This is a genomic window from Sinorhizobium sp. BJ1 (assembly GCF_002531555.1).
GTDB classification, from domain to species: Bacteria; Pseudomonadota; Alphaproteobacteria; order Rhizobiales; family Rhizobiaceae; genus Sinorhizobium; species Sinorhizobium fredii_B.
In genome coordinates this window covers 57,253-114,923 of sequence record NZ_NWTH01000019.1, presented here as the reverse complement: position 1 = coordinate 114,923, position 57,671 = coordinate 57,253, and the positions used below count along the sequence as shown (strand labels likewise).

At 61.1% G+C, this 57,671-nt stretch carries 50 protein-coding genes and 1 pseudogene (2 of these 51 only partly in view); 35 read left to right on the top strand and 16 right to left on the bottom strand.

Annotated features, from left to right (window positions below):
• The 6 genes from CO676_RS22235 to CO676_RS22210 form a co-directional block, all read left to right on the top strand.
• On the top strand, window positions 1-662 hold the 3' portion of the coding sequence (locus tag CO676_RS22235) for a GHMP kinase (protein WP_179875590.1). Its footprint begins 424 nt before the window's first position; only the last 662 of its 1,086 coding nucleotides appear in the window; the start codon falls outside the window, past its left edge; it ends in the stop codon at window positions 660-662.
• 15 nt (window positions 663-677) lie between these two features.
• Window positions 678-1,211, top strand: coding sequence for a dTDP-4-dehydrorhamnose 3,5-epimerase (gene rfbC, locus CO676_RS22230; RefSeq protein ID WP_179875589.1), 534 nt, complete (start codon window positions 678-680; stop codon window positions 1,209-1,211).
• Window positions 1,212-1,265: 54 nt separating this feature from the next.
• Entirely contained in the window at window positions 1,266-2,603 is a 1,338-nt protein-coding gene (locus CO676_RS22225) for a Gfo/Idh/MocA family oxidoreductase (protein ID WP_097522697.1), read from the top strand.
• A 121-nt stretch (window positions 2,604-2,724) separates the two neighbouring features.
• Window positions 2,725-3,729, top strand: coding sequence for a glycosyltransferase family 2 protein (locus tag CO676_RS22220; protein ID WP_179875588.1), 1,005 nt, complete (start codon window positions 2,725-2,727; stop codon window positions 3,727-3,729).
• Between the two features lie 9 nt (window positions 3,730-3,738).
• A complete protein-coding gene (locus CO676_RS22215) occupies window positions 3,739-5,187 on the top strand; it encodes a GMC family oxidoreductase (protein WP_097522671.1) in 1,449 nt (482 codons plus the stop codon).
• A gap of 1 nt (window position 5,188) precedes the next feature.
• On the top strand, window positions 5,189-5,632 hold the full coding sequence (locus tag CO676_RS22210) for a hypothetical protein (protein ID WP_097522670.1): 444 nt from the start codon (window positions 5,189-5,191) through the stop codon (window positions 5,630-5,632).
• 173 nt (window positions 5,633-5,805) lie between these two features.
• Here the strand turns inward: CO676_RS22210 and CO676_RS22205 are convergent, their stop codons facing one another.
• Complete coding sequence (locus CO676_RS22205; RefSeq protein WP_097522669.1) at window positions 5,806-7,305, bottom strand: lipopolysaccharide biosynthesis protein; 1,500 nt, start codon at window positions 7,303-7,305, stop codon at window positions 5,806-5,808.
• 508 nt (window positions 7,306-7,813) lie between these two features.
• Window positions 7,814-7,981 carry a hypothetical protein gene (locus CO676_RS35370; protein ID WP_179875587.1) on the bottom strand — a complete coding sequence of 56 codons (168 nt, stop codon included), beginning with the start codon at window positions 7,979-7,981 and terminating at the stop codon, window positions 7,814-7,816.
• Window positions 7,982-8,247: 266 nt separating this feature from the next.
• Between CO676_RS35370 and CO676_RS22200 the strand changes: the two genes are divergently transcribed.
• The 6 genes from CO676_RS22200 (at window position 8,248) to CO676_RS22175 (ending at window position 13,958) form a co-directional block, all read left to right on the top strand.
• On the top strand, window positions 8,248-9,945 hold the full coding sequence (locus tag CO676_RS22200) for a phosphoethanolamine--lipid A transferase (protein WP_097522668.1): 1,698 nt from the start codon (window positions 8,248-8,250) through the stop codon (window positions 9,943-9,945).
• Window positions 9,946-10,098: 153 nt separating this feature from the next.
• On the top strand, window positions 10,099-10,479 hold the full coding sequence (locus CO676_RS22195; protein WP_097522667.1) for a hypothetical protein: 381 nt from the start codon (window positions 10,099-10,101) through the stop codon (window positions 10,477-10,479).
• 246 nt (window positions 10,480-10,725) lie between these two features.
• Window positions 10,726-11,379 carry a metallophosphoesterase family protein gene (locus tag CO676_RS22190; protein ID WP_014761901.1) on the top strand — a complete coding sequence of 218 codons (654 nt, stop codon included), beginning with the start codon at window positions 10,726-10,728 and terminating at the stop codon, window positions 11,377-11,379.
• Between the two features lie 204 nt (window positions 11,380-11,583).
• Entirely contained in the window at window positions 11,584-12,183 is a 600-nt protein-coding gene (locus CO676_RS22185) for a TetR/AcrR family transcriptional regulator (protein ID WP_097522666.1), read from the top strand.
• Between the two features lie 4 nt (window positions 12,184-12,187).
• Window positions 12,188-13,111, top strand: a complete 924-nt coding sequence (locus CO676_RS22180; protein ID WP_097522665.1) for a DMT family transporter — start codon at window positions 12,188-12,190, stop codon at window positions 13,109-13,111.
• Window positions 13,112-13,274: 163 nt separating this feature from the next.
• The gene (locus CO676_RS22175) at window positions 13,275-13,958 is read left to right on the top strand and encodes an HAD family hydrolase (RefSeq protein ID WP_097522664.1); all 684 of its coding nucleotides are present in this window, start codon (window positions 13,275-13,277) and stop codon (window positions 13,956-13,958) included.
• A gap of 21 nt (window positions 13,959-13,979) precedes the next feature.
• Here the strand turns inward: CO676_RS22175 and CO676_RS22170 are convergent, their stop codons facing one another.
• Both CO676_RS22170 and CO676_RS22165 read right to left on the bottom strand, forming a co-directional pair.
• Entirely contained in the window at window positions 13,980-16,046 is a 2,067-nt protein-coding gene (locus CO676_RS22170; protein WP_097522663.1) for an ATP-dependent helicase, read from the bottom strand.
• A 165-nt stretch (window positions 16,047-16,211) separates the two neighbouring features.
• Window positions 16,212-17,123 (bottom strand): DUF5710 domain-containing protein, encoded by a 912-nt coding sequence (locus CO676_RS22165; RefSeq protein ID WP_097522662.1) that lies wholly within the window; start codon window positions 17,121-17,123, stop codon window positions 16,212-16,214.
• A 146-nt stretch (window positions 17,124-17,269) separates the two neighbouring features.
• Between CO676_RS22165 and CO676_RS22160 the strand changes: the two genes are divergently transcribed.
• Window positions 17,270-17,515, top strand: coding sequence for a hypothetical protein (locus tag CO676_RS22160; protein WP_097522661.1), 246 nt, complete (start codon window positions 17,270-17,272; stop codon window positions 17,513-17,515).
• A gap of 276 nt (window positions 17,516-17,791) precedes the next feature.
• Here CO676_RS22160 and CO676_RS22155 read toward each other — a convergent pair whose 3' ends face one another.
• Window positions 17,792-18,001 (bottom strand): hypothetical protein, encoded by a 210-nt coding sequence (locus CO676_RS22155; protein ID WP_179875586.1) that lies wholly within the window; start codon window positions 17,999-18,001, stop codon window positions 17,792-17,794.
• 338 nt (window positions 18,002-18,339) lie between these two features.
• On the opposite strand from CO676_RS22155, the gene CO676_RS22150 reads away from it, so the two are divergent.
• Window positions 18,340-19,275, top strand: a complete 936-nt coding sequence (locus CO676_RS22150) for a GGDEF domain-containing protein (protein ID WP_097522660.1) — start codon at window positions 18,340-18,342, stop codon at window positions 19,273-19,275.
• A gap of 291 nt (window positions 19,276-19,566) precedes the next feature.
• A complete protein-coding gene (locus tag CO676_RS22145) occupies window positions 19,567-21,468 on the top strand; it encodes a potassium transporter Kup (RefSeq protein WP_097522659.1) in 1,902 nt (633 codons plus the stop codon).
• Window positions 21,469-21,515: 47 nt separating this feature from the next.
• On the opposite strand, the gene CO676_RS22140 is transcribed toward CO676_RS22145, so the two are convergent.
• Window positions 21,516-21,707 (bottom strand): hypothetical protein, encoded by a 192-nt coding sequence (locus tag CO676_RS22140; RefSeq protein WP_097522658.1) that lies wholly within the window; start codon window positions 21,705-21,707, stop codon window positions 21,516-21,518.
• Window positions 21,708-21,961: 254 nt separating this feature from the next.
• On the opposite strand from CO676_RS22140, the gene CO676_RS22135 reads away from it, so the two are divergent.
• The 3 genes and pseudogenes from CO676_RS22135 to CO676_RS22120 all read left to right on the top strand — a co-directional run bounded on the left by CO676_RS22135 (window position 21,962) and on the right by CO676_RS22120 (window position 24,210).
• Window positions 21,962-23,062 carry an NAD(P)/FAD-dependent oxidoreductase gene (locus CO676_RS22135; RefSeq protein ID WP_179875585.1) on the top strand — a complete coding sequence of 367 codons (1,101 nt, stop codon included), beginning with the start codon at window positions 21,962-21,964 and terminating at the stop codon, window positions 23,060-23,062.
• Between the two features lie 64 nt (window positions 23,063-23,126).
• Window positions 23,127-23,297, top strand: a pseudogene (locus tag CO676_RS22130) (iron dependent repressor, metal binding and dimerization domain protein); the annotation flags it as partial.
• A gap of 562 nt (window positions 23,298-23,859) precedes the next feature.
• Window positions 23,860-24,210 (top strand): hypothetical protein, encoded by a 351-nt coding sequence (locus tag CO676_RS22120; RefSeq protein WP_097522656.1) that lies wholly within the window; start codon window positions 23,860-23,862, stop codon window positions 24,208-24,210.
• A gap of 445 nt (window positions 24,211-24,655) precedes the next feature.
• On the opposite strand, the gene CO676_RS22115 is transcribed toward CO676_RS22120, so the two are convergent.
• On the bottom strand, window positions 24,656-25,291 hold the full coding sequence (locus CO676_RS22115; RefSeq protein WP_097522695.1) for a response regulator transcription factor: 636 nt from the start codon (window positions 25,289-25,291) through the stop codon (window positions 24,656-24,658).
• A gap of 457 nt (window positions 25,292-25,748) precedes the next feature.
• On the opposite strand from CO676_RS22115, the gene CO676_RS22110 reads away from it, so the two are divergent.
• The gene (locus tag CO676_RS22110) at window positions 25,749-26,147 is read left to right on the top strand and encodes a response regulator (RefSeq protein ID WP_097522694.1); all 399 of its coding nucleotides are present in this window, start codon (window positions 25,749-25,751) and stop codon (window positions 26,145-26,147) included.
• Between the two features lie 62 nt (window positions 26,148-26,209).
• Here CO676_RS22110 and CO676_RS22105 read toward each other — a convergent pair whose 3' ends face one another.
• Together CO676_RS22105 and CO676_RS22100 are read right to left on the bottom strand one after the other, a co-directional pair.
• The gene (locus CO676_RS22105; protein ID WP_097522655.1) at window positions 26,210-29,365 is read right to left on the bottom strand and encodes a PAS domain S-box protein; all 3,156 of its coding nucleotides are present in this window, start codon (window positions 29,363-29,365) and stop codon (window positions 26,210-26,212) included.
• Window positions 29,366-29,756: 391 nt separating this feature from the next.
• Window positions 29,757-30,020, bottom strand: coding sequence for a GrpB family protein (locus CO676_RS22100; protein WP_097522654.1), 264 nt, complete (start codon window positions 30,018-30,020; stop codon window positions 29,757-29,759).
• A 579-nt stretch (window positions 30,021-30,599) separates the two neighbouring features.
• On the opposite strand from CO676_RS22100, the gene CO676_RS22095 reads away from it, so the two are divergent.
• The 3 genes from CO676_RS22095 to CO676_RS22085 all read left to right on the top strand — a co-directional run bounded on the left by CO676_RS22095 (window position 30,600) and on the right by CO676_RS22085 (window position 33,666).
• Complete coding sequence (locus CO676_RS22095; RefSeq protein ID WP_097522653.1) at window positions 30,600-31,892, top strand: CmpA/NrtA family ABC transporter substrate-binding protein; 1,293 nt, start codon at window positions 30,600-30,602, stop codon at window positions 31,890-31,892.
• Between the two features lie 62 nt (window positions 31,893-31,954).
• Window positions 31,955-32,848, top strand: coding sequence for a nitrate ABC transporter permease (ntrB, locus tag CO676_RS22090; protein ID WP_097522652.1), 894 nt, complete (start codon window positions 31,955-31,957; stop codon window positions 32,846-32,848).
• Between the two features lie 17 nt (window positions 32,849-32,865).
• On the top strand, window positions 32,866-33,666 hold the full coding sequence (locus CO676_RS22085; protein WP_097522651.1) for an ABC transporter ATP-binding protein: 801 nt from the start codon (window positions 32,866-32,868) through the stop codon (window positions 33,664-33,666).
• A gap of 128 nt (window positions 33,667-33,794) precedes the next feature.
• Here CO676_RS22085 and CO676_RS22080 read toward each other — a convergent pair whose 3' ends face one another.
• The 5 genes from CO676_RS22080 to CO676_RS22055 form a co-directional block, all read right to left on the bottom strand.
• Window positions 33,795-34,418 (bottom strand): hypothetical protein, encoded by a 624-nt coding sequence (locus CO676_RS22080; protein ID WP_097522650.1) that lies wholly within the window; start codon window positions 34,416-34,418, stop codon window positions 33,795-33,797.
• Window positions 34,419-34,603: 185 nt separating this feature from the next.
• Window positions 34,604-35,080 (bottom strand): GNAT family N-acetyltransferase, encoded by a 477-nt coding sequence (locus CO676_RS22075; protein WP_097522649.1) that lies wholly within the window; start codon window positions 35,078-35,080, stop codon window positions 34,604-34,606.
• Window positions 35,081-35,197: 117 nt separating this feature from the next.
• Window positions 35,198-36,190, bottom strand: a complete 993-nt coding sequence (locus tag CO676_RS22070; RefSeq protein WP_097522648.1) for a YihY/virulence factor BrkB family protein — start codon at window positions 36,188-36,190, stop codon at window positions 35,198-35,200.
• A 157-nt stretch (window positions 36,191-36,347) separates the two neighbouring features.
• The gene (locus tag CO676_RS22065; RefSeq protein ID WP_041413941.1) at window positions 36,348-36,563 is read right to left on the bottom strand and encodes a GcrA cell cycle regulator; all 216 of its coding nucleotides are present in this window, start codon (window positions 36,561-36,563) and stop codon (window positions 36,348-36,350) included.
• A gap of 370 nt (window positions 36,564-36,933) precedes the next feature.
• Window positions 36,934-37,158, bottom strand: a complete 225-nt coding sequence (locus tag CO676_RS22055; protein ID WP_097522646.1) for a hypothetical protein — start codon at window positions 37,156-37,158, stop codon at window positions 36,934-36,936.
• Between the two features lie 249 nt (window positions 37,159-37,407).
• Between CO676_RS22055 and CO676_RS22050 the strand changes: the two genes are divergently transcribed.
• From CO676_RS22050 to CO676_RS22015, 8 genes are all read left to right on the top strand, one after another.
• Window positions 37,408-38,655 (top strand): cation:proton antiporter, encoded by a 1,248-nt coding sequence (locus CO676_RS22050; protein ID WP_097522645.1) that lies wholly within the window; start codon window positions 37,408-37,410, stop codon window positions 38,653-38,655.
• Between the two features lie 272 nt (window positions 38,656-38,927).
• A complete protein-coding gene (locus tag CO676_RS22045) occupies window positions 38,928-39,317 on the top strand; it encodes a VOC family protein (protein ID WP_097522693.1) in 390 nt (129 codons plus the stop codon).
• 68 nt (window positions 39,318-39,385) lie between these two features.
• On the top strand, window positions 39,386-39,829 hold the full coding sequence (locus CO676_RS22040) for a GFA family protein (RefSeq protein ID WP_097522644.1): 444 nt from the start codon (window positions 39,386-39,388) through the stop codon (window positions 39,827-39,829).
• Window positions 39,830-39,935: 106 nt separating this feature from the next.
• Window positions 39,936-41,030 (top strand): branched-chain amino acid ABC transporter substrate-binding protein, encoded by a 1,095-nt coding sequence (locus CO676_RS22035; protein WP_097522643.1) that lies wholly within the window; start codon window positions 39,936-39,938, stop codon window positions 41,028-41,030.
• Between the two features lie 86 nt (window positions 41,031-41,116).
• Complete coding sequence (locus CO676_RS22030) at window positions 41,117-43,576, top strand: adenylate/guanylate cyclase domain-containing protein (protein WP_097522642.1); 2,460 nt, start codon at window positions 41,117-41,119, stop codon at window positions 43,574-43,576.
• Between the two features lie 96 nt (window positions 43,577-43,672).
• Window positions 43,673-44,956 (top strand): SDR family oxidoreductase, encoded by a 1,284-nt coding sequence (locus CO676_RS22025; RefSeq protein WP_014761963.1) that lies wholly within the window; start codon window positions 43,673-43,675, stop codon window positions 44,954-44,956.
• Window positions 44,956-45,429, top strand: a complete 474-nt coding sequence (locus CO676_RS22020) for a DUF2269 family protein (RefSeq protein WP_014761964.1) — start codon at window positions 44,956-44,958, stop codon at window positions 45,427-45,429. Before CO676_RS22025 ends, CO676_RS22020 begins: the two co-directional genes overlap by 1 nt.
• 103 nt (window positions 45,430-45,532) lie before the next feature.
• Entirely contained in the window at window positions 45,533-46,018 is a 486-nt protein-coding gene (locus CO676_RS22015) for a GNAT family N-acetyltransferase (protein ID WP_014761965.1), read from the top strand.
• A gap of 35 nt (window positions 46,019-46,053) precedes the next feature.
• Here CO676_RS22015 and CO676_RS22010 read toward each other — a convergent pair whose 3' ends face one another.
• Together CO676_RS22010 and CO676_RS22005 are read right to left on the bottom strand one after the other, a co-directional pair.
• A complete protein-coding gene (locus tag CO676_RS22010) occupies window positions 46,054-46,947 on the bottom strand; it encodes an NAD(P)/FAD-dependent oxidoreductase (RefSeq protein ID WP_097522641.1) in 894 nt (297 codons plus the stop codon).
• Between the two features lie 139 nt (window positions 46,948-47,086).
• Window positions 47,087-48,613, bottom strand: coding sequence for an FAD-dependent oxidoreductase (locus CO676_RS22005; RefSeq protein ID WP_097522640.1), 1,527 nt, complete (start codon window positions 48,611-48,613; stop codon window positions 47,087-47,089).
• Between the two features lie 385 nt (window positions 48,614-48,998).
• Between CO676_RS22005 and bcsN the strand changes: the two genes are divergently transcribed.
• The 5 genes from bcsN to CO676_RS21980 all read left to right on the top strand — a co-directional run.
• Entirely contained in the window at window positions 48,999-49,931 is a 933-nt protein-coding gene (gene bcsN / locus CO676_RS22000) for a cellulose biosynthesis protein BcsN (protein WP_041414988.1), read from the top strand.
• A gap of 108 nt (window positions 49,932-50,039) precedes the next feature.
• Window positions 50,040-52,211, top strand: a complete 2,172-nt coding sequence (bcsA, locus tag CO676_RS21995) for a UDP-forming cellulose synthase catalytic subunit (RefSeq protein ID WP_097522639.1) — start codon at window positions 50,040-50,042, stop codon at window positions 52,209-52,211.
• The gene (locus tag CO676_RS21990; protein WP_097522638.1) at window positions 52,208-54,547 is read left to right on the top strand and encodes a cellulose biosynthesis cyclic di-GMP-binding regulatory protein BcsB; all 2,340 of its coding nucleotides are present in this window, start codon (window positions 52,208-52,210) and stop codon (window positions 54,545-54,547) included. Before bcsA ends, CO676_RS21990 begins: the two co-directional genes overlap by 4 nt.
• Window positions 54,544-55,587, top strand: a complete 1,044-nt coding sequence (locus CO676_RS21985) for a glycosyl hydrolase family 8 (RefSeq protein ID WP_097522637.1) — start codon at window positions 54,544-54,546, stop codon at window positions 55,585-55,587. The genes CO676_RS21990 and CO676_RS21985 overlap by 4 nt, the downstream gene beginning before the upstream one ends.
• Window positions 55,584-57,671 carry the 5' portion of a tetratricopeptide repeat protein gene (locus tag CO676_RS21980; protein ID WP_097522636.1) on the top strand. 66 nt of this gene lie beyond the right edge of the window, so the window shows 2,088 of its 2,154 coding nt (coding positions 1-2,088); its start codon is at window positions 55,584-55,586; the stop codon falls past the right edge of the window. Before CO676_RS21985 ends, CO676_RS21980 begins: the two co-directional genes overlap by 4 nt.

Sequence of the window (57,671 nt, the reverse complement as noted above, 5' to 3'; positions counted from 1 at the left end):
TCGGGCTGCTCAACGCCTTGCATGCTTTTCGAGGGGAGCGTGTGACCCCCGGCCAGCTGGCGGAAGAGGCCTGCCACATCGAGATGGATGTCCTGAAGGAACCCATCGGCAAGCAGGACCAGTATGCCGCTGCGTTTGGTGGTCTTAACCTATTTCGCTTCCATCCGGAAGGTGCCGTAACGGTCGAACCGCAACGCGTGCGCAACGGAGCCGTCGAACATCTATTTCAAAACCTGATGATGTTCTGGACATCGCACCAGCGCCCCGCAAGTTCCGTACTGGTCGAGCAGAAGGCGAAAACATCAAGCAACCTCGAGACCCTTAGACGGATGCGTGATGATGCATTCCTTCTTCAGCGGGTCTTCTTGGAAGCCGCCATCGATATTGAACGTTTCGGCGCCGTCCTCCACAGCGGGTGGCAGATGAAGCGGCAGTTGGCATCCCGCGTAAGCAATGAGGAAATCAATCGCAACTACGACTTGGCCATGCAGGCGGGGGCGGAGGGCGGCAAGCTCTGCGGCGCCGGCGGTGGCGGATTTTTGATGTTCGCGGTCAAGCCGGAGCGGCGGGAGAGCGTGAGGCGCGCCCTTTCAAAACTGGCTTATGTACCAATCGGTTATGAAGTCCAAGGCTCACATTTGCTTCATCCTGCTCACGTCTAGGTGGTGGATCTTGTTATGCATTTCACGATGACCGATATTCCTGGCGTGGTCCTGGTGGACCTGCAGAAATTCGAAGACGAGCGGGGTTTTTTTTCCCGTGGCTGGTGTGCGCGGGAGTTCGCTGAACATGGACTGCCGGACCAGGTTGTGCAGATGAATATCTCATACAACCGTCGCAAACACACCCTGCGGGGCTTTCACTATCAACTGCCCCCGTATGGTGAGGACAAGCTGCTCCGCTGCATCCGGGGAGGTATCTTCGATGTGCTAATCGATCTACGGCGCGACTCACCCACCTACAGGCGGCACCTAACCGTAGAGCTTTCGGCGTCGAACCAGCGAATGCTCGTCATACCAAAGGGCTGCGCCAATGCCTTCCTCACAATGCAGGATGAAACCGAGGCAACCTATCTCGTATCCGAATTCTACACGCCAGCAGCCGAGCGCGGTCTTCGCTGGGATGACCCCTCGTTCGCGGTCGAGTGGCCGGTGACCGCGCCGGCAGTGATTTCGGCAAAGGACCGGAATTGGCCGGATTTCATCGGATGAGATGCAGCATCTGGCGTGATCGGCTGGCATGATTTCACCAAGTGGGGGATTGGGATGTTCATTGTCGACAAGGCGTTACAAAGGCGTGAGGCGGAAAACCGCCCGATCCGCGTCGGGATGGTGGGAGCTGGATTCATGGCTCGGGGGATCGCCTTGCAAATGCAGCGATACGTCCCTGGAATGGAACTCGTGGCGATTTCCAACCGGCACGTGGAACACGCTCTGCAAGCCTTTCTTTCGGCCGGTCAGGAGAATGTGGCCGAAGCGACTAGTGTCGCCGCTCTTCAGGACCTCATAGCTTCCGGTCGATGCGCGGTTACGGCGGATCCGATGCACATTTGCGAGGCAGAAGGTATCGACGTCATAGTCGAGGCGACAGGCGCGATTGAATTTGCTGCCCACGTCGCGATGCGAGCCATTCGAAATGGCAAGCATGTCGTTCTGATGAATGCGGAACTCGATGGCACGATCGGGCCAATCCTAAAGGTCTACGCTGACCGTGCCGGGGTCATCATCACCAACGTGGAGGGAGATCAACCGGGCGTGATCATGAACCTTTACCGTTGGGTCAAGGGCCTGGGCATCCGACCAGTTCTTTGCGGGAACATCAAGGGCCTGCACGATCCCTATCGCAACCCGACCACCCAGGAGGCGTTTGCCAAGCGATGGGGCATGAAGCCACCAATGGTGACGTCTTTCGCCGACGGCTCGAAGATCTCGTTCGAGAATGCAATCGTTGCCAATGCCACGGGCATGCGTGTGGCCAAACGAGGCATGTACGGCCCCACGGTTGAGACGGGTACACCAATCCAGGGGGCGGTCGAGTGGTTTCCTCTTGAAGATGTAATGAATGGGCCAGGTATCGTCGATTACGTGGTCGGAGCAATGCCCAATCCCGGGATTTTCGTGCTCGGCACGACCGAGGATGCAGCCGAGCGGCATTACTTGGAACTGTACAAATTAGGAAAAGGCCCGCTCTATTGCTTCTACTGGCCCTATCATCTCTGTCATTTCGAGGTGCCGAACACCGTCGCTCGCGCCGTGCTGTTCAAGGATGCAGCGATTGCCCCGCTCGGTGCGCCTACAGTCGACGTCGTGGCGACCGCCAAGACCCAGCTTAAATCGGGCGAAGTTATTGACGGAATCGGTCATTACATGACCTACGGCCTCGCCGAAAATACCGAGACGGCCCGACGCGAGCGCCTCCTGCCATTGGGCTTGGCCGAGGGCTGCCGCTTAACGCGCGATGTCGCCAAAGACGCAGTACTAACCTATGACGACGTCGAATTCCAGCCCGGCCGCCTTTGCGACCAACTCCGCGCGGAGCAGGACATCCATTTCTTCGGTTCGTCGATTGCTGAAACGGCGCGCGTTGAGAGGGTGATGACATAGGCAGCCGCGAACATTGAAACGCAAACGGTACGAATACGGATGATTTTCGCCAGCTCAACCGAAAGCGCCGGGAGGTCTGCGGATCGCTCACCAACTGGCGCTCGCAAAAGGACGATCTGTTGTGGGTTCGATAGATGTTGTAATACCTAACTACAATTACGGGCGATTTTTGCGGGACTGCGTTAGGAGCGTCCAAGCGCAAGCGGTCGAGAATCTGCGCATTCTGATTATCGACAATGCTTCCACCGATGACAGTGTCGAAATCGCACGAGCGCTTGCGACAGAGGATCCTCGTATCGAGATCATCGCGCGCAAGGCGAACAAGGGGCTTCACGCATCTTTCAATGAAGGCATCGACTGGGCCTCGGCCGACTACTTGATCATCTTGCATGCCGACGATCTGTCGGCGCCCGGCGCACTCAAGCGCGCAATGGAATGCCTTGACCGCCACCCGAACGTTGCGATGACATGCGGAGGGACGGTGAGATACGGTGAGGAAATCCGGACTGCCGCTTTGGTCCCACACTGGCGCCTCGAAACGGGGGAAAGTTTCATCGCGCAAAGATGCAGAACTGCACACAATACAGTAGCGTGCTGCAGCGTGATCGTTCGAACCAGTGCACAAAAAGCCGCCGGCCATTATGACGAGCGACTGTCGTTCGCTCCCGATCTGGAGATGTGGCTGCGCTTGGCCCGCGTGGGCGATGTCGCCCACACAGGCGCGGTTCAAGGCTTTGTGCGCGTGCATCCCCATAACGCCTCGGCCCACACGCGCGAGCGCCTCGCGCCCGAGCTCGAAGCGGTGGAGCTGTCCTTCGAGACGTTTTTTGAAAAGGAGAATGCCCAAGGCAGGGAGGTCTCGCATCTGCGGGCGCAGGTGCAGAGATCACTCGCCGAGCGCGCTTACTGGGCTGGGCTGGCCCATCTCGTTCGCGGTAGCTCGAGCGGCGGCTGGGAACTGGCGCGCATGGCCCTGAGCCGTCGCGCAAGGATGCTTCTTATACCCCCGGTCGGTTACGTCCTGCGTCGACACGATGGCATTCGGCGCATCGGCCAGGTCTTCTTGGAAGCGAGGAAGCGCCGGTTCTCTGCTCCATCACAGCGGGTCGGCAATGAGGCTTCATGAGGTGTTCCGATGCCAGTCGTTGCTCCCGAATCCATAGAAGACCATTACGACCTCGTCATCGGGGGAACCGGCTTCGGCTCGATGTTCTTCCTGCATGGTTTTCGGCGGCGATTTCCGCGGGCACGTGTACTCCTGATCGAATGGGGCGGCTTTCACGATCGCGCCTGGCAGATTGAGAACCAGCGCAACAGCGACACCGATGCGGGCCAGACATTCGTGCAGAGTTCAGAGGAAAAGCCCTGGTTCTTCACCTTGGGCTTCGGCGGAGGAACGAACTGCTGGTGGGCCAACACGCCGCGTCTGTCGCCCAACGACTTTCGGCTCAAGACGAAGTACGGAGTAGGCGAGGATTGGCCAATCAGCTATGAAGATCTCGAGCCTTACTACGTCGAGGCGGAACAGATAATGCTGGTGGCCGGGCCCAATGACCTGAGCAGTCGCTACCCTCGCTCAGCCCCATATCCTCAGCCGGCTCACAATATGTCGAGCGTGGACAGGATCATGAAGTCGGCGATGCCGGACCATCACTTTGCCGTACCGACGGCTCGCCTGAGGATACCGGTCGGAGATCGCGGCGCTTGCTGCGACAGCGTGAATTGCAACCTTTGCCCCGCCGATGCCAAGTTCACTGCGCTCAATACATTCGGTGAGCACGTGGCCGCGCCGAGCGTTCATGTTTTGCCAAACGCCCGTGTCCTTTCTGTCGAAATGGAGGGCGGTGTCGCCAAGGGGCTGCGCTACTCGATCGGTGGGCGCGAGAAGATAGCGAAGGGCGATCTTGTGGCAGTTGGATGTAATGCGATCCACTCGCCATTCATTTTGATGCGATCCGGTCTTACGCATCCCGCGCTAGGGAAATATCTGCATGAGAAGCACGTCCTGCAGTTCGAGGTTCTGCTTGATGGCGTCAATCATTTCGACGGAGGCATTCCCACCGCCGGGCTAAATACGTTCTTAGTTGACGGCGAGCATCGACGGAAGGGTGGGGCGGCTCTCGTTTACTTCATCAATCATTATTTGCGCGATGGGTTGCGAGCTGAATGGGGCCGATGGCGGCAGACCCTTCCAATCGAAATCTTCGTCGAGGACTTGCCGCTCGAAACGAACAGGGTAACGGACGACGCTCGCGAGATTCCCGTCGTAAGCCATCCCGGCCGTTCTTCCTATTGCCAAAACGGCGTCGAGTACGTGATCGCCAAGCTGCCAGAACTCTTGGCGTCGCTGCCTGTCGAACGCATCATCCGCCGCCAAGATCTCCCCACAGGATTCCACATCCAAGGAACCTGCCGCATGGGCAACGATCGAGCCCAGTCGATTGTGGATGGCGGGCTCGTGCACCACGATGTACGCAACCTACTCGTTCTTGGCACAAGTGTCTGGCCCAGTTGCGGGACGGCCAATCCGAGCTTGACCGCCGCCGCACTGTCGCTGCGCGCCGCAGCGCTCATGGGAGGCTGATATGAATTTTAACCGTTCGCGACGTGATGTCTTGATCGGCGGTGGAGCAGTCGCCATCACAGCAGCCGCCGGTGTGAGCAGCTGGGTTGTACTAGCCGATGAGCACAAAGCATTGCTAGACTATTTTAAAAAATTGCTGCCCGGCGTAAGGATTGATGAAGAATCGGCGGCCGCGTGCATCGATGAATTTCTTGCTCGGTGGTCCTGGAAGGAAAGGCGTGCTGTCTCGGTTGCCTGGCGGACTTTCGGCGTCGAAACTATGGGTAACATGAGCGACAAATTCGAGATTGCCGCGCGTAAGGCCCTTACGATGTATCTGACCAATTCGAACTTTTTCGATGTCTCGGACCCGCGCGCCACAACGATTGTATATGTGGGCGGACCGACAGGCGCAGCGTGTACCAATTCATTCGCCAATCTCGACCCTCCGGCCCCCGACGCCTGATTTGCATGCTATTTGGCTCGACCCGGCTTCTCTTCGGAAATAGCATTCGCACCGGCTGATGTGCCGAACAACCGGACTTGGCCGCCCGTCCTATCAAAGTAAACCCTGCCGCATATGTTGAAAAGCGTCCTATGAGCCTGGCCCGAACGCATCGAGCGGCCAGTCGAAGCAGGCTATGCTGCTCCCGGACGCATCGACATGAGCACCCGGTGGGCTTTCTTGACAACCATACTCTCGACACCGGCCGGGCGGTCGACCGCTATCCATAAGAAAAGAAGTATCGCGCCGTATATCGCAAAAGCCGCCATGACCGAGGCAGCGGTAGCCAGAATCAAGAGCCAAGGCGTTTGCTGAGCTGCCACGAATGGCGTGATGAAGAACAGAAAAATAGCCATGGTCGAGCAAGCCGATACTGGACGCCATAATGCTTGGCTCTGTTGTTTGATCGAAACGCCTATCAAATGATTGAGTATGAAAGAAACAGAAACCAGAAGGGTGGCAGCAGCGACACAGCGGGCGGCGAGAGCACCGGTTAGGCCATAGAAAAGCAGGCCGATAATCAAGGCGGGGAGCTTGACAACAAACTCAGCAATCATCCGAAGAGCAACAAAGCGCGTTCTGTTCATAGCCATCGCCAGAGGGGACAGGGCTTCAGTCGGCACAGATATAAGATAAGATAAAGTAAGCCATTGCAGCATCGGCGCGGCTTCAAGCCATTCCTCTCCTAGAACAATTCGGACGAATGGATCGGAAAGCATAGCAAGGCAGACCAGGATCGGAGCCGTCGTTGAAAACACGGCGTTCGTGGCTTTGCAATACGCAGTTGCATATGCCGAGGGTGAAGCACTTGCGAAAGCAGGCATCAATGGGCGCATGAGTGGTTGGACTAGCGCCTGCTGGGGAATTCCTGACAGGTTGTCAGCAATTGCATAGCGCCCGAATGAGGTCAGGTCGACAAGTCGTCCCAACAGCAACTTGTCCATCTGCCAATTTAGCGCGGACAGTAGCTGAGACGCGATGTTCCAGCTGACCATGTCGGAAAAGAGAGACCACTGCGAAAGGGTCAGCCTGGGTCGTAGCGGCGCAAATATATAGGACAGTACCACCGCGATAAGCGGCGTAGTAATGGTACCGAAAGCAATGGCCCAATAGCTGTCTGTTCCAAGAGCAACACTTGTCGCGACAAGAAGCGCCGAAAGCTTTCCAATTACGTCCAGCAGAAATTCTCGGCGAAAATCATATCTTTGTATAAAAATGACCATCCGAGGGCTGACGAGGCCCCGTAAGATTGGGGCAAGCGCAAGGACCCACGTCAACGCGACCAGGCGCGGTTCTTGGTATAAAAGCGATAAAGGCCAGGCAACAAGGCCCATTAAGCTCCCCAAAAACACTCCGCGTATCACCCCGAGTGTGAACGCCGTTGCAAGCACCGGTTCAGTAATCGTGGTAACCCGCATCATCGCCTGCGCTAGAGGCAGATCAAGGCCGACTTCGGTAATCAGGATTGTTGTCATTGCCAGGGCAATCAGCCCGAAGTCTGCTGGAGAAAGCAGGTGCGCCAAGATCAGCAACGAACAAAAATCGATGCCGCGGGCAGTCAGCTTGCCTGCGACGACCCACATGCCCGCCTTGGCGACCCGTGCGGATCGGCTGGCACCTTCCCCATTGTCCACGTGGATGTCCTCACCAAACTGAAACCCTTCGGGCGGAGCGCATGCTGTCCATCATGCCGGGTGAACCGTAGATTCATATACCTACCTTCGCAGTATCATCTAACCCGAATAAATAATGGAAAGCTGGCCGAGGTGGCTTAACCCGCTGAAGTATGTCGGAACCGATACAAATCATTTCCGGAGACTACACCCGCCATAAATGATCTTACGCTGCCGCTGAGTGGTGGGTCATCAAGTCGGCGCCGCCTCCTTCAGGCAGCTACCAAGAGCGGATCGTGCTTGCCATCAACGACACGCTTGGCGAGCCGAACATGACAGCCAATAACTGCACCTGTTCATGCCCCATACGACGAATACGCTTCGGCCGACCGTGGTGTTCGATGGCGCGGGACCGTTCGTCGTGCGGTCCTACCATCATGCAACCGAGTGGCGCTGACATCCCCACCCCACCTGCGCCGCCTGGTGCGGATGATGATCCGGGGCAATTGGTCAAACATCCGGATTCTGATCATGTCGTGCACGTCGGATAACCCGCTTCACGGACGCTGGCCGCGGCGACGTCCGGATTCATCCAATCCGATCGCGGTTCCTTCGCATAGGCCGGATTGCCGGCGTCAGTGAGTGCCAGACCGCGGAGGGCGGCTGCGGTCAGCGCGCCAATGAGCAACGATTTCATACAGCGAACCAGAGTCCCCTCGGCGCGACGACGTGAGCTGTGCCGCTGGAAGACTATCGAATAGCTGTTCGAGTACTGGCGTCACGGAACAACCGCTGCTCTCAGCTTCCGTTGTCTCCGGACAGCAGTTCGACAGCGTCTCGCTGTACTGCCGGATGTGTCGAGACGCGCGGTCCTCCGGCCGTGTCCGTAAATCTCGATGTTGGCCCCAAACGCCACGGTGGAACCAAGCGAGCGACGAGCTCGCATTCTTGGAGAGAAGTGTTTTGAGCGTCTTCAAAATTCGTCGGCCGGTAATCGGCAGTGTAGCGCTCAGCGCGATCGCCACCCTTTATCTGCTGCTGCTCACCAACAACTCCTTCTGGAGCCATGCGGTAGTCTATTTCGATCACGCATGGATTGCCATGTTATCGCTCGGCGCGGCACTCGGTCTCACCACCTTTTCGATCCTGACATCGCTGTCGATGAAATATGTTATGAAGCCGGTGCTGATCCTGCTGGTCGCCATATCGGCGGCCGCCGCCTATTTCACCGATACCTTCGGCGTCGTCATCGATAAGGGCATGATCGGCAACGCCGCCGTCACCACTGGACCCGAGGCGGGTCATCTGCTCACGGGCAGCCTTGCACTTCATCTTGCGCTTTACGCGCTCATCCCCTCGCTTCTTGTCGCCTGGGTGAAGGTCAAGCATCGTCGGTTTTTCTCAAAGGCGGCTGTCAATTTCCTCTTCATTGCTCCGGCGCTTGTCTTGAGCGGCGTGCTCATCTACGCCAACTTTGCCGGCATCGCCTATGCGCTGCGGGAGCATCGCGATCTGATGGTACGGTTCAATCCGGCCGGGCCGATCTCGTCGGCGGTGCGCTACGGTCTCTCCACCTATCGCGAACGTAATCTGGTCGTGCAGCCGCTCGGCACTGACGCCAAAGAGGGGCCGCGCATCGCCGCGTCCGGCAAGCCTGTCGTCGTGGTGGTGGTCGCGGGCGAGACGGCACGGGCGATGAATTTCTCCCTCAATGGTTATGACCGGGAGACCAATCCGGAATTGAAGGCGCTTGGCGTGGTCAACTACCGCGACACGACGAGCTGCGGCACGGCAACGGCCGTCTCATTGCCCTGCATGTTTTCCGTCTATCCGCGCAAGCAGTACAGCGACTGGAAGGCTCGCTCGACCGAAAATCTCGTCAACGTACTGACCCATGCGGGCGTTTCGGTTACCTGGTGGGACAACAATACGGGCAGCAAGGGGATCGCCGATCTCATCAGTTTCGCCAGCCTGACGCGCCGAAAGAACAGCCCGCTGTGCAGCAATGGTGAATGTCTCGACGAAATCTTCCTCGACGAACTGGACAAAAAGCTCGGCGCAACGACCAAGGACAGCGTCATCGTGCTGCATCAACTCGGCAGCCACGGCCCCTCCTATTACCTGCGCTATCCCGAAGTGTTCCGCCGCTTCACGCCGGACTGCCGGACTCCGGAACTGATGAACTGCACGACGGAGGAAATCGTCAATGCCTATAACAACACGATCCTCTACACGGACCATGTCCTGGCGAGCGTCGCGAGGTTGCTCGAGAAGCATCAGGACCGGATTGCCGGCGCGATGATCTACATGTCGGATCATGGGGAATCGCTCGGCGAAAACGGCATTTACCTGCACGGCGCGCCCTATGCGATTGCACCGAAGGAACAGACGCAGGTCCCCTTCATCGCCTGGTTTTCGAAACCATATCAGGCCGAGATGGGGGTCGACACCGCCTGTCTCTTGAAAGATGCAGCCAGCCCGAAGTCGCATGACAACCTCTTCCATACCGTCCTCGGCATGATGGACGTGCAAACGGGAGTCTATAACCGCTCACTCGACGCTTTCGCGGCCTGCACGCGGCCGGCGGGACGGAAGAATGAGGCACCGGGTTATCACGCGGCCGAGAGCAGCCTGCGAGCCGCACCAGACGGAGTTCTATAGCGGTTGCCGCCCATGTTGCACCAGCGGACAAAGCAGGAGCGGCGCCGCGCGCATCGAACTGTCAGCAGTCCGGCAAATCTGGTAGACTGCATGCTCGAAACCGTTCCGGTTTCTGTCACGGTAACCGTGGGCCCTCGATGGGAGGAGGAACCGATGCAGTTCGTTGGGATCCAAGTCTTCCCCGAGCGCGGCGGCAAGGCGGGCTTCACCGTCGAATTCGTCGGGGCGACGGGGGAGGTCGTTTCCGTGCTATGCCCGCAGAACGCGGAGGGCACCCTCAACCGGATGAATGCCGTTGTGCGGGCGAAAGAAATACTCGCTGCCGCCATCGAGACGGACGGTGAACTGCTCGGCATAACGGGGACGAGGCGATCCCCATCGGTCCCCGAAGGCGCGCTCCCGAACGCCCGCCAGGCGCACGACCGCGACGCGTTGGAAGAGCAGTTGGAGGAAGGGCTCGAAGATACGTTCCCCGCCAGCGATCCCGTGTCGATCACCAGTTCGGCCATTCCTAAGGGCACGCCGCGCCGTTGACCGCTCCGCGGAGACGCTCCTGCGTGCCTACGCTGGTGTTCTTGCTCCTCAGATTAACCAACATGTTGCGTTTCCGCATTTTTGCGCCGAAAGCGATTTCGGTTGAAATTAGAATGCGATAGTGATGTGAGATGAGCCACGTGTTCGCTGCAGCGATTGATCGCGCGGCTTGAGACGAGTGAGGGATCGATTCTCGTCCACATCCATGGAGAAAGCCGTCTTGGACGCCTACGAGAGCACCGGCTCATGAATGGCCGACGTCTCACATTCGCTGTCGGTGACATTCACGGCTGTCTCGCACAGCTCGACGACCTGTTGGAGGCAATCGAGTCCTCCGCACCGGGAGGCAGGGTCATCTTCCTCGGCGACCTTGTCGACCGCGGCCCGGAGAGCCGAGGCGTCGTCGAACGGATCATGGCAGGACCGACCAAGGCCGGTTGGCAATGGATCACGCTCAAGGGCAACCATGAGGACATGCTGCTGTCGGCCCGCAAGGGTCTGGCCGAGATGAGCTCGTGGCTGATGAACGGCGGCGACGAAACGCTGGAGTCCTATGGTGGCGCCATACCTTTGAGCCATCTGGTCTGGATGGCCGAGCTTCCGTCGATCATCATCGAGCCATATCGGATTTTCGTGCATGCCGGAGTGGAGGAAACCATACCGCTTGAGGAGCAGGACGACGACATTCTGCTGTGGATGCGTACCGAGCCGAACTATTCCGGCTATTACTGGGGCAGACATGTCTGCCACGGGCATACGCCGAGCAGCAGCAATCCCCGGACCGTCGGCAACAGGACCAATGTCGATTCGGGCGCAGTCTTCGGCGGCGTGCTTTCCTGCGCCGTCTTTGACGACGCCGTGCCGGGCGGGCCGATCGACTTTCTCATTGCCGGCGGCTGAGCGTCCGAGAAGAGGCGGCCAGGTAGCAAATGCCACAATCGCTCCGGCAGCACGAACCGGAGCGATTGTTTCGCGCGAATTCGGTTATGTAATGCGTCGCTCATCTCAAATTTGAGTGTTGACCGTCCATACCGAACAACTGTAGGCACTTGACATGCGATCAAAATAGGTAGACCGGTCTACATATTGGATGGAGTGTAAGCAATGCCCGAGAAAGCGCCTGCAAGGGAACGCCTGCTGAACGCCGCAGCCGAATTGTTCTACCGCGATGGGGTTGGAGCGACAGGTATCGACACGATTACCGCGCATGCAGGCGTCGCGAAGATGAGCTTGTACAACAACTTCGCGTCCAAGACCGATCTGGTAAATGCCTACCTCCAGGCACGCCATGTCGAATGGCAGGAACTGTATCGAGAGCGCCTCAAGCATGCAAAGACACCTCGAGAGCGCGTTCTGGCGGTGTTCGATTCCTATGTTGACCACGCGGACTTGGCCTATCGGTGGGGGTTCCGCGGATGCGGGCTTCTCAACGCCGCCGCCGAACTCCCGGTCGGCGATCCCGGCCGAGCCACAGTCGCCATGCAGAAGGAAGAGGCGGGGCGGCTCTTCAAGCAATATCTATCGGAAATGCACCCCACAGCGGGTGGGGTGATCGCCGAGACAGCGGAACATCTGTCGTTTCTGCTCGAGGGGGCAATGGCTCGGGCAGGCCTCGACGGACATGACGGCAGACTGAAGACAGCGCGCAAGATCGCCATCTCCGTCATGGATCAGCTATCGACCCTCCAGAACCCCGACGCCTGAACCGATGACTGACATTGCGACGTTACCCTTTCGGCGCGCCAGTCAAGTGTGGACGGTCTTCTTTGTTATCCTGCTCGAGGCGGCACTGGTGATTACCTGGAGCGCCGGTTTCGTCGGCATCCGGTTTGCGATCGACCATGCTCCGATCTTTCTGATCCTGTTTTGGCGAAGCCTGGTCTCAGGGCTGGTGTTGCTGCCCTTCGCCCTGACAGTGGGTCCGCCGATCAGGTGGAAGGATGCGCTTTCCCAGGTGCTGTTTGGTGCACTCGCCATGTCCGGGTATCTCGCGGGCTTCGCACTCGCGATCTCATTCGGCGTCCCAACCGGCCTCGTCGCCCTTATCACGGACATGCTGCCCTTGGCGGTGGCGTTCCTGTCATGGCCAATTCTCGGACAGGCCCTAACCGCACGTCAGTGGCTCGGCTCGTTGATCGGTCTGGCTGGAGTTCTGATCGCATCCGGTTGGTCCTTGGATATGGGCAATGTCCCACTCTGGGCCTACGGTCTTCCTGTGCTCGGCACGCTATCGCTTGCATTGGCAACGCTGCTGCAGAAGCGCAGCCCGACGAACACCATGCCGGTCTACCAGAGCCTCTGCATCCAATGCCTCTCGGCTGCCGCAATCTTCGCCCTGTTCGCCTGGCATGAAGGCAGAGTCTCGCCCGTCCTTGATGTTGGTTTTATCGGTGGCATTCTCTGGCTCGTGTTCGTCGCGACGTTCGGCGGTTGGAGCCTCTACTATCTTGCGCTCAGGAAATCCTCCCCTACTCGCGTCACGACGATCCTGTACTTGAGCCCGCCGGTGACGATGATCTGGGCCTGGGTGATGTTCGGGGAACCCCTTTCGTGGGCGATGGCCGGGGGATTGGGCGTTTCCCTCATCGGTATCGTCATCGTGGCAAGGTCGCAGAAGGCAGTTCATGTGTAGAACGGTCCAGCATCCGAACAGGACCGCTTGCGCCATTGCCGACCCACCGCTGGCCGTTTTGTGGCATTTGCTACACAATTCGCCGAATACGGTTGTGCACCGGTCCGTCCGGCGATAGTTGTGCAATCCACGCGACGCGCGAGACCCTTTCTAAGGAGCCGGCTTGGATACCCTGACGACTGCGCTATTCCCGAAGAAATTCGCTGCCCTGCTGTTCGATATGGATGGCACCCTGCTCAATTCCATGGCCGTCGTCGAACGGGTCTGGGGCGCCTGGGCGGTCCGCAACGGGCTCGACCCCCTTGAGCTGATGAAATCGGTGCACGGCGTGCGTGCGTCGGACACGATCCGCAAGCTTGGCCTCGCTGTCGATCCGGACCTCGAGGCGCACGCGCTTGCGGCGGCGGAAATCGCCGACGTGGACGGCATCGTCGAAATACCCGGGGCGATCGCCTTCCTCAATTCCTTGCCGCCGGAGCGCTGGGCAATCGTCACGTCGGCGCCGCTCGAACTGGCCAAGCGCCGTCTCGCCGCAGCCGGCATTCCCGTTCCGCACCACATGGTTACCGGTGAGGATGTCACGGCGGGCAAGCCGGATCCGCAAGGTTACCGTCTCGCCGCTCAGAGGCTCGGCGTCCGCGCCGAGGACTGCCTCGTCTTCGAAGACGCCCCGGCCGGGATACTCGCGGGTAGCTCCGCCGGCGCCGAAGTGGCCGTGATCACCGGCGCTCATGCGGCGGCAAACGGAACACCGCACCTGACCTTGGAGCACTATGCGGACGTCGAGGCCCGCATCGGCGGCGACGGCTGGCTTTCGCTCCATCGACGCCGGGGCATTCGATTCTAACGAGCAGGCAAGGACACTTCCCTAACGCCACATGCCGCGCATGCGAGCCCGGACATCGACGCGCAATTGCTGCGCCTCACGATGGCCTGCCGCAGCCGAAGTGACAACAGGCCAGGCCAAGCACTCGAAGAATTGCAGAAGAGTTACGGGAATGAAGCGACTGCGCGAGGCATAGACGTGCCGGTCGCCCTGGGCATTTTGGCCATGCGTGAAAAAGCGCTGCGGCGTGACGAGATGCAGGCTGTCCTTGGCGCGGGTCATGGCGACATAGAGCAGGCGCCGTTCCTCCTCGACCTCCGCGGTGCTGCCAACCCCGAGGTCGGAGGGTATGCAGCCGTCGACGCAATTGAGGACGAAAACGGATTTCCATTCCTGTCCCTTGGCTGAGTGGATGGTCGAGAGGATGAGATAGTCCTCATCGAGCAGCGGCACGCCCGCCTGATCGCTCGTGGCGTCCGGCGGGTCGAGCGTGAGTTCGGTCAGGAAGCGCTCGCGCGACGGATAGCCGGCGGCGATCTGCTCGAGCTGCAAGAGGTCGGCCCTGCGCATCTCGGCGTCCTCATGGATGCGCTCGAGATGCGGTTCGTACCACGCGCGGGCGATGCTGATTTCGGACGGCCAGCCACTCCGGCCGGCCCGCAAGGTCTGCAGCATGTCGACGAAGGACGTCCAGCCATCGCCCGAGCGAGGCGGGGCGGGGATTTCTGAGAGCGCCGCCAGCGGCTCCAAGTCGGCGGCGATCGCATCGAGCACACGCCCGGCCGTCTGCGGACCGACGCCCGGCAGCAATTGCATCAGCCGGAATCCCGCCACCCGGTCGCGGGGATTTTGGGCGAAGCGCAAGGCCGCAAGCATGTCTTTCACATGCGCGCTGTCCAGGAATTTGAGGCCGCCGAACTTCACGAACGGAATATTGCGGCGGGTCAATTCCACTTCGAGCGAGCCGCTGTGGTGCGAGGTGCGGAAGAGCACGGCCTGTTGCTTCAGGAGCATTCCGCATTCGCGGTTCTGCAGCACCTGGTCGACGATATAGTTGGACTGATCGGCCTCGTCGCGCACGGTGACGAGCCGCGGCCGTTCGGCCGATTCCCGCTCGGTCCAGAGGTTCTTGGTGAAGCGCTCGCGGGCAAGTTCGATAACTCCATTGGCGGCAGCGAGGATCGGCCGTGTCGAGCGGTAATTCCGATCGAGCGTGATGACCTCCGCAGCGGGCGTGAACGTCGCCGGGAAATCCAGAATGTTGCGCACCGTCGCGGCGCGGAACGAATAGATCGACTGCGCGTCGTCGCCGACGACCGTAAGGCCCCGTCCTTTCGGCTTCAAAGCCATCAGGATCGAAGCCTGCAGCCGGTTGGTATCCTGATATTCGTCAACGAGCACGTGATCGAACCGCCCACCGACATCCTCGACGAGAACGGCATCGCCCATCATCTGCGCCCAGTAGAGCAGCAGGTCGTCGTAATCGAGTACGTTCTGCGCCTGCTTCGCCTCGACATAGGCGCCGAAGAGCGCGCGCAGCTGCTTTTCCCAGGCGCTACACCAGGGAAAATTATCGCGCAGCACCTCATCGAGCGGCTGTTCCGCATTGACCGCCCGTGAATAGATGGCAAGGCAGGTTGCCTTGGTCGGGAAACGGTTTTCAGTCTTCGAGAAGCCAAGCTCGTGCCGGACGATGTTCATTAGATCGGCGCTGTCTTCCCGATCGTGAATGGTGAAATCCGGATCGACACCGATTTCCGCCGCATGTTCGCGCAGAAGCCGCGCGCCGATCCCATGAAACGTTCCCGCCCAGGCAAGCGCGTCGGAAACGGTGCCGGCTTTTCCGCCGAGCACCTGACTGCAGATGCGTTCGACCCTTCGGCCCATCTCGGCGGCCGCCCGGCGCGAGAAGGTCATCAGGAGGATACGGCGGGGATCGGCGCCATTGACGACCAGATGCGCGACCCGGTGGGCAAGCGTGTTCGTCTTGCCCGAGCCGGCACCAGCGATAATGAGAAGCGGACCAACGGTACTGACGTCCGGCCCGACACCGTGTTCGACCGCACTGCGCTGGCGCTCGTTCAATTTTTCCAGGTAAGCCGCGCTCATCAGCCCTCGTCCCGCCTCCAGTTGCGCTCGCGCGACGTGAACACCTGTTAAGGCTGCGGGATTGCCGCGAATCGAGCAAGAACGGACAAGGAACATAGCCGCAGTTCGACAGCCTGCAAAGCGGCGCCGCAACTGGCGCGCATCATTTCGTTCGAGCGGCTTTCGCTAATGGGTGCTGGTGCGATGCGCGGCAGCACTCGCCGGCTGCTTCGTTTGCTGGCGTCGCGCGAAAGATCGGGCGTTTCTGCGCGCAACTCTCAAGGCGGCCAATGTCGGCTGCCACCATCCCCTGGAAAGCGCCTCGGGCCCAGGCTCCCGGCGGGCCGGCCATGTCGCAATGAGTTCGGCAAGGGTCGGGGCGCGCCATCTTCCCCAGACATGATCGACGGTTCGGTCGGCATGAGGATAGTATTCCGCCAGCGCCGCCGCCTCGGCGACTTCGCCGGCGAGTTCGACAAAGACGATGATTCCATACTGCTTTGTTGCAACAGGACGACCTAGGGGCGGTAGATCGTCAGCGGGCAGGGGATAGCGGCGCCGGCGCCGTTCGGCGGCGCGCGCGCTCGCCGCTCTTAGGGCCTCGGAATCTTTTTGCGCCTCGCGGCGGCGTTTCCTTTCCTCGGGCTCGCTTCGTCGCGCCGCCTCCTCGATCTCGGGCCAGCGTCCCAGCAGTTCTTCATAGGACCGGAAGGGCACGCGCCAGGCCCGCAAGTCTTCGTCCCAGTGTGCCCAGGGAATTTCGCGCATCGCTTCGATCACCGATTTCGAATAGGGCGTTCGAACCCGCAGGTCATCGCCGACCTCGAGATACCGGCTGTCGATGGGCTCGAAATCATAAGCGTCGCGGCCTTTGACATCCCCATAGACGTCGTTGCGCTCGGCCTCCCGTGCCAGCCATCGTTCGATGCGACGGGCGGCCATCTTGCCCGGCACGAACCAGCTCTTGCGTTCGTCGTCCCATCGGGCGCGTGGAAACGCCTGGCGAAACCGCTCGACGGCGCTCCGGTCATAGGCGAAGGCCGCGAACTCGCCCTGTCGAGCTTCCTTTCGGAGCCTCCACTGATTGTGCGGAACCATGGCCAGTCTCCACGCTCTCGACAGTAACGTTGCGCTTGGTTGCTTTGTTCGTTTCAAGCGAGATTCCGGCAGCCACGTGCATTTCGGAGCGGTCCAATGGAACCCGCCTCGTCCTCTGCGAGTTTCCCCCTGCACTAGGAGGAACGATGCCCAAGGTCACGGACACGATCAGCTACCCCCAGCCAACGGACCGCCGGTTAGAGTGCGAGCGTGCGCTGGAAGAGGATTTTCAAGTCTTCACGAGCCTGGCGGAGGGCGCCGGTTGGTCGTGGCAAGAGATCGCGCTCGCTCTCATGGAACTTACCGAAGACTATGTCATGGCAATGAGCACGAGCACGAAAATTGCCGAGAGCAACACCGCCCCATTCCCCGGGAACAAGACCCTGCACTGACGGCCGGGGATATTGAAGAAATTGTGCGAGCCGCTCCTAGTCGCGGAAGCAAACCGTCAACAGAACAAAGCAGTGTCCGCATGATTTGCGGACACTGCTTACCAACGTTGGGGACATTGGTTGCCGCCCCAAGAGTGGGGACTGACATCCTTAAATTCATGAAGTCTACAATGGTTCCATTGCGACGGTCAGGCGCCGCCACCCTGCCGTTCTGCTGGAAGTGCGGGAAGCCGGTGATCGAGCGGGCCTGTTCTCAACGGGGCGCCCACAGGGAAATCAGTCTTTCGGACGTATGCACAGCTTCTTCAGCATTTCGACGTCGCGAACGCCGGATTGATAGACGGAGATCAATCTTGCGGCGATTTCGTTCGCCTTCTCGCCGCTGCTGTCTACGCCTCTTTCCTCCAAGATCTGTTCGAAGATGCTGTGCAGCAGGTCCACCTCCATGGGGCCGAAAGTGCTACACCGGTCGCGAGACGTCAACATGGTTCATCTCCTCTCGACGGGGGCGGATTCGCACATCCGTAACGCCCGAGCGTGTGCCGGAAACCATCAGTGTATCCCTGATTGAGACGAAGACGAGTCACTGCAGGTAGCGGCGTTGCGGCACTGCGCAAGTGCTGGTTTGTCCCGCGGGAACTGCCGCCCGAGCTCGGCGGATGATCGGCTTGCAGCAGCTTGAAAGACTCCCCGCGGCTGCTACTACTGGATGTGCCGCTGCAGCCGTTTTCTCGACAAGATCAGGTGCAGTGATGGCGGAAACTTTTGAATTCGCCCCGCCAGCCGAATGCTTGCATTAACGAAGACGGTCTAAAATCGAGGACATGGCGAAGGATATCACCCGACTCATTGAACTCTTCGAGGCCTCTCCTGTTCTCGTCGCGGCCTACGACGAGTTCGATAGGCTGCGCTACGCCAACGCGGCATTCCGATCAGCCTATTTCATCGAAGCGGATGAGACGCCCCTGTGGCCGGATCTGATGCGGCGGAATTTCCAGGCCCAAAGAGGAACCGTCATTCGCGCAGGAGACTTCGAAGAATGGCTGCGAGCGACCCAGTCGCGACGCGGCAAAGTCGGGTTCAGGGCGTTTGAAACCGATCTGTTCGACGGGCGCTGGTTTTGGATGACAGAAACCGTCGAGAAAGACGGATGGATGCTTTGCGTCGCCACCGATGTGACTGGCATCAAGGCCAAGACGCGCGCGGTACGACAGGATCGGGACCTGGCGATCAAAGCTTCCTACACCGATGAATTGACCGGGGTCGCCAACCGCCGCTTCGTGACGGCGAGAATCGAAGACATGTTGCAGCGGCACGGCGGCAACCAGGCCTCGCCAGGCTGCCTCTGCGTGCTGGACATCGACCGCTTCAAGAGCATCAACGACCAGTTCGGCCATCAAACCGGCGATTCGATCCTGAGAGACTTCGCCATGCGCATTCACCGTCTGGTGCGGCGCACCGACTGCTTCGGAAGGGTCGGCGGCGAGGAATTCGTGCTCACCCTTCCAGCCACTCCCATTGAGCAGGCCAAGCTGATCCTCGAAAGGATGCTCGCCTCCGTCCGCAAGTCCCGTCCGCTTCAGGAGCGACCCGACTTCGGATATACGTTTTCAGCAGGCGTCGCGGGCGCTCAGTCCAGCGATACGGCGCTCAGCCTCTATGCCCGGGCGGACCGGGCTCTATACATGGCCAAGCTCGCCGGCCGCGATCGCATTCACCTGGATGAATCCGATCCCAACCGATCTGCAATTGCAGGATAGCCCAGCCGGCCGATGCCGCGACCGGGACCAATCAAGCGGCGGCCTTGCCTATTGCCCAACACACATCCGCACCGACCGCTGCCCGCCCATTCGGTAAGTGGTCTGAATGGATTTCTGCTGGATGCCCTTCCGCGGCCATGGAAGTCAGCGGTACAGTCCTGTACGTAGATAGAAACTTCTCCGTGTTCCGCGCGTTTGCAGAGAAGTTGTTGCCCCGCCCGAAAGAATTGTTCGGGGAGGCCAGCATCACGCGCGTCCGTCACTCCGGGGACTTTCTGACGTGGAGAACCCATGACCGCCTCCGTCGACCATGCACCGGCACAAGCCAAAGGCCTGCGCCAGTTTCTCGCCCTCACACTTGGGTCCGTCGGCGTGGTCTACGGCGACATTGGCACCAGCCCCCTCTACGCGTTTCGCGAGGCCCTACGCCCCTTTGCAGCGGGCGGTGTCGACCGAGGAGAGATCATCGGCCTCATCTCACTCGTCATCTGGACGCTGACGATCATCGTCACGATCAAATACGTGATCTTGCTGCTTCGCGCCGATAACAATGGCGAGGGCGGTACTTTGGCCCTCCTTGCCCTGTTGATGAAGAAGGGCACCAAATATCCCGTACTGATGTTCTTCACCGGCATTTTCGGTGCCTCGCTGTTCATCGGTGACGCGATGATCACACCGGCGCTCTCGGTACTCTCGGCCGTCGAGGGGCTGAAGCTTGTGACGCCCGCCCTGCACGATTACGTGCTGCCGATTTCCGTCGCGATCATGGTGCTGTTGTTTGCTGTTCAGTCGCGTGGTACCGGCGCAGTTTCGATTTTCTTCGGGCCGATCACACTCATCTGGTTTCTGGTCTTGGGCGCTGTGGGTGTCGTCCATATTGGCGACGATCTGGCGATCCTGGGAGCTTTCAACCCCGTGCACGCCGTTGTTTTCTTATGGAATGCCGGTCTCGTCGGGTTCATCGTTCTTGGAGCGGTGTTCCTAACGGTCACCGGAGCGGAAGCCCTCTATGCCGATCTCGGCCACTTTGGGCGCGCGCCGATTCAGGCGGCCTGGGCCGCGATCGTATTTCCGGCGCTGACCTTGAACTATCTCGGACAAGGCGCCTTCGTGCTGTCGCATCCCGAGGCCATTTCCGATCCATTTTTCCTGATGTTTCCGAGCTGGGCCTTGTTGCCGGTGGTGATTCTTGCCACGCTTGCGACGATCATTGCCAGCCAGTCGGTGATAACCGGAGCGTTTTCGCTGGTGCGGCAAGCGATCCATCTCGGATTCCTGCCGCGGTTCGAGATCTGCTACACCTCGGAAACGCATACGGGCCAGATTTATCTGCCTCTGGTCAACACCGCGCTGCTGACCGGCGTGCTCGTCCTCATGTTTGTGTTCGGCAGTTCCGAGTCTCTCGCCCCCGCCTATGGCGTATCGATCACCGGCGCCATGCTGATCGACACGGTTCTTGCGTTCGAGTTCGTTCGCCGGCAGTGGGGCTGGGCGGTGTTGACTGCGGTTGCGATCCTGCTTCCCTTGTTCTTGCTGGAAATGGTCTTTCTCGGCGCCAACCTCTTCAAGATTCACCACGGCGGGTACGTGCCGATCCTCTTCGCCGGAACGATGATCACGATTATGTGGACCTGGCGGAGGGGCGTGGCGCTTCTGCGCGAGAAGACGGCCCGTCTGGAAGTGCCTCTCGACCAATTCATTGCCGCGGTCGAACGAAAATCCGAGCACGCTCCGGTAGAGGTGCCGGGAACGGCGATCTTCCTGACCGCCACGCCGGAGACGACCCCATCCGTTCTCCTGCACAACATCAAGCACAATCATGTGCTTCACGAGCACAATGTCATCCTGACCATCAAGACCGCCAGGGTGCCCTATGTCGCGGAGAAGGACCGCTACACGCTGACGAAGCTCTCCGATCGGTTCAGCAAGCTGGAGTTGAGATTTGGCTTCATGGACGACCAGAATGTCTCGAGGGCGCTGGCGCGCTGCCGCAAGGAGGGTTTCAAGTTCGAGATCATGTCGACGTCCTTTTATCTCGGCCGGCGCAAGCTTGTCGCGGATCCCGCCTCCGGCATGCCGAGATGGCAGGACAGGCTGTTCATAGCGATGGCGGACTCGGCGATCGATCCGACCGACTACTTCCATCTGCCCGCCAATCGCGTCGTCGAGTTGGGGGAACAGGTGATCATCTAAACGCCGAGGTCAGGGGTGGAGGGGCTTTCGCTGGACGATCGCCCCCCTCATGATCTCCCGGGTGGCGAGAGCCTCTCTTGCGTCAGCGGGGCATAGACCTTGGCGCCAGGCGTTTTATCGCCCGCGACACCCAGCACCAGATAGGCGACAATGAGGCAAACCGACAGTAGCAAGACGCCAACGGCAAAAGCCGATGAAGCCTCAGTCTCTTGGGCTTGCCAATCCTTTCTGCTGAACATGGGAGCCTCCCAAAAAATGGGGAAGGGTGCCCCGTCGCCGAGGACGAGTCTGGGGGAGGTGCATCGAACGTGAGTTTTGGCCCGCTTCGCCTCGCGAGTTGATTGATAGCTCCGTCTGAAGAGCTCGGCCCCTCCGCATCAAGGCTCGCACAACGGGCTCCATAGTCAAAGATTAGGCATGACCCGAATGGGCGAGGAAGCATAGAAATAACGGGTCATTTCATCGCGGCCGCATCCTGTGCTAAGGGTCGGACATGTCCCTGGAGCACGTGGAATGTATCGTCGCGGGAGCGGGTGTTGTCGGGCTTGCCGTCGCACGCGCCCTGGCGCTGGCCGGGCGCGAGGTAATTATCCTCGAAGCTGCCGATCGCATTGGTAGCGAAACCTCGTCGCGCAACAGCGAAGTCATCCACGCCGGGATCTATTATCCGCCGGGCAGCGTGATGGCACGCCTGTGCGTGGAGGGCAGGGGATTGCTTTATGCCTACTGCCGGGAGCGCGGCATCCCGCACAGGCAGTGCGGGAAGCTGATCGTCGCGACCTCTGAACCGGAGCTGGAACAGCTACCGGCAATCGCCGCAAAGGCGGCAAGGAATGGCGTGTCGGATCTCAGGGAGATCTCGGCTGCGGAGGCGCACTCCCTCGAACCGGCGCTTGCCGCAAACGGCGCGCTCTTGTCGCCCTCGACCGGCATCGTCGACAGTCACGCCTATATGCTGTCGCTGCTTGGCGATGCCGAGAACGCCGGGGCGGTTCTCGTTTGCAACAGCCCTGTCGAGCAGGGTCGGGCGACCCAGCGCGGCATCGTCATCGACGTCGGCGGCGACGAACCGGTGAGCATCAGCTGCCGCCTGTTGATCAACGCTGCCGGCCTCGCCGCACCGAAGCTGGCCCGCCGCATCGACGGAATGCCGCCTGCGCTCGTGCCGAAGGAATATTTCGCGAAGGGGGATTATTTCTCGCTTGTCGGAAGGGCGCCTTTCTCGCGTCTGATCTATCCGGTTCCGGTCAAGGGAGGCTTGGGGATCCACCTGACGCTCGACCTGGCCGGCCAAGCCCGATTCGGTCCGGACATCGAATGGGTCGACACGCTGCACTATGAAGTCGATCCGGCAAAGGCCCCGCTCTTCTATGCCGGCGTGCGCCGCTACTTCCCCGACCTGAAGGATGGCGCATTGCTGCCCGCTTATTCCGGTATCCGGCCGAAAATCGTACCTCCCGAAGTGGCCAGCCAAGACTTCGTTGTTCAGGGTCCTGCCGTGCATGGCGTCCCCGGGCTGATCAACCTGTTCGGCATAGAATCGCCCGGCCTCACCGCGTCTCTAGCTCTGGCGAAGTTGGTGGCAGAAGGGTAGTTGACGCCTCGAGGGCAGGGCAATTGGTTTGAGGCGCCACGCCCGGATGCTTGCCAAACTTTGTCGCGAGCGGCACCAGATCTTCGAATCCTTCCTGTGCTCGATCGGCGTTTCGCCCAAGACAGCTCGCATCCATGCAGAGGGGATGGAGCATCATGCCAGCCCGGAGACGCTCCAGGCATTCAAGCGCTTCCTTGCCCGGACGACCTCGTCGCGGATCATCGCACAGGGTTGATCCATCTCAACCATGATCGTCAGCCGGAGCTCGGCGGGTTTTGCCTGATTCCGGCATTAGAGCACTTAGACCCGAGTATAGGTCGTCTGCTCCTCGTTGGTATCCGATCCGTCCTCCCGATCAATAGGCAGGTCGGGCAGCGTGCTGCTATCGTCAGCGTACATCCTCCCACGGGGCCGTTCCCCAAACGCCAAGAATGGACGGGCGGCACCTCAAGAGGCGGAGTCGCCATGAGCAAGCCAGCAGCTATTCTTCTCGCACTCGCCATCGCTAGTCCGGCAGCGGCGCATGATGCGACGCCAACGGCGGCACAGCCTAACGGATGGACATATCCGTTCTCCTGTTGCAGCGGAATGGACTGCCGCGAAATCCGAGATCAAGCGGTTCTCGAAGGCCCCCGAGGATATGTCATCAAGCTCACTGGGGAGCTCATCATGCCACGAGACACTCGCATCAAGAGCAGCCCGGACGGGCAGTTTCACCACTGCACGGTGGCCGGCGAGCCCACCGGCCGCACCCTTTGCCTCTTCGTTCCTCCGCGCTCCTTCTAGGGATTGTGACCATGACACAGGAACTCAATCGCATCGAAATCGATCTGGCCCCGCTTCAGCTGGTCTCACGGCGCATGTCCGAAGGCCGGACCACTGTACCGAGCGATCCGCTCTACATGCCGTCAGACTATCCATCACCACCGAATGCTCACGCTGAAGCGCATCTGATGACCTTTTCCGTCACGCCCCGCGAACCCATCGCGCGCCTCGGAACCCCGGCTCTGCACCTCCAGACGGGCGCGTTTACCCTTTACGTGACCGGGACGCTGTTCGGTCTTTCGTTCTACTCAATCGAGCTTGTCCGCCTTGTAGAGGGCTTTGAGGAGCTTTACCGTTCGGAGCGTTCCTCGACCATACATTAAGCCAAGGGGATCGGCGTTTTTAGAAGGGTCTCTTCGTCCGCGCTTGCATCTCGAGCTTGACCCCACTGCTCTGTCTTGGGGAGGGGGAGCGACGGCGTCATTGCTCCCGATCGCCGCGACCCACCTCCTGTCGTGTGACTTCAAAACAAGATCGATCCGCTCACTCGTTTCTCGGGGGCGGTCCTGCAGCGCCGCGTCTTATCAGGCGCGCAAAAGGTTGCTGTAGCGAACACGCGCGGCCGGTCGCGCAGCTTGTTTGAAATAAAAGACCCCTCCCGGGAACCGGGAGGGGCTTGAAAGGGGCCAAAAGAGAAAATGGCCCCACGGGAAGCAGTCCCGCGACCATAACAGCGCACGTTCGACATCACCATTGGCTGAAAGGATGGATTGGACACCGAGGTGGAAGGGATAACCTATACGCGGGTCCATGTGTTCTTATACGAACTTAAGAGTCTTGCGGCTTTTCAGACGCCAGCTTCAGCTTGTCCGCCATGCGGGCGAGTTCGGGCAAGGACTTGGCACGCATCTTCTGCATGACCTGGCTACGGTGGACTTTCACCGTTATTTCGCTCACTCCCAGATCGGCGGCGATCTGCTTGTTCAGCCGTCCCGCCACCACCAAAACCATCACCTCGCGCTCTCGAGGGGTCAGACTTTCGTAACTTGCATACAACGTCGCCAAGGCCTTTTCATTCTCAAGCCAAACCCGGTCGCGGGCCAGGCCGACGTGCACGGCGTCGAGTAGATCCTGATCGCGGAACGGCTTGGTCAGGAACTCGATCGCTCCCCCTTTCATCGCTTGGACGGACATGGGAATGTCGCCATGCCCGGTGATGAACACGATCGGCAGCCGAATGTTTTCCCGCGATAGCTCTCGTTGAAATTCGAGGCCGCTTTGTCCCGGCAGCCGGACATCCAGCACGAGGCAGGTGGGCCCGTGGGGTCGACCAGATTTGAGGAAGTCGTTCACTGAGGCCAGGAGTTTCACGTCAAAGCCGACGGATCGGAGCAGGCTGCCAAGCGCCTCGCGGATGGCCGGATCATCATCTATGACGATGACAGTTGCGGGCACCTCGGTCATGTCATCGCCCCCCACGGGGAACCGGCGCTTGCGGAGGCGAGCGGTCTGCACCCGCTGCAGCCCCGGGTGAAGCCCAACCGGCAGAGCGCCGGTGACGCGATGTGGACACTCCCCTCTCTCCCTCAGCCAGTCACGAAACGAAGCCCTCTCGCACATGAGAATGCGCTCTAATCATCTCAGCCACAAGGCCCACGAGGCGATCGAGCGCCCGCCATGGCGTGGCGCCTTATGCCGGCTGAACTCGCCGGCTCGCCAAATGGCAATAGCGGCCAACAATCTCTGCAACCGCAGCAGTTCACGTGTCGCAGCGACCACCGGTTTTTAGAAGCTATGGCTGAGGCTATACCATCGTATAGCTTCCACTGCCTTTGTCGCCCTTACAGGCTGATGTAAGTTACGACCTGAGCCGCAACGCTAGATTTTTTGCAGGACGCCTATCGTGAAGTTGGAGGCGGCAGTGCCAACCAAGAAGCCTCTGATTGCGATTGTCGATGACGACCAGTCGATGCGCGAAGCTACCAAGGGCCTCATGAGGTCGCTGGGATTTGACGCCGAGGCTTTTTCATCCGCCGATGATTTCTTGAAATTTCCGCATCTCCGCCGCACGGACTGTCTGGTAACGGACATCCATATGCCCGGAATGAGTGGGCTTGATCTGCACCGTCGACTGGTTGCGTTGGGCGAGAGCATTCCAACCGTCCTGATCACCGCCTATCCGGACGAAACCGTGCGGGCGCGTGGGTTGGGTCCGGATATTGTCGGCTACTTGGAAAAGCCGTTTGACGAGCAGGATCTATTGAATTGCATCCGTTCAGCGCTGGCTCGCGGGAGCGAAGGCGAAGGCGAAGGCGATTGAAGATGACCGCTATGCCAGGCATGTCGACGATGAGACAGGGGGTGTCGGCCGGACCGACCACCTCATGGCGGCGTTTGGCCGGCCCGCTCGCCCGGCGCTGTACAAGCGCTCTCGTCCGGGTCTGAAGGCAGGGCGAACTGAAATACAGCGCCCCAAGGCTCGTTCGCCCCGGCCCATAGCCGCCCCCCGTGCGCCTCGATGATCGAACGGCAGATGGCCAAGCCCATGCCCAGACCCTCCGCTTTCGTCGTATAAAACGCCTCGAACACCTGCTCCAGGCTCTGCGGCTCCAACCCGACGCCGGTGTCCTGTACTTCGACCAGCACGGCACCGGATGTGTCGGCTCGGGACCTGATCAGCAACTCGCGTGGCCGGTCCGCCACCTTCTTCATGGATTCGATGCCGTTCATCACCAGGTTCAAAATGACCTGCTGCAACTGGACCCGGTCGCCTGCAACTGGCGCGAGCTCGTGCGCCAGTTCGGTTCGCAGCAAGACGCGCTGACGGCGAACCTCCTCATGAACGAGGACTACCGACTCTTCGATGAGGCCGTTCAGGTCCACCTGTGCCGTGACGCTGGCTGTCTTCTTGAGGAGCGCGCGCACCCGGCCGATCACCTCGCCGGCCCGATGGCCATCCCGGACGATACGCCCCAGCGTCTCGCGGGCTTCGTCGAGGTTGGGGGGCTGGGTCGCGAGCCAGCGCAGGGCGGCGTTCGCATTGGTCACCACGGCGGCCAGCGGCTGGTTGACCTCGTGGGCAATGGAGGAGGTCAGCGCGCCCATCGTCGTCACGCGTGTGACATGCGCGAGCTCCGCCTGCGCCTTCTGCAGCGCCTCCTCGGCCCGCTTTCGGTCCTCAATGTCGACGAGAAATCCATACCATTTGAGAATGTCTCCGTGCTCCTCCCGGAGCGGTACGGCACTTTCGAACCACCAACGATATTCGCCGTCGGACGCACGACAGATACGCACCTCGGCCTCGAAGGGGCGGCCCGTGGCCAAGGACATACGCCACTTCGACATGTACTGCTCAAGGTCGTCTGGGTGAAACCGGGATTCGGGCTTCCAGTTCTCCGCAAACGATCCCTCCAGGGACAAGCCTGTGAATTCCTGCCAACGTCGATTGATGAAGTCGACACGGCCGTCGGGCAGGGCGGTCCACACCATCGCCGGAACTGTCTCGATGACCTCGCGAAGCTCCTCTTCACTCCGCCGGGCGGCCTCTTCGGCGCGCTTGCGCTCGGTGATGTCCTCGCAAACGATCAGGATGACGGGTCGCTTCTTGATCACCATCGCTCTTGCCGTCTCGCGGACCCAGAGCATCGAGCCGTCCTTGCGAAACTTGCGCAGCTCCCAGCTCATGGCGCGGCCGAGATGTTCGAGACAGGTGGCCGCATGCCTCTGGACGGCGTCGCGATCCGCCTCGTGAAAGATGTCCTGTACGGGACGGCCGATCAGTTCGTCGACCGTGTAGCCGAGCTGCTCCGCCCCAAAGGGATTGACCGACACGATGGTGCCGGTCGCGTCCACCATGAAGTACATCGTCGGATTGTTCTCAAATACAGCTCTCCACTGCTCCTCGCTGTCTCGCAGTGCCCCTTCCACCCGCTTGCGTTCGGTAATGTCCTGGATTGTGCCAAACATGCTGCGCGGCCGGCCCGACGCCTCTCTTGTCAGATCGCCCTGGCTGTGGACGATGCGCACCTCGCCGGTAGGCCTCACGATTCGGTACTCCAGGTCGTAGCGAGATTCGCCACGCACTGCCTTGGCCGCGGCCTGGCTCCAGAACGACCGGTCTTCCGGATGTATCCGCTCACCCGCTTCGGCAAGACTGACGACCGCCGTCGCGCGCGGTGTCAGCCCGAAGATGCGGTATGTCTCGTCCGACCAAGTGAGACAGTCGGTGCTGAGATCACGCTCCCAATAGCCAACATGGGCAACGCGTTGAGCTTCTGCGAAATTGGCCTCGCTTCGCCGCAGGCCCTCCAATGTCTCCTTGAGACGGGACGTCATGAGAGTGAACGCCTGGGCAAGCAGGCCGACTTCATCGTTCCGGCGCAGTTCGGGCACGTCTCGCCAGTCCCCCTTTGCGATCGCGTGCGCTGCCTGGGTCAGGGCAGTCAGCGGCCGCAAGGTGCGTCCAACCAGCCCTAGTCCGAGGAGGACGAAGACGGCGACGATGACCGCGCCGACGCCGATCGAGAGATAGGCTGCACGATAGACCGGCCTCAGGAAATCCGCGGCTGGCACCGCCGAGATGATGGTCCAGTCAAGAGCGCCAGGCCCGTCAACGCGATCAACCGCCGCATAGATCCGGCCGCGCTCAGGGTCACTGAAAGAAAACACATGCGGTCCCGCTGACGAGGACCCGGCGACGCCGGCATGCCGCCCAAGATAGCGCGCGGTTTCACGAACGATGGGATCGGTTGCTTCCGACGCCTGCAGGCGCAGATGTCCGCCGTCCGCTCCGATTGTGACGGGCGACACTCCTCCGGACGCGCCGATCAAATGTCCGCTGGCGTCGATGATGAAAGCCCGCCCGTTCTCGCCGATCTCGAGCGTCTGCAAGAACCTGGAAAGTTGGGCCAGGATGAGATCGATCCCGCACACACCGACGAAGTTGCCGTTCCTGTCCAACACCGGGGCGGAGAGCGAGATACCCAGTATCGGCTCGACGAGACCGAGATAGGGCTCGGTCCAGTACCGTTCGCCCGTCTCCTTCGCCTTCGAGTACCAGATCCTCCGACGAGCATCGAACGCGCCTTCCGACTTTCGCAAACGGCCGATCCTGCCGCTTGGCAAAGCTTCGAACTCTCGCACGGCGCCGGCGCGAAAGTTATCAGTCATCAGAAACACGGGGTTCGAGTCTGCCAGTCGCCCGACCGAAACAAGCCCGCCGGCCTCGTTGCCGAAAAACATCCAGTCGATATCGGGTTCCTCGTCCAGCAATGCATGGAGCTCTCGCGCAACAGCATGCGGGTCGCTCAGTGACAGGTCGTGACGAACAAGACCGTTAGCCAACCGCGATACCGCCTTGTCGGCACCGCGCACCAAATGATCGACGTCGCGATGCACAGCTTGCGTCACGTCTCGGATCAGGCGCTCGGACATGACCGAGACAATGGCGTTTCCCGTCCAAAACCATAGACCGGCCAGGACCAGACTTAGAACGAGAACGACGCCGGCGACAGGGAAGATCAAACGGTGTCGCAACATGATTGCCGAGTTCCCCAGGCAGCCAGATGAATATTCTATGCTACTTATATTGCTCCCATGGCTGCCCGTCGGCAATCCGCGGCTCGCTACCCGGCGAAAGTCCGGTGATGGGCTCAGAGTTGGCGTCGATGGAGGTAGTGAGAGGTCGCTCGTCGTGGATGATGGCGATTTTGGCGTTAGTAGTATCGACGTTCGTTTGTCCTCATCCTGCTTCCCGTTTGACGAGGTCAATCGGCGATGAGGAGGCTGATCTGGCTCAACACAAACGATCAGCGGCCAAGTTCCATAATTTAGCTTATGCGATCTTGTTGTGTAGCGGCAGTTTAGAGATGCGACATATGAGCCAGTTAGAGATGCGACAGTCGTCGCCTCTTGGGAGGCTGGTCAAACGTCAACGTTTGGAAGGAAGACTGGCGACGTGAAGCGTGGTTGAGGCCATGAGCGTTCGGAGGACGGCCTCAGTGACCGCGGCATCGCTGTGAAGCACTGCATCAATGTCAATATTGGGTTTTGCGCTGAGGCCGGCCACCGAGGTGCTGCCGACATGGTGAATGTCATCGACTATCTCGGCGATTGATTCCAGTATCCGGAGCTTCTGGTCTTCGAAAAGACCAGGCCATGCCGGATCACAATCAAGGAGCTTTATTGCGTTCACGGGTCGCCGTTCGGATCTCGCGCCACGACCGGGCCAGATTCGTACGACCTCGGAAACAAATGTCCATCGAGGCCCGCCTACCCTTCCCTTCCTCCGATGTCATGATCAGCTCTCAAACCTAAAGCCGAAGGTGCCCTAACGATCAGGCTTTGCACGCCCGATCAATCCGCCTGATCAGGGCTGGTCGTCGCTGCAAAAGGCCATCCACCGGCTTCGCTCGACGAGCGGCGGCGCTGCTTGTTTGTGCGGGCACGGAGATCCGCCTTGCTGCAACGCACAATACTTCATCAGTAAAAGCTGATGCCCATTTATTGAGCATGTTCAAAAGACGGATTTTCTCCTTTAATTTCAATTATATGGTGCGTAATTCCCGGAACTGGCACGGCACTTGCTTTTCTATACTTGCTTCGGTCAACGGCGATTTGAAGCGAGCTCAGGCGTCGATAGCGCCTGCCAAGGACACCGGCGTCGCAAGGGCTTTGCATCCAAAGGGATTCCTACCAGTCCCAGGAGCGCAATGTTCGAGCGGCGTTTTTTTTGTCGGTTTTCGACCGGCCACCAAATTGAGGGAACGTGCGCATGACCAAGACTTCGATCGGCGGTCTCACCCGCCGCAGCCTGCTCAAGACGACCGCGACGGCCGCCATGGTCGGTGCGGCAAGGACGCTCCTTCCCACCGGGGCCTTCGCTCAGGGCGCCGGTCCGGAGACTGCAAAGGCCGTGCTCGGCTTCATCGCTCTTACCGATTCCGCCCCGCTCATCATCGCCAAGGAAAAGGGCTTCTTCGACAAGTACGGTATGACCGAGGTCGAGGTGGTGAAGCAGGCCTCCTGGGGCACGACCCGCGACAACCTGGTGCTCGGCTCGGCCGGCGCCGGAATCGATGGCGCCCATATCCTGACGCCGATGCCCTATCTCATCTCGACCGGCAAGGTGACCCAGAACAACCAGCCGCTGCCGATGGCGATCCTTGCCCGCCTTAATCTCGACGCGCAGGCGATCTCGGTCGGCGCGGCCTATGCCGATCTGAAGGTCGGCCTCGACGCCTCGGTGCTGAAAGACGCCTTCGCCAAGAAGAAGGCCGGTGGCGAGGCCGCCAAGGTCGCCATGACCTTCCCGGGCGGCACGCACGACCTCTGGATCCGCTACTGGCTCGCCGCCGCCGGCATCGACCCGGACAAGGATGTCGAGACCATCGTCGTCCCGCCGCCGCAGATGGTCGCCAACATGAAGGTCGGCACCATGGACTGTTTCTGCGTCGGCGAACCCTGGAACGAGCAACTCGTCAACCAGAAGATCGGCTACACCGCCGTCAATACTGCCGAGATCTGGGCCAAGCATCCGGAGAAGTCCTTCGCCATGCGCGCCGACTGGGTCGAGAAAAACCCGCGCGCCGCCAAGGCGCTGGTCATGGCCGTCGAGGAAGCCGCGCAGTGGTGCGACGACATGGCGAATAAGGACGAGCTAGCCAAGATCGTCGGCAAGCGCAGCTGGTTCAACGTGCCGCCCAAGGACATCGTCGATCGGTTGAAAGGCGAATACGACTACGGCAACGGCAGGGACGTCGAGAACAGCCCGCACTTCATGAAGTTCTGGCGCGACCACGCGTCCTACCCGTTCCAGAGCCATGACGCATGGTTCCTCACCGAGAACATCCGCTGGGGCAAGCTCGCGCCGGATACGGACATCAAGGGGCTGATCGCCAAGGTCAACCGCGAGGACATCTGGCGCGAAGCGGCAAAGGACCTCGGCGTCGCCGACATCCCGGCCTCCACCTCGCGCGGGCCGGAGACCTTCTTCGACGGCAAGGTCTTCGATCCCGCAAATCCGGAAGCGTACCTGAAGAGCCTGGCAATCAGCCGCATCGCCTGATCCCGCAACGGCAGCCGGGTCCCCAAACCGGCTGCCTTCGATCAAACCCGTAGGAGAACGGCATGTCCGTCACCAATCTCAAGCTCAAACCGCAGGCGACGCCGCAGACTTCGGCTCAGGTCATCGCTCTCGGGCAGACGGCGAGCCGCGGCATCGATGACCGCCTGTCGCGCTTTGTCACCCAGACTGTCACCAACCTCTTGCCGCTGCTCGTCACACTGACGTTCTTCACCCTTGCCTGGCAGCTCATCTGCTCGTCGCCTGAATCGAGCCTGCCGGCCCCGTCGCGCGTCATCGAGGAAAGCTGGGAGCTGATCGCACATCCCTTCTACATCGGTCAGGGTGTCGATCAGGGTCTGTTCTGGCACGTATTCGCTAGCCTGCAGCGCGTCGCGCTCGGCTACGCCATGGCTGCGGCGGTCGGCGTCGCGCTTGGGACGCTCGTCGGCCAGAGCGCCCTCGCGATGCGCGGCCTCGATCCGATCTTCCAAGTGCTGCGCACCGTGCCGCCGCTCGCCTGGCTGCCGCTTTCGCTCGCCGCCTTCCAGGACGGCACCCCTTCGGCAATCTTCGTCATCTTCATCACGGCGATCTGGCCGATCATCATCAACACCGCGGTCGGCATCCGCAACATTCCGCAGGATTACCAAAACGTCGCCAAGGTGCTGCGACTGAACGGTTTCGAATATTTCGGCAAGATCATGCTGCCGGCCGCTGCCCCCTACATCTTCACCGGCCTTAGGATCGGCATCGGTCTCTCCTGGCTGGCGATCGTGGCGGCCGAGATGCTGATCGGTGGCGTCGGCATCGGCTTCTTCATCTGGGACGCCTGGAACTCGTCGCTGATCAGCGACATCATCGTGGCGCTGATCTATGTCGGCATCGTCGGCTTCCTGCTCGATCGCCTCATCGCGCTGATCGGTCGCGCCATAACTCGCGGCACAGCAAGCGCCTAAAGAAAAGGAGGCCTTCCATGGCCAAGAGCTATCTTTCGCTTGAACTCATCGACAAGACCTTCGAACGCGGCGGCACGCGCACCGAAGTTCTGAAGCAGGTCTCCCTTGCTGTAGACAAGGGCGAGTTCATCTCGATCATCGGCCATTCCGGCTGCGGCAAGTCGACCCTGCTCAATGTCGTCGCCGGGTTGACGCAGGCGACAACCGGCGTGGTGCTGCTCGACGACAAGGTCGTCGACGCGCCGGGACCGGATCGCGCTGTCGTCTTCCAGAACCACTCGCTGCTGCCGTGGCTGACGGTCTATGAAAACGTCCGGCTCGCCGTCGACAAGGTGTTCTCTGCGAAGCGCAACAAGCAGGAACGCCATGAATGGACCATGCGCAACCTCGAGCTGGTGCAGATGGCGCATGCCGGCGACAAGCGCCCCTCTGAGATCTCCGGCGGCATGAAGCAGCGTGTCGGTATCGCGCGGGCGCTTGCCATGGAGCCGAAGGTGCTGCTTCTCGACGAACCGTTCGGCGCGCTCGACGCGTTGACCCGGGCGCATCTGCAGGACCAGGTCATGCAGATCCACGCGACGCTTGCCAATACCGTCCTGATGATCACCCATGACGTCGACGAAGCGGTCCTGCTTTCCGACCGGATCGTGATGATGACCAATGGGCCGTCGGCACGTATCGGCGAAATCCTCGATGTGCCGCTCGCCCGCCCACGCCGGCGCATCGAACTCGCCTCCGACCGAACCTATCTGAAATGTCGCGAAGCGGTGCTCAAGTTCCTCTACGAGCGCCATCGCTTCGTCGAAGCTGCGGAGTGACTGCCCCGTTTTGCATGTTCCTTAAAATCGGCTTAGATTTTAAGGAACATGCAGCAGATGTCGTGAGATCAGAGGCCGTGCCTTTTAGCCCACGTGGATACCCGAAGACACCGCAGTTCAGTCGACGCTCAATTGGCGGCGAAGCAATAGAAGAGGCCGTCCCCGCCGGTGCTCTTGAAGGCCTCTATCGTGCAGCCACCGCGCGTCGGATGTGAAGAGTTCCACGATTTGGCCGCCGCCGAGTCGTCCAAACCGGTGCGGTCGCTGTGACCAACGATTGCAGCACCCTCCGCACCGCCCATGGTCCAGTTGCCGCAGGTTTCGGCGGCAGCGGTTCCATCCGGCCTGGTGCCTGTCAGGATGTCATGGCGGTTCGGGGTGTCGCCCCGCCCGTTGATGACCTCGCCCTTTTCATTGAGCGCAGTTTGTTTGGTCAGATTGTTGTTATCGCCGTGCAACGAGGCGACATCGTCGGCGATCTTCTCGCCCTTGGCATTGTGCCAAGGTCCCGCACCGATGCGATCCTTGGCGTTCTCGCTATCGGTGGACAGATAGGCCCGCCAGGTCTTGCCCGTTGAGCCGCCGGCGGTCGCAAGCGCGCCACAATGTGCGTCGGCGCCAGCAAGTCCGCCGAGATCGCCACCCTTGCCCGGATTCGCGCTGGTGACAAAGAAGCTCATCGACGTGTCCTGGGCATTGGCTGAGACGACCGAACAGGTCAATAGGGTCGCAATTAGTGCCATGCGTTTCATGGCGAACCTCCCTTGGATTTCCGAGGTATCAGCGTATTGCCTGCACGGGCGAGCGTAAAATCGAAATCTCGTGAGGAAGCCGGACGCAATGCGCCTGCCGCGAGTCCTTCTCCCGCCACGTGGGCGGGTTCTGGTCGGCGCTACGTGCACCACCTCAGCTCCGTTCGAGCCGCACGACCATTGCGTCAAACGGAGCCGGCTTCCCTCTTCTCTGCCACCCACCGGTAGAGGACGTCGGGCTCCCTCTCTTCGTTCCGGCTGCCGTCCGTCTCCTCGACTGCGACGAAGCCATGGTTCTCGTAGAAGCGCCGCGCTCCCCAGTTGCGTTGAAAGGTCCAGAGCGACAGCTCACAGGCGCCCGTCCGAGCGACCCTCAGAAGCGATGCTCCAAGACCACGACCTTGATGCGCCGGCAAAACATAGAGCTGATCGATCCATCCCGGCCGGAACGCAACGATGCCGACCAATCCATCGCCACCGAATATTCCCCAGACGGAACAGTCCTGAAATACTCTGTTCCTGAAGAACCAGCTGTCCTCTTCCGGCGTGTGGAGCCCCGCAAGCGACGGAAGGCGTTCATCGAATGAAACTCGCAGCACGCGCGCCGCTTCATCGGCGAGTTCACGCCCAAGCCGCACCGGTCGAGATTTATCGGCATTCATTCCACCGGCTCCACGCAAAAAGCTCAAGTTACAGGCATCGAAGGAAAGGCTTCGCAATGCTCAATCATGAATGGGAATGCGCCTCCCAACAGGATTCTACCGCCGGTGCTCGCAAGTCTAGTCCGCGGCCTTTCCGAGCGTATCGGCGACGTAGGCACCGCGTTTACCCATCGGCAACGGTTCTCCTGTGGTGGAATCGACAGCAGTCTGATGTTCGAGCTCGGCGTTGAGGAGAGCGCCTGTGATCAGGATCACCATGGAAATCCAGACCCACATCATGAAACCGACCAGCGCGCCAAGCGCGCCGTAGGTCGCATTGTAGTTCGCGAAATTTTCCAGATAGTAGGAATACAACCATGAAGCCGCCAGCCACAACAACGTGCTGAATACGGCACCCCAGTTCAGCCACCGCAGTTTCGCCCGCTCGCGGCTCGGCCCGTAGCGATAGATCAGGACAGTGCCGAGGGTGCCGAGGAGCAGAATGGCTGGCCATCTCGCCACCCTGGTCAGGATCTCGATCCAGCGATCCAACCAAAGATAGGCAAGCAAAGCCGGAATGACGCCGATCGCCACGATGAGGACGACGGCAAAGAGCAGTGCCGCAAAGGTGAAGGCGAGGCACAAGAGCGTTCTTGATACAATGCCTCTCTTCTCTTTTTCTCCATAGGCGACGTTCATGGCGTCAAACAGCGCCGAAATGCCGTTGGCCGCACTCCACAGAGAGATCAACAGGCCGCCGATAAAGCCGAGGCTGAGGGTCGATGTCTTCTGCGTGGTAAGAGCCTTCAGCTGATCCGTGATCATAGCGTAGGAGCCGGGCGGCAAGAGCTCGTCCAATACCGCCGTATGGGTTCCGATGTCGGACGGGTCCGCGATGAACCCGTAAAGCGAGACCAGCGCACCCAAAGCCGGAAACAGCGCCAGCAGAAGGTAGAAGCTGACCCCTGCCGCGATCAGGAAGACGCGCTCCTCGGAGATCTCCGACATCACCCGCCAAAATACGTCACGCAGGCCCTTCGCCGGTATTTGTTCCGGCACGGCTGCACTGCGCCCCCTGCCCGGCTCGGCGGCTTCCAAGGTTTTTGTAAGATCGGCCTCTCTTGGGCTCATAGAGGAGCGTCCGGTGCTTTTTTCTGAGCCTCATATACCCGCGATATGCCCAACGCTCGGGAAAACTGCTTGTTCCGGTGCTTGCACGGATTTGGCCATCAAGGGAGGGCGCACTGCGCACCCCGACAATCCATTTGCGGGACACGGCAACGCTCGTTCAAGGGGAATGGGGACCTCTCTTCTGGATCAGCCTTGCCTTATGATGCGGACAGTATTTTCCGACAGCCTTGGCGGCGCAAAAAAGATACGGGCCGCCGCTGTTGATCGGCCAGATGCACTCGCCAGGCGACAGCTCCTCGAGGCGTTTTGCAAAGGGCAAGCGCTGCACATCATAAGCGTTTGCCGAGATGAATTCTCTCTGGTACTCGTTCATCGGTGACTTGCGCGCTACATTTTTCGCGCTACATTTTTCGTCGAGCCCGACCGACCTTCCGATCAGGTTCTCGGAGATCGACGCCGCGCCCGACCTGTGCCATCTGTCAGCCCGGAAGCAGCGTGACGACCATGACCGCGGCGACCACGGCAAGCGCAGCGATGAGCGCGATCAGTTCGATCATCATGTAACGCTGCATGTCGCGACGCATGCTACTTCCTCCACGTCGTTGTGAGGTTGAAAGTAAACGCTTTAGAATCGCAATTGTTCACGCGCGTGGGCGCACCGTTGCGCCAGCTTTCCGACGCCCAGCTAAAAGGACGCCCCTCCCCTTAGGGCGAGGCGCTCATGTGGAAGGTGTACAGAACGGTTAATCGGCCTCTATTCCGGGAACGGTATTGCCCGTCAACATCCGCACCAGGGCGAGCTCGCTCCTTACACCCTGCTGATAAAGGTGAAAAAGCATCCTGCCTATCTTCGCACCCTCCTCACTTTCCGGCTCCAGCTCCCTAGAGGAACATGCATAGACATGAACGCGCCGGAGCATCGAGATTTCATGATCGTCAATGGCGAGATCCGAAAAGCGCATGCGCATTTCCCTTTGATTCTCCAATCAAAGAACTTTGTTGATCATCCTATGATATTGGTGCGCCATGCTCCTGATTCCAGATCTCCGTTTCATCAGCGAACGCTGTGGGCTGCCGACGGGGAACGACACGCCTGACGGACGCGTTTCCGATTGATCCTGCCGCGCGTTATCGGAGCCATCATGTCCACCAACACCCCAAAAACCCTCGATTCCGATCCAGCTCTCAACGCGTCAAGCCGCTGAGGTGCGGGATAAATGGAACGTTACGACGTAACGCTTGGACTCCTCGGGCTGGTGATCCTGCTCACCGCCTGGATTCCCATGGTCTTTCGCCGCCTGCCGCTTTCACTACCCATCTTCTGCATCGCAATCGGCGCTCTCGCCGGACACACCATCCTTACACCGCTCGTCGATCTCGCCTCATTCGACAGCCGATTTGTCATAGAGCATATGACAGAGTTCACCGTCATCGTTGCACTGATGGGTGCGGGACTGAAGATCGATCGCCCCATCGGCCTGCACAGTTGGGTTCTCACTTGGCGGCTTCTGGGAATTGCGATGCCGTTGGGCATCGCCGTGATGGCCGCCGGCGCCTCCCTGATTCTGGGTCTTGGTGCTGCGTCGGCCATTCTGCTGGCCGCCTGTCTGGCGCCGACCGATCCGGTCTTGGCGAGCGATGTCCAGGTGGGGCCGCCGCAGACCGGGACGGAGGACGAGGTTCGGTTCGCACTCACATCCGAAGCCGGCTTGAACGACGGCCTGAGCTTCCCATTCGTCTACTTGGCAATCGCGATCGCACTCGCCTCCGATCAGCCCGATTGGTTCGCCGATTGGCTGCTCCTCGACGTTTTGTGGCGGCTCCTTGCCGGGGTCGTAATGGGGTGGATCATTGGCAAGGTGTTAGGCTTTGCCACATTTCGCCTGCCGAAAGGGGCGGCGCTCGTACGCACAGGCGACGGCTTCGTCGCATTGGGGATTACCTGCCTAGCCTACAGTCTGACAGAACTCGTCCACGGCTACGGTTTCGTTGCTGTGTTCGTCGCCGCTCTCTCCTTCCGCACCATCGAGCGACACCACGAATTTCATAAGGAACTTCACGACTTTTCCGAACAGATCGAAAGGCTGCTGATGATGGTGCTTCTCGTCTGTTTCGGAGCTGCCGTGAGCCTTGGGCAATTCATCGCCGACCTCGATTGGCGGGTCGTCGCCTTTGCCCTGTTTGTCCTGGCGATCGCCCGACCGGCCACCGGATGGGTGAGCCTGCCCTCGACCTTGCCCAAGGGAGAAAGGGCCGCCATCGCCGTGTTCGGGATCCGCGGCCTCGGCTCGATCTATTATCTCGCATTTGCAACCGGGATGGCCCGCTTCGAGGATCTTGGCGTAATGTGGTCCGCTGTCGCCTTGATCGTGCTGATCTCCATCGTCACGCACGGGCTGACCGTCACTCCGGCGATGCGCTGGCTCGACAGGCGGCGGAGAGTCGCTGCAAGGCCTAGCGGGTGAAGCCACAGGCCCTGTCGAAGTCCCAGATCCCGCCGGGGAGCACGCATTTAGCAGCAATGAATGCATCCCCTCGGCAGATGGCGGCGAATGACGGCCCGGCCTGCTGCCTCGTGGAACGTCTCGACCTGACGATGTTCTCCTCACACCTGCAACCTTGAACATTCGTTGCGAAAGCTCTTACCTTGTCGGAGTGGAGGCCGCAGCTGCCTCTTGTTGTGGTCCGACCGACGCACGTTCAGCTCGGCGCCGCTGAGCTGTTTAAGGAGGGACGCTTGTCATTGCTCAATGCGCTTGAAGTCGTGACCCTGTTTGTCGATGAGATCGACGGGGCAAAAGCCTTTTACCAGAAGGTTTTTGACCCGGAAGTGGTGTACCAGGATGAAGTCTCCTGTGTCCTGAAGTTCGACGGCGCCATGATCAATCTGCTCCATGCCTCGCAGGCGCCAGAGCTCGTCGAACCCTTGCCGGTGGCGCCCGTGAATTCGGGCGCGCGTGTGCTGCTCACGATCAAGGTCCCCGATGTAGACGCTGTATGCGCCAGCCTTGAAGGTCGAGGCGTGAGGCTGCTGAACGGCCCTATCGATCGCCCTTGGGGACGCCGCACCGCAGCATTTGCGGATCCCTCCGGCCATGTCTGGGAAATCGCTCAGGAACTGCGCTGAGCGACGAACCTATCCATCTCCCGCTTCGGCTCGTTTCGGCACGAAGCGTTGTTCTGTACGAGGACCATATGACAGATACGACACACCAGAGCGCCCGCATGCTTGCCGGACGGTGCCTGTGCGGCGCTGTTCACTATGCCGTCACCGACGCGTTCCGTTATGCGGCAAACTGCCATTGCACGGATTGCCGGCGGACGACCGGGTCCGCCTTCAAGCCGTTTGCAGGCATCGAGCGCGAGCAATTCGCTGTGACCGAAGGGGCCGATCAACTCCGGTTCTACGGCGACGACAACGCGCACGACGCCCGCTGCGGCCGGTGCGCATCTTTTCTCTATTCGGTCGTCCGCGATGGCGCTTATGTGCATGTCGCGCTCGGCTCGCTCGCCGACGAACCGACGATCCGGCCGAGCGAGCACATTTTCGTCGGCTCGAAAGCGCCCTGGTTCACGATCACCGACGACCTGCCGCAATATTGGGCTCACGTCGCGGATGGGCCGCCGATCAATCGCTGAACGCCAAGCTGAGATCTTCGGCGCCGCATCCCGGATCCTGAGGGCTGCCGACATAGACAAGTAGCAGCACCCCACTATCGAGAGTATATTTCGACGAGGAGGCACCATGCGCCGACCTCACGTATTCGCTCTCGTCCTGGCCTATGCGCTCGGCTTTCCGGTTCAAGCGGAAGTTCTAATCGGCGTCGCCGGGCCGATGACGGGAAAGCTTGCCTGGACCGGCACGCAGTTGAAGCGCGGCGCCGAAATGGCCGTCGCTCAGATCAATGCCGCCGGCGGCGTGCTCGGCCAGCAGATCCGACTGATCGTGGCGGACGATTTCTGCGATCCACAGCAGGCCGTTGCCGCCGCCCAGAAGCTGGTCGCCGACAAAGCCGTCTTCGTTGTCGGACACTACTGCTCCGGAGCGTCGATCCCCGCATCCAAGATTTACGCCAAGGCCGGGGTGCTGCAGATTTCGCCGTCCTCAACCAATCCGACGTTGACCGAGCAAGGCCACGCCAACGTCTTCCGGGTGTGCAGCCGTGACGATGCACAGGGCCTGAAGGCGGGCAATTACCTGGCCGATCACTGGGGTGACAAGAAGATCGCTATCCTTCACGACGGCACGACCTATGGCAAGGGTCTCGCCGAAGAGACGAGGAAGCAACTGAACAAGCGCGGTGTCAACGAAGCGATCTACCAAAGCTACGAGCCGGGGAAGGACGACTACTCGGCCGAGATCGCGGCCGTGCAGACGGCAGGGATCGCGGTGCTCTATCTCGGCGGCTATCATACGGAAGCAGCTCTTATGGTTCGTGCAGCGCGCGAGCGCGCCTATCCGGTGCAGGTCATCTCGGGTGACGATACGGCGACCGAGGCATTCGGCCTCATCGCCGGCCCGGCCGCCGAAGGAACCCTCTTCACTTTCGTTGCCGACCCGCGTCGCAATGCCGAGGCGGCGGACGTCGTCGAGCGCTTCCGGGCCGAGAATTTCGAGCCGGACTCCTGGACATTGCACAGCTACGGCGCTGCCGAGGTGTGGGCGCAGGCGGTTCAGAAGGCGGGATCGCTCGAACCGCAGAAAGTCATCGCGGCGCTGCGCAAACATCAGTTCGATACGGTGCTCGGTCGCATCGATTTCGACGATAAGGGCGATCTCACCGTTCAGAACTGGGTGTGGTATGTTTGGAAGGGTGGCGAGTACGTGCCGCTGGAGTAACCAGCGTTGACCGCAGCAGCTCGCATTTGAGAAGAAATCCGTGCAGACGATGTTGACCGCCTCAGCCGGAGCGAGGGGTTGCCGCGATGCTTGATCGTCTCGGCATTCGCGGTCGTCTTCTGTTCGCCTTCTTCGGCATCAGTGCCTTTGCGGTGCTTTCGACCGCGGGCGCCCTGTACGCCTTCCTCCAACTGAGCCAGGTGCTTGAACGGGTAACGGAGCGCCGCGCGCCGTCCGCCCTTCTATCGCTCGAACTCTCCCGCCATGCCGAACGCGTCGCTGCCACCGCCCCGGCAGTCCTTGCTTCGACCAGCAGGGCCCGGCACAGCGAGGTGTCGGCCGCAATCGGCAGCGAGATGACGCGCCTGGAGGAACTGCTTGCTGCCCTCAAAGGAACGGCGCTCAGTTCGGCGGTCGTCACCGAAATCGAAGACGCGGCAGTGGGGCTGCGGCGCAATCTGAACGCCCTCGATGGTCTCGTCACCGCCCGCTTGGCCGCGGTCGCACGGAAGGAGGAGCTGCTGCGTCGCTTGTCGGCGACAACGAACGCCAGTCAGCGCCTCATCGCGCCAGGCATTCTCGTGATGAACTCCAAGGTCCCGCGGTGGCGGGCAGCCACGGTCGATCCAACGCTCTCACCCGAAGCGGAAGCTGCGGCGGCGAGAGATCTGGCGCGGGCGATCGCGGCCTATATTCCGCAACAGACGGCGCAGCGGGAGATCGCGGCCATCAACGACACGCTTCAGCAAGCCGCGGTCGTGCCGACATCGGGCGACCTGTCGTTGCTTTCGTTTCCCCTGCAGCGCTCGGTCGGTGCGCTGGAGGCAGTCACCCCTGAATTCGACGAGCAGTTGCGCAAGCGCTTCCGCCAGCTTGTCGACGAATTCAAGGCGCTGATCGACGGCTCCGGAAGCATCCCGAACGCGCGCGGCGAAGAACTTGCAGTCCTGGCCGAAGGCGAAAAGCTGGTGGCGGAAAATGATCAGCTCTCGCGCAAGCTTACGCTTGCCGTGGACCGCCTGGTGGCGGCGGCACAAAGGGACATCTCCGAGGCGGGCGCGGAAGCGGCGACAGTGCGGCGCTACGGCACCGGCATCGTGCTCGGCTCCGCCCTGCTCAGTCTGCTGAGTTCGATACTGATCGTCTGGCTCTATGTCGATCGCAACCTGCTTGCCCGTCTCGCAGGTCTGAGCCACAGCATGCTTTCCATTGCCGCCGGTAATCTACGGGTGGCGTTGCCGGAGACCGGCAGCGACGAGATCGGCCGGCTGGCCAAAGCGCTCCGTGTCTTCCGTGACACGGCGATCGAGTTCGAAGAGAAGAACCTCCGCGACGTCGCCGAAGCCCGCCAACGCCTGATCGATGCAATCGAGAGCATTTCCGAAGGTTTCGCTCTTTACGACGGGGAGGACCGGCTTCTTCTCTGCAACAGCCGCTATCGCGAAATTCTCTATCCGGGCATGGATGATGCCGTCGTCTCCGGGACGCGTTTCGAGGAAATCATCCGCGCGGCGGCAGAACGCGGCCTGATCGAGGATGCCGTCGGGCGGGAGGACGAATGGATCGCCGAGCGGCTCGAGACGCATCGCAACCCGGCCGGGACGCTCCTCCAGAGACGCGAGCCGGATCGCTGGGTGCAGATTAGCGAACGCCGGATTTCGGGCGGCGGCACCGTCGCGGTCTACTCGGATATTACGGAGCTGAAGCGCCACGAGCAGGACCTCTCCGAGAAATCGACAGCGCTCGAAGCGCTCTCCGCCAAGCTTGCCAAATACCTAGCACCGCAGGTTTACAACTCGATCTTCAGCGGCCGACAGGACGTGAGAATTGCGAGTCAGCGCAAGAAGCTGACGATCTGTTTTTCGGACGTTGCCGGATTTACGGAAACGACCGACAAAATGGAGTCCGAAGAGCTCACCCAGCTCCTCAACCAGTACCTGACCGAGATGTCGAAGATTGCTTCGAACTTCGGCGCCACAATCGACAAATATGTCGGCGATGCCATTCTGATGTTCTTCGGAGATCCCGAAACGCGCGGTGTCAGGGAAGAAGCGATCGCCTGCGTTTCGATGGCGCTTGCAATGCAGAAGCGAATGGCCGAACTCGGCGATGCCTGGCATAGCGCTGGTATAGAAACGCCGCTCCGCTGCCGCATCGGCATTCACACGGATTACTGCACCGTCGGCAATTTCGGCAGCGAAGATCGGATGGACTACACCATCATCGGCGGCGCCGTGAACCTCGCCGCGCGGCTGGAGCAGGAAGCGGAACCTGGATCGGTCCTCATCTCCTACGAGACCTACGCGCAGGTGAAGGACGTGATCCATTGCGAGGAAGTGGGACGAGTCCGTGTCAAGGGCATAGCCTATCCGATCGCGACCTTCAGGGTCGTCGACTTCACGGTCAATGTCACCGCCGCTTGCGACGCGATCCACAAGGAGTTGCCGCATCTGAAGCTGGATGCGGAGCCCGATCTCATGTCGTCCGGCGAGCGTGAAGAAGCCGCGGCGACACTCCGCGAGGCGCTGAACAGGCTCTCTCGATAAACGGCTGTTCACCATCCAAGGAACATGTTCCATCCGACCCTTGTTGGAGCGGTACAGCTTAGGCACGCATTCTCGCCAACGACCGAAGGAGCAAGGATGAGAGTGCTTGTGGTAGGAGCTTCCGGCCTGATCGGCTCGGCCGTCTGCGCGAAGCTTCTCGAGCGCGGCATTGCAGTGGTGCGCGTGGTCCGACCGGGCTCTTCCCGGCCGTGGCCGGGCGAAACGGTGGAACTCGATCTTGCGCTCGCTATCCAGCCAGAAGACTGGCTGCCACATCTCGCAGGCATAACCGCCGTGGTGAACTGTGCAGGGACACTTCAGGATGGACCGGGCGAAGATACGGCCGGCGTCCACGTCCGCGGTCCCTCAGCCCTGTTTCATGCCTGTGAACGGGCCGGTGTCCGCCGCGTCATACACTTTTCCGCGATGGGCGTCGAAACGGCGCAACCCTCCTCATTTTCGCGCACCAAACTCGAAGGCGACGAGGCGCTGATGGCCCGCGATCTCGACTGGGTCATTCTGCGCCCCTCCGTCGTCCTCGGGCCCGGCGCCTTTGGCGCCAGTGCGCTCTTCCGGGGCCTTGCCGCCTTGCCCGTCTTGCCGCTCATGCCGAATACCGGGCTTCTTCAGGTGGTGCGCCTGGAGGATGTTGCGCGCACCGTCGAGATGTTCGTCCATCCTGGTGCCCCTAAGCGGCTGGTCCTGGAGGTCGCAGGGCCGGAGGCGCTGTCCTTCGAAGCTGTCGTGAGGGCCTATCGGCAATGGCTTGGCTGGCGCCCTGCCCGCGTCCTCAACATACCTCGTCCGCTCGCAGATCTCCTCTACAAGCTCAGCGATCTTGCCGGAGCGCTCGGCTGGCGTCCGCCGACGCGGAGCACGGCACAAAAGGAGATCACGCGCGGCGCCACGGGCGACAACCGGGCCTGGTCGGAGAACACGCAGATAGAACCGACAGCGCTCTCGGCGGCGCTGACGAGAACGCCCGTTTCGGTTCAGGAAAGATGGTTCGCCAAGCTCTACCTCCTGAAGCCGGTCATCTTTGTCGTTCTGTCGCTGTTTTGGATCAGCACCGGCGTCGTATCGCTAACGGTCGGTTACCAGATCGGCATCGACCTCATGGAGCGCACCGGCGCTGGTGTTCTCGCTGGTCCGAGCGTCATCGCCGGAGCGATCGCAGACATCGCCATCGGGCTTGCCATTGCGGTTCGTCGAACGAGCCGCGCCGGGCTCTACGGTGCCATTGGCATCTCCCTCTTCTATGCGGTGGCCGGGACGATCCTGCTTCCGGAATTGTGGCGCGAACCGCTCGGCCCGCTCATGAAGATCTGGCCGATCATTGTGCTGCACCTCGCCGCCTTAGGGATCCTGGAGGAGCGATGATGCTCTATTTCGTTCTCAAGTACCTGCACATGATCGGTGCCTCCGTGCTGTTGGGCACGGGCGCGGGAATTGCGTTCTTCATGCTTGTGGCGCATCGCACCGGTCGGGCCGAGACGATCGCTGCCGTCGCGCGTATCGTCGTTTTGGCGGATTTCCTGTTCACGGCCACCGCCGTCATCCTGCAGCCGATAACGGGGATCGCGCTTGCCTGGCATGTCGGCTATTCCCTGACGGAGGGATGGATCCTTCTGTCGGTCCTTCTGTACCTGGTCACCGGTGCATTTTGGCTGCCTGTGGTATGGATGCAGATGGAACTGCGCAGGCTCGCAGAGGTGGCCAGCAAGGCCGGCGCCCCATTGCCGAAACGATACCATCGGCTGTTTCATCTGTGGTTCGCCTTCGGCTTCCCGGCCTTCGGTGCGGTTATGGCGATTTTCTGGCTGATGATTGCCCGGCCGACTATAGGGTGGTGAGTAAAATGATGCCGCGGTTGCGCCGAGAGTGGCGGCTTCGCGGGGCAGAGCTGCATCTTGGCAGCGGTTACCGTTGACCGCGCTTTCGGGAGGAACGAATCTTATGATCGTCGTGCGCCCCGCCACGAGCGAAGAAGTGGATGCTCTTGCTCAAATTGGCCTTGCGGCCTGGTGCAAGGGGATAAAACCGCTGGTCCCGACGGAGGTTGCGATCGCGATCGCGCGGGACAATCCCTTCTTGCCATTTCTCCTGGAGATGGGATCTAACATCCTGGTGGCTGACATCGACGGCCAAGCTGCCGGGATAGGAGCCTGCGAGCAGGCGGACGATACGATCAGCGATATCTGGGTTGCTCCGGCATTCGAGGGCCGAGGTGCCGGATCGGCGCTCGTGAGGGCGCTCGAAGCACAGATTCGCGAGCGGGGACATACCGAAGCTCGCATCGAAGTGGCCGCTGCAAATGAACGAGCGCTCGAGCTCTATCAACGCCTTGGTTATCGGCAGCTTTGGAGGAAGGTCGTTCTTGATCCCGTGCTGCGAATGAAACTGGAGAAAATCGGCCTGGCGCGGCGGCTTTCATCCGTGTGAACGAGCGAGCCGGCAGCCACGGCCTGATGGCCCGCTCAAGGTTCGCCAAAGGCCTCCGCCAAATCATTGTGCGCGGTAACTGCGGCGATCTCCCCCTGTGCCATGGCGACGCCCATCTGGTTTAGACCCGTCACCACATCGCCGATCGCGTAGAAGCGCTGGATATTGGTGCGCTGATGTTGATCGGTCAGTATCCGCCCCTCCTCGTCGAGCTTGGCGCCAAGCGACCGCGCAAGCAGGGACCGAGGCCTGCAGCCAAGCGCCGAGTACACCGCCACCGCCTCCATCGTTACCCCATCCACGAATTCCAACGCGATGCGGTCGTCGGGAGCGGGTCTGTGATGGGCCAAGCGGGCTGTGCTCAGTCGAACAGGCGACTTGATATCTGCAGGACTTAGGCCCTCCAGTTCGGCACCCAACGTCGCCACCGTCACGTCGTCGGTGAACGACAGCAGAAACGCGGCTTCCTTCATCGCCCGCCGGCTGCGGCCAATGACGACGACAGGAGCGCCATTGATCTCGTACCCGTCGCAGATCGGGCACAGCCTGAGATTTCCCTTTCGTACCAATTCCGTTGCATCGGGCCAGGGCGGAAGAATATCAACTAGACCTGTGGCGCAGATGATTGCACGGGCTTGGAAGGTGCGTCCGGCTGCTGTGCACCGAAAGCCGTCATCGATCGGCTCCAACCGGTCGCCACGGGCGACAACATGTTCGACGCCATATCTGCTGGCTTGATCATGCATGCGGTCAAGCAGCGCCTGGCCGGCTACGCCATCCGGAAAAGCCGGATGATTGTAGGAGCGCGGGATGAGCGAAGCGCGACTCTTCCCCTCGTCGACGAGGACCACACGGCGATTGAGGCGCGCCAGATAGACGCTTGCGGCAAGACCGGCAGGACCTCCACCCAGAATGATGCAATCAAACATGACGTTACGGCGCTTTACTCACCCAATCACTGATCTGGCGTTCCTAGCCAACTGGCCCGCTGTGAACGGCGCAAGTCGCCAGTTGTTCCGTGAGACCGGTCGTTCTCGCGAGATGTTGCGTAGCCCTACTCGCCGCGCCCTATTCTTGTGCGCCTGCGAGGGGCTTGAACGCGGGCGCGTTCAGAGGTTCGCCATCGACCGAGAAGTGGGAGCCATGGCATGGACAGTCCCAGCATCTTTCGAAGCCGTTCCAGTGCACGACACAGCCGGCGTGGGTGCAAGTCGCGGAACGAAGATGGAGTTCGCCGCCGTCGTCGCGGAAGGCGGCAAGCTTTGCCGTGCCGCGGCGAATGAGCCCGCCATCGCCCGGCTTCAACTCATCGACCGAAGACAATTCCCCGCCGGTGAGATGTTCGGCGAGATTGGCCGGCATGGTGAGGTTTTCGGAAATGTACTCGCCAGCTGCGCCGATCGAAATGCGGCTAGGCTGGTAGACGCCCGCCCAGCTATTTTCGCGCCCGAGGATAAGGTCACGCAAAATAAGTGAACCAGCGACACCGTTCGACAGCCCCTCACCGGAATCGCCGGTCACCACGAAAATGTTCTCGTTTCCGGGATTGCGGCCGATATAGGCGAGGTGGTCCACCGGCTCCATGACTTGACCGGACCAGGCATGTTCCGGATCGCTCATCTGCGGGAAATGCGCCCTTGCCCACTCGGTAAGCCTCGCTATCCGCTCTGGCTGGTCGTCGGCCTTTCCCGTCTTGTGGTCCTCGCCACCGACAATCAGCCAGTCGTGCTCATCGCCCACCGGCTGCAGGCGCACATAGTGGTAGGGATCCAGCGTGTCCCAATAGAGCGCATCGACAACCGAGCCGCTTGGGACGCGGCCGGCAATGACATAGGTGCGGTATGGCGCCTGCTTCGTGTGGATCGCGATCCAGTCGTTGATCGGCGAGTTGGTCGCGATGAGCGTCGCTCGCGCGCGGATTTGATGATCGTTTTGCGTTCGCACGATCGTTTCGCCGTCCTTCTCTTCGACGCTCATGACCGGTGTGTCGGCGTAAATGCGCCCGCCCTCTCTTTGAATGCAGCGCATAAGCCCCTCGAGGTACTTGAGCGGGTGGAAGCGCGCCTGATTCAGGAACCGGAGACAGCGGTACTCGCGACCGTCAGCCGCGGCCGGCATTGTATCCCAGGCGACGTCGGAGAAGCCCAGGCTGTGACAGGCGTCGATTTCCCGCTCCAAGAGAGAAACGTCGTCGTCCGAGGCAGCGAACAGATAGCCATCGATACGCCGGAAATCGCATTCTATCTCTTCGGTCTGCTGGATTTGTTCGACGCGATCGAGCGCAGCGATTTGGCTATGGAGGTAGTGCCGGGCCTCGTCACGTCCACGTATGCCGATGAGCTTGTGGTAAAAATCGTCGAGGACGGAGGCGAGGTGTGCGCTGGTTCGAGCGGTCATGCCTCGACCAATGGCGCCCCGGTCCGCGACAATCACGGATTGCCCTTGGCGGCACAGCTCATAGGCGGTCGAAAGGCCAGCGATGCCGGAACCGACCACCACCACGTCTGCCCGCTCATTGGCGGTCAGCGGTTGCGCCTGCCACTCGCGGACTGTTGCCATCCAAAGGGAAACGCTGCGTTCGGCATTCACGTTCATCAGGTCAAATCTCCTTCGAAACGAACCGCGTTCGCTGGGAAATGTTCCTCCGGTGACGAAGCGCCTGGCCTGTGTCTTGCACACCGACACCCTAAAGCACGGACCGCGTCGGACTGCCGCGCGTCGCCTGCCCCGGTTTATGCGGGTTTGAAAACAGCCTCAGTTGCACTATGCGTTCCATTAGGCGGCGGCCCGAGTGTCGATTCGTGGTCGCCGCGGAATGGATTGAGATGTGAGATGCGGGCGGAGCGAGCTCCGCATTTCTGCGTGTTTCGTGGAGTCGGGCCGTTTGAACGGAACAAGCAGAAATTCAATGTGCCGCAACGGCCTGTGTGCGTTTGAGAAGACGCGCGCCCCTGTGGGGGCAAGATTGGAGGTTGCCAGTTTGCGGTGCAGCGGCAAGGCCGTCGGATTGGTCGTTCTCGCGTTTCTGTCCCTTGCAGGCTGCACGACCCGTGAAGGAGTCCACGTTCCAACAGGCGCAACGATCGTGCCGACGGAAAACGCCCTCGTCCTGCCGCCACCAGGGGGGCCAGCGGTCTTGAACGTGGTCGAGCGGCGCTTTGGCAATGGCGTCGAGCAGGATGTCAATTTGCACACATCCGCTTCAACACCCGGACAGAATTACTTTCGCGCCACATTCTTCGAACCTACGGGTGCGGGCTTCAACCAGAAAACGGCCGCCTACTCGGCCGTTCGCGCACTGGAGATGATGCGCGAGGCGAGGCGCGCCATTCCGGGCGTTCCGCTGGCCCAATCGCCCTACTTCCTTCAGAACAACTACGGACCCTTTGGCTATGCCTTCGGGCGTGGGCGCGGCGGCGACGCTTGCCTTTATGCGTGGCAGCAAATACGTCCACCGGAAAGCCAGCGCTCTCCACTGCGGGATTACGGCACCATCCAGGTACGGCTCCGCTATTGCGCGGCCGGGGCCACGGAGAACGAACTGCTGAGTGTCGTCTACGGCTATACGATCAGCGGCACCGTCGGCGACCCGGCATGGAACCCCTACGGGGCACCACCGGCTGTCGACGCCGGGCTCGGACGAACGGGCAGTCCCATCTATCGCACGGAGATGCCGTCGGGCGACCAAGCGTCTGAACCCGAAGGGAGGAGACGAACGGAGGCGAAGGCCGTGGTTCGAACGACGACTGTGGTTGACAAACCGGACGTTATACCTCAGGCGGTCGTGACCCCGCTGCCCGCGCCGCAAGCCGAAGGAAGCCTGCCGACCCCAGCAGTTTCCACTGGCGCGGTAGGCACTGTCGTGGTTCCCCTGCCGACGTGCACACCGCTGGGAGGTACAGTCTGCCCTTAACAACCGCGCTAACTCGAGCCTGCTATGGCGCTCGACGGGTCGTCCGATCCGGCTTGTTTTTGTAAACGATCGCCAGCGGCATGAACGCCGCTGTTGGAAGGCAAATGTATGAGTAAGGTCGCTACTCTTGCCGCATGGGTCATCATATCCCTTTGCCTCGTCGCGCTCATCACGCTGCCCGTCAACCTGCAGACCCAGTTGATCGCAAGCGTGCTTGTCGTGACGTTCGTGGCGCTTATCAAGCTCCTGGACGCGGGCGGCAAATGGCGGCTCATTGCGCTAGCCTTCGGTAGCGCCATGGTGCTGCGTTATGTCTATTGGCGTACGACGAGCACCTTGCCGCCGGTCAACCAGCCGGAGAATTTCATTCCGGGCTTCCTGCTTTACCTAGCGGAAATGTACAGCGTCATGATGCTCGCCCTCAGCCTGTTCGTGGTGGCCATGCCGCTTCCGCCGCGGCCATCGCGTTCCGCGACGCCGGGCAAATACCCGAAGGTCGACGTTTTCGTGCCGTCCTATAACGAGGATGCGGACCTGCTTGCCAACACGCTTGCGGCGGCCAAGGGCATGGACTATCCGGCCGATAAGCTGACGGTTTGGCTGCTCGATGACGGCGGCACCTCGCAGAAGCGCAATTCCACCAATCTCGTCGACGCCCAGCGTGCGGCCGCACGACACCGGGAACTGCAGAAACTCTGCGAGGAGCTCGGCGTGCGCTATCTCACCCGCGACCGCAACGAGCATGCGAAGGCCGGCAATCTCAACAACGGGATGCTGCATTCGAACGGCGAGTTGATCGCCGTCTTCGATGCCGACCACGCTCCGGCGCGCGACTTCCTGCTCGAAACGGTCGGCTATTTCGAGGACGATCCGCGCCTGTTCCTGGTGCAGACGCCGCATTTCTTCCTCAACCCGGATCCGCTCGAGCGCAACCTCAGGACCTTCGAGAAGATGCCGAGCGAGAACGAGATGTTCTACGGCATCATCCAGCGCGGTCTCGACAAATGGAATGCCGCCTTTTTCTGCGGCTCGGCAGCCGTACTGCGGCGCAAGGCGCTGGAGGATACGAGCGGCTTCAGCGGACTGAGCATCACCGAGGACTGCGAGACGGCACTGGCACTTCACGGGCGCGGCTGGAACAGCGTCTATGTCGACCGTCCCCTGATCGCCGGATTGCAGCCGGCGACGTTTGCAAGCTTCATCGGCCAGCGCAGCCGCTGGGCGCAGGGGATGATGCAGATCCTGATGTTCCGCTTCCCCTTGCTCAAGGGCGGCTTATCCATACCGCAGCGCCTCTGCTACATGTCGTCGACGCTGTTCTGGCTGTTTCCGTTCTCGCGGACGATCTTCCTCTTCGCGCCGCTTTTCTACCTGTTCTTCGATCTTCAGATCTTCACCGCCTCCGGCGGCGAGTTCCTCGCCTATACGCTCGTCTACATGCTCGTGAACCTGACGATGCAGAACTATCTCTACGGATCGTTCCGCTGGCCGTGGATATCCGAGCTCTACGAATATGCGCAGACCGTGCATCTGCTGCCGGCGGTCGTTTCGGTCCTGCTCAACCCGCGCAAACCGACATTCAAGGTGACGGCAAAGGACGAGTCCGTCTTTGAGAGCCGGCTTTCCGAGATCAGTCGGCCGTTCTTCGTGATCTTCGCCGTCCTCCTTGTTGCCTCGGCGCTGGCCATTTACCGGGTCTATACGGAGCCCTACAAGGCGGACATTACGCTCGTCGTCGGCGGCTGGAATCTTCTCAACCTCATCATGGCCGGCTGCGCACTCGGGGTCGTCTCCGAACGCGGCGAAAAGGCAGCCTCGCGGCGTGTGAAGGTCAGCCGGCGCTGCGAATTCTCGTTCGGCGAGCAGACATATCCCGCAACGATCGAGAACGTTTCGGCACACGGGGCGAGAGTCCAGGTCTATGGCCTTCCCACCGACGAGCTCCTCATCGATGTGAGAGGGCAGATCCGCTTCCAGCCCTATAGCGGCGACGGTACGTTCGAAACGCTGCCGGTCAAGATCAGAAATATCGAGACCGACGGCGATTTGACGATCGTCGGCTGCCGCTATCTGCCGGAAATCGCTCGCCACCATAGCCTGGTCGCCGACCTCATCTTCGCGAATTCCCAGCAGTGGAGCGAGTTTCAGCGCATGCGGCGCGGCAATCCAGGCCTGGTGCGAGGCACGCTCTGGTTCCTCTGGCTGGCCCTTTATCAGATGAGTCGCGGCCTCATCTATTTCTTCCGCAGCATAAAGTCCGAGGCGGGAGCGAACAAATGAAGCACGTGCTCGCACTCCTGATGATGTTCTTGGCCGGGTCGCAGGCGGCGGCACAGCCCTCCCCCTTCGACATGTCGGGCGAGCGCCCCGCCGAACAGCCTGCCGCGCCGCCGGTGGAAAAGGCGCCGCAAAGACGTGACGCCGAGCAAAGCTCCGGCAGCACCGAGGCGAGCGCGCCTCACCCGGCGGCCGAGCCGTTCCGGCGCTTCATCCTGCCGTTTCCGACCTTGTCGCTCGCCGGTGAAGCGGACGAGCGCGCCTGGTCCATCTATCTGACGCCGGCGCAGGCTGCAGCCGGCCGCAAACTCACCTTTGCCTATCAGAACGCGATCGTCGTTGCGCCCGAGACATCCGTCCTGTCCGTTCTGGTGAACGGCAAACTTATCGGCGAAGCACCGGTCCAGGCCGCCGACGAGCCGCACGACCGTAGCTACGACATACCGCCGGGCCTGCTGCGTACCGGGTCGAACGAGATCCGCTTCCGGGCTCGGCACCGACATCGAACCGACTGCACGATCCAGTCGACCTACGAACTCTGGACAGAGATAGCCTCCGACACCGCCTTCATCGCGTTCGAGGGTGAGCAGCCCAGAGCCTTGAGCGCGATCGAGGACATTCAGGCGATCGGTACAAACGAGAGCGGGCGAACCCAGTTCGATATCGTGGTGCCCGCTCTGGAGCAGCCGAGCCGCGTGCCGGAATTGATGCGGTTGGCTCAGGGCCTTGCCTTGCTCGGACGCATGCCGGCCCAATCGATCGTCTTTAGCCGCGACATGCCGGACCTCGACAAGCCTGGCGAACTGACGATTCTTGCCGGCACCGCAACGGAACTCCAGCCCCTCCTTCCCTCGCTGCCGGCCGAGGCGGCGACCAACACGGTCGCCGTCTTCGCCGAATCCGGGACTGAACATGCGCCGGTTCTCGTCCTCAGCGGCCCCGACTGGGCGGCCGTAGCGGCAGCGATCGAAACGGTCACCGCGGCCACGGAGCGCCCCTCGGATATCTCGCGCGACGTCATCAAAACGGAACGCTGGCGGCTGCCGCAAACGCCGCTAATATTTTCCGGCAAGAGGCTGCGTTTTTCCGAACTGGGCGTCGCCACAAGCGAGTTTCCCGGCCGCCGGTTCCGGACGGCTCTCCAGGTGGCAATTCCTTCCGACTTTTATGCCGATGCTTATGGCGAGGCCACCATCCTCCTCGATGCGGCCTATACGGAGGCGGTGCGCCCCGGCAGCCGGATCGATGTCTACGTGAACGGCAACATAGCCACGACGGTTGCGCTCGGAGCGTCGTCAGGCGGGATCCTTCGTCATCTGCCGATCAATGTGACGCTGCGGCATTTCCGTCCCGGAGCCAATCTCATCGAACTCGAAGCTGTCCTGCTGACCGAAGCCGACAAAGTATGCGCGCCCGGAACCGCCGCTTCTTCCGAGCCGCGCTTCGCCCTGTTCGACACGTCGGAATTTGCGATGCCGGATTTCGCCCGCGTCGCACGACGCCCCGATCTGGCCGCAACGTCCGGCTCGGCCTATCCCTACCGAGGCAGCGCCGATCCGGTGGCGCTCTATATCGACAGGGCCGATGCAGACACGCTTTCGGCGGCCGGCACCTTCATCGCGAGACTGGCAGTTGCCGGCGGACGGCCGATGCAGGTGGAGACGATCGCCGATCCGCTCGTCGCTGACGGCAGGCAGGCGCTGTTCATCGGCGCCATGCCGCAGCTCCCGAAGATGGTGCTGACGCAGGCCGGGATCGACACGGCCACTCAGGCGACCTGGGGGAGCGCGAAGGACGTTGCCCAGGGGCGCAACACACAGACCGCGCTCGATGAGTGGCAGACGCGCTTGAAGGGCGGTGGCTGGCGCAGCGCCATCGTCGATGTCGAGAGTTGGATCAAGGACAATTTCGACATTTCCTTGAATTCGCTGCGGCTGATACCGGAGGCCGAGGCGCCCTTCGCTCCGCCAGACACGGCGACCCTTCTGGTGGCGCAATCGGCCAATCCGGCTGAGAACGCCACCTGGACGGTGGTGGCAGCTCCCTCGCCGAAATTGCTGCGCGAGGGCGTGGCCGCGATCGCCGACACATCCCGATGGAGTGAGATATCCGGGCACATTGCGACCTACGAGCCAGTCGACGACAAGCTGACCGCCACTCCGGCTCGTCGCTTCAGCCTGGTCGAGACGCAGCCGCCGTCCTTTTGGAACTATCGCCTGATCGCAGCGAACTGGCTGTCGACGAACATCCTCTTCTATGCGGTACTGCTCGTCAGCCTTGCAGTGATGCTCGGCCTGGCAACCGCCGTGCTGCTTGGTAAACTGGGGCGCCGACCATGAGATACCTGTTGATTTTCGCGCTCCTTGTGGTGGTGCTGGTCAAGCCGGTCGAAGCGGATGAGAGGCGGGCAAGCGTGAAAGCCGACGCCTGGGCGGAGTACAAGTCAAAGTTCCTGGATTCGAGCGGGCGTATCCTCGACGATGCCAATGGCAATGTCAGCCACAGCGAGGGACAGGGATACGGCCTGCTCCTGTCGTTCCTGGCGAACGAACCTGCCGATTTCGAGCAGATCTGGTCCTTCACCCGTCGCGAGCTTCTGTTGCGCGACGACGGACTGGCCGCCTGGAAATGGAGCCCGGATGTTGATCCCCATGTGACCGACGTCAACAACGCGACTGACGGCGACATCCTGATTGCATATGGCTTGGCGCTCGCTGCCGAGCGCTGGAGCCGAAGTGACTATTCGCAGGCGGCAGTCACGATCGCCAAGGCTATTCTCGACAAGACCGTCATCGATCACGGCGGGCGCACACTGCTGCTGCCCGGCGTCGTGGGGTTTTCCGCCTCTGATCGCGACGATGGCCCCGTCATCAATCCCTCCTACTGGGTCTTCGAAGCACTGCCCGTGCTCGACCGCGTGGTTCCTTCGCCGAAATGGCGGGCGCTCGGAGCGGACGGCAAGGCAATGATCCAGGCCATGAAATTCGGTCCGCAGGACATGCCGGCCGATTGGGTGAGCGCCAAAACGACACTCAAACCGGCCGCCGGATTTCCGCGCGAATTCGGTTTCAATGCCCTGCGCATACCGCTTTACGTCATGCGCGCGGAACAAGCGGACCGTGAGTTGCTGCTGAGGCTGCAACGTGGAATGTCAGGCCCGGATGGCGAGCTTGTGACCCGCGATCTCGAAACCGGGGCGGTGCGCGCGACGCTGACGGATCCCGGTTATCGGTTTATTAACCATATTCTGGCCTGTGTGCTTGAAGGCACCAAGGTGCCAGAGGACGCCAAGGCGTTCCACCCGACGCAATATTACCCTTCGACCCTGCACCTGCTGGGACTGTCATTCGTGGAGGAAAAGCATCCGGAGTGTTTATGAAGTTTCCAGTCATAGCGTTCGCAGGAGTGACCGCGACGGTGATCGGCATCGCCGGCCTTGCCGACAGCGACCAGCTGCGCAAGGGCTTTGGAGACCTCATGGCCAGTGCCGCACCGGAGCTGGCCGCTACCTTCGGCAACGATAGCGGAAAGGCCGCGAGAGAGACCGGTTCGCGCGAGGTCGCGCAGGCGCAGACGCCGCCACAAGCAGATGCGCCTCCGGCCGATGAGCCGCCGGCGGTCGACGAGTCGGCGCTGCGCTACTTTGCCAGCCAGGGCGACACTACCCGTCTGCAGGCGGAAATTTCGCGTCTTAGAGCCCTCTATCCCAACTGGACCCCTCCGCAAGACCCCTTGGCCGTCCCACGCAACAAGGACGTACAGCTCGAATCCATGTGGCAGCTTTATTCGGAAGGCCGCTACGCGGAGGTACGCAGAGCAATTGCCGACCGGCAGACAAGAGAGGCGGGTTGGCAGCCGCCAGCCGATCTCCTCGAGCGCCTTGACGTCGCCGAGGCTCGCGCAAGGCTCATCAATGCCTCCGATCTCAAACAATATGAGACCGTCATTCAGGTCGGCGCCAACACGCCCGTCCTGCTCACTTGCAGCGAGGTGGATGTGCTTTGGCGCGTTGCCGAGGCTTTTGCGGCAACGAAGCGCGACGGTCGGGCGCGCGACGCCTATCTCTATATTCTCAAGAATTGCAACGGCGAACCGGAGCGGCTTGCAACGCTGCAGAAAGCCGCCGCCGCCCTGCCCTATGCCGTTGTCCAGGAACTGCTTTCCTACGAGAGACCCAACACCTCCGGAACGCTGGAGTTCGAAAGCATCCGCGACGATCTGGCCCGCCGCTTCGTCGCCGAGGGCGAGGACGACGCAGCGCTCACGGTTGACCCGAAGTACCTGCAGCGGGTCGAAAGGCTCGTCGAGACGCAAGGTATGGCGTCCGATGCGCTGCTGCTCGGCTGGTACCAACTGCGCCGCAAGAACATGAGCGCGGCGGAGCAATGGTTCAGGCGTGCGCGCGACAAGCAGGATTCCGCCTCCGCCTCGCAAGGTCTGGCGCTCGCCTTGATCGACCGCAAGGCCCCGGAAGAAGCCGAGAAGGTGCTCTATTCCTGGCGGGATGCGTCGGCCGACGCGCACGCGACCTATATGGCGGCGACCGCCAATTTGCTGGCGATCGAGCCGCCGGTCGCTCTCTCCGGCGAAGTCCTCCAGCGCATAGCGCAAGAGACCATGGAGGCGCGCGATCCGGCAACGGCGCAGCAGTTCGGCTGGTATGCCCGAACGCTGGGGCAGCCGCAGACGGCCCTTCAATGGTTTTCGACGGCACTGCGCTGGAAGCCGGATGATGAGCCGTCGGCCTATGGTGTGGCAATCACCCGTCATCAACTCGGCGACACTGCCGGCGCGGCCGAGATCCAGCGGCTTTGGGCGGGACGTTCGGAGCGGATCGCTCGTCTCGGCGAGCCGGAAAAGCCGGCGGAGGCCGGTCAGGTCCCAGGCCCCGCGGCGCAACGCGCACAGCCGATCTCACCGGAAAATCGACGCCCGGATGTCGTTCGTCGTCAAACCGGCCTGCCTGCCAGGGTCGGCACTTCACCGCGTCAAATCGTGCGAAGGCCGCTCGGGTGCCGCGAGACGTTGGACCCGAACCGGCTGCCGCCTCAGGCGGCACTGGCACGGGGATGGTGCCTGATGGACATGAACCGTCCCCTCGAAGCAGCCGGGGCCTTCGAGGTTGCGCTGCGCGCCTCCGCGTCTGCGGTCAGGGAGGATGCCGCCTACGGCCAGAGTCTGGCCTATCTCCGCGCCGGGCTGACCGGCAAGGCGGCCGTCGCCGCGACGAAATCGCCGCAAAGCCGTGCGCGCGTGGCCGAACTGCAGGGCGCCATACTGGCCGACCGTGCGATCGCCGCCTTCGACGCCGGCCGATACCGGGAGACCCTGATATTTCTCGATCAATTGAGGCGGATTTCCAACGAGCGCACCGACCTTATGGTGCTGCGCGGCTATGCCTATCTAAGGCTCAACCGCTTTTCAGAGGCGAAACGCATATTCGAGGCAGCCGCCGCGACCGGC

Bases quoted from the DNA above. Each gene is read 5' to 3' on its own strand.
- CO676_RS22185 (WP_097522666.1), top strand. From the start codon at position 11,584: ATGCCCGAGAAAGCGCCTGCAAGGGAACGCCTGCTGAACGCCGCAGCC.
- CO676_RS22120 (WP_097522656.1), top strand. From the start codon at position 23,860: ATGACACAGGAACTCAATCGCATCGAAATCGATCTGGCCCCGCTTCAG.
- CO676_RS22085 (WP_097522651.1), top strand. From the start codon at position 32,866: ATGGCCAAGAGCTATCTTTCGCTTGAACTCATCGACAAGACCTTCGAA.
- CO676_RS22075 (WP_097522649.1), bottom strand. From the start codon at position 35,080: ATGAATGCCGATAAATCTCGACCGGTGCGGCTTGGGCGTGAACTCGCC.
- CO676_RS22190 (WP_014761901.1), top strand. From the start codon at position 10,726: ATGAATGGCCGACGTCTCACATTCGCTGTCGGTGACATTCACGGCTGT.
- bcsA (WP_097522639.1), top strand. From the start codon at position 50,040: ATGAGTAAGGTCGCTACTCTTGCCGCATGGGTCATCATATCCCTTTGC.
- CO676_RS22040 (WP_097522644.1), top strand. From the start codon at position 39,386: ATGACAGATACGACACACCAGAGCGCCCGCATGCTTGCCGGACGGTGC.
- CO676_RS22115 (WP_097522695.1), bottom strand. From the start codon at position 25,291: ATGACCGAGGTGCCCGCAACTGTCATCGTCATAGATGATGATCCGGCC.
- CO676_RS22005 (WP_097522640.1), bottom strand. From the start codon at position 48,613: ATGAACGTGAATGCCGAACGCAGCGTTTCCCTTTGGATGGCAACAGTC.
- CO676_RS22165 (WP_097522662.1), bottom strand. From the start codon at position 17,123: ATGGTTCCGCACAATCAGTGGAGGCTCCGAAAGGAAGCTCGACAGGGC.
- CO676_RS22160 (WP_097522661.1), top strand. From the start codon at position 17,270: ATGCCCAAGGTCACGGACACGATCAGCTACCCCCAGCCAACGGACCGC.
- CO676_RS22035 (WP_097522643.1), top strand. From the start codon at position 39,936: ATGCGCCGACCTCACGTATTCGCTCTCGTCCTGGCCTATGCGCTCGGC.
- CO676_RS35370 (WP_179875587.1), bottom strand. From the start codon at position 7,981: ATGAAATCGTTGCTCATTGGCGCGCTGACCGCAGCCGCCCTCCGCGGT.
- CO676_RS22215 (WP_097522671.1), top strand. From the start codon at position 3,739: ATGCCAGTCGTTGCTCCCGAATCCATAGAAGACCATTACGACCTCGTC.
- CO676_RS22015 (WP_014761965.1), top strand. From the start codon at position 45,533: ATGATCGTCGTGCGCCCCGCCACGAGCGAAGAAGTGGATGCTCTTGCT.
- CO676_RS22180 (WP_097522665.1), top strand. From the start codon at position 12,188: ATGACTGACATTGCGACGTTACCCTTTCGGCGCGCCAGTCAAGTGTGG.
- CO676_RS22135 (WP_179875585.1), top strand. From the start codon at position 21,962: ATGTCCCTGGAGCACGTGGAATGTATCGTCGCGGGAGCGGGTGTTGTC.
- CO676_RS22010 (WP_097522641.1), bottom strand. From the start codon at position 46,947: ATGTTTGATTGCATCATTCTGGGTGGAGGTCCTGCCGGTCTTGCCGCA.
- CO676_RS22030 (WP_097522642.1), top strand. From the start codon at position 41,117: ATGCTTGATCGTCTCGGCATTCGCGGTCGTCTTCTGTTCGCCTTCTTC.
- CO676_RS22150 (WP_097522660.1), top strand. From the start codon at position 18,340: ATGGCGAAGGATATCACCCGACTCATTGAACTCTTCGAGGCCTCTCCT.
- CO676_RS22070 (WP_097522648.1), bottom strand. From the start codon at position 36,190: ATGAGCCCAAGAGAGGCCGATCTTACAAAAACCTTGGAAGCCGCCGAG.
- CO676_RS22055 (WP_097522646.1), bottom strand. From the start codon at position 37,158: ATGCGCATGCGCTTTTCGGATCTCGCCATTGACGATCATGAAATCTCG.
- CO676_RS22170 (WP_097522663.1), bottom strand. From the start codon at position 16,046: ATGAGCGCGGCTTACCTGGAAAAATTGAACGAGCGCCAGCGCAGTGCG.
- CO676_RS21990 (WP_097522638.1), top strand. From the start codon at position 52,208: ATGAAGCACGTGCTCGCACTCCTGATGATGTTCTTGGCCGGGTCGCAG.
- CO676_RS22155 (WP_179875586.1), bottom strand. From the start codon at position 18,001: ATGTTGACGTCTCGCGACCGGTGTAGCACTTTCGGCCCCATGGAGGTG.
- CO676_RS22050 (WP_097522645.1), top strand. From the start codon at position 37,408: ATGGAACGTTACGACGTAACGCTTGGACTCCTCGGGCTGGTGATCCTG.
- CO676_RS22095 (WP_097522653.1), top strand. From the start codon at position 30,600: ATGACCAAGACTTCGATCGGCGGTCTCACCCGCCGCAGCCTGCTCAAG.
- CO676_RS22080 (WP_097522650.1), bottom strand. From the start codon at position 34,418: ATGAAACGCATGGCACTAATTGCGACCCTATTGACCTGTTCGGTCGTC.
- CO676_RS22195 (WP_097522667.1), top strand. From the start codon at position 10,099: ATGCAGTTCGTTGGGATCCAAGTCTTCCCCGAGCGCGGCGGCAAGGCG.
- CO676_RS21985 (WP_097522637.1), top strand. From the start codon at position 54,544: ATGAGATACCTGTTGATTTTCGCGCTCCTTGTGGTGGTGCTGGTCAAG.
- ntrB (WP_097522652.1), top strand. From the start codon at position 31,955: ATGTCCGTCACCAATCTCAAGCTCAAACCGCAGGCGACGCCGCAGACT.
- CO676_RS22225 (WP_097522697.1), top strand. From the start codon at position 1,266: ATGTTCATTGTCGACAAGGCGTTACAAAGGCGTGAGGCGGAAAACCGC.
- CO676_RS22145 (WP_097522659.1), top strand. From the start codon at position 19,567: ATGACCGCCTCCGTCGACCATGCACCGGCACAAGCCAAAGGCCTGCGC.
- CO676_RS22020 (WP_014761964.1), top strand. From the start codon at position 44,956: ATGCTCTATTTCGTTCTCAAGTACCTGCACATGATCGGTGCCTCCGTG.
- CO676_RS22210 (WP_097522670.1), top strand. From the start codon at position 5,189: ATGAATTTTAACCGTTCGCGACGTGATGTCTTGATCGGCGGTGGAGCA.
- CO676_RS22105 (WP_097522655.1), bottom strand. From the start codon at position 29,365: ATGTTGCGACACCGTTTGATCTTCCCTGTCGCCGGCGTCGTTCTCGTT.
- CO676_RS22025 (WP_014761963.1), top strand. From the start codon at position 43,673: ATGAGAGTGCTTGTGGTAGGAGCTTCCGGCCTGATCGGCTCGGCCGTC.
- CO676_RS22140 (WP_097522658.1), bottom strand. From the start codon at position 21,707: ATGTTCAGCAGAAAGGATTGGCAAGCCCAAGAGACTGAGGCTTCATCG.
- rfbC (WP_179875589.1), top strand. From the start codon at position 678: ATGCATTTCACGATGACCGATATTCCTGGCGTGGTCCTGGTGGACCTG.
- CO676_RS22065 (WP_041413941.1), bottom strand. From the start codon at position 36,563: ATGAACGAGTACCAGAGAGAATTCATCTCGGCAAACGCTTATGATGTG.